Annotated in this window: 58 protein-coding genes (2 of these 58 only partly in view); 19 read left to right on the plus strand and 39 right to left on the minus strand. The window is 63.9% G+C overall.

What is annotated here, in order from left to right; translation table 11 throughout:
* The 3 genes from H2O75_RS08710 to H2O75_RS08720 all read right to left on the minus strand — a co-directional run.
* A protein-coding gene (locus H2O75_RS08710; RefSeq protein WP_182170957.1) for a dipeptide/oligopeptide/nickel ABC transporter permease/ATP-binding protein crosses the window boundary here: on the minus strand, positions 1-289 show its start. Its footprint begins 1,829 nt before the window's first position; the window shows 289 of its 2,118 coding nt (coding positions 1-289); the start codon lies at positions 287-289; its stop codon lies beyond the left edge, outside the window.
* A 2-nt stretch (positions 290-291) separates the two neighbouring features.
* Complete coding sequence (locus tag H2O75_RS08715; RefSeq protein WP_182170960.1) at positions 292-1,242, minus strand: ABC transporter permease; 951 nt, start codon at positions 1,240-1,242, stop codon at positions 292-294.
* Between the two features lie 98 nt (positions 1,243-1,340).
* Positions 1,341-2,918, minus strand: coding sequence for an ABC transporter substrate-binding protein (locus H2O75_RS08720; RefSeq protein ID WP_182170963.1), 1,578 nt, complete (start codon positions 2,916-2,918; stop codon positions 1,341-1,343).
* 673 nt (positions 2,919-3,591) lie between these two features.
* Between H2O75_RS08720 and H2O75_RS08725 the strand changes: the two genes are divergently transcribed.
* The 5 genes from H2O75_RS08725 to H2O75_RS08745 all read left to right on the plus strand — a co-directional run bounded on the left by H2O75_RS08725 (position 3,592) and on the right by H2O75_RS08745 (position 8,145).
* A complete protein-coding gene (locus tag H2O75_RS08725) occupies positions 3,592-4,395 on the plus strand; it encodes a FadR/GntR family transcriptional regulator (protein ID WP_259365238.1) in 804 nt (267 codons plus the stop codon).
* A gap of 30 nt (positions 4,396-4,425) precedes the next feature.
* On the plus strand, positions 4,426-4,974 hold the full coding sequence (locus tag H2O75_RS08730) for a DoxX family protein (protein WP_182170966.1): 549 nt from the start codon (positions 4,426-4,428) through the stop codon (positions 4,972-4,974).
* Positions 4,975-5,069: 95 nt separating this feature from the next.
* Positions 5,070-6,266 (plus strand): 3-phosphoshikimate 1-carboxyvinyltransferase, encoded by a 1,197-nt coding sequence (aroA, locus tag H2O75_RS08735; RefSeq protein WP_259365339.1) that lies wholly within the window; start codon positions 5,070-5,072, stop codon positions 6,264-6,266.
* The gene (rsgA, locus tag H2O75_RS08740) at positions 6,263-7,270 is read left to right on the plus strand and encodes a ribosome small subunit-dependent GTPase A (protein ID WP_182170969.1); all 1,008 of its coding nucleotides are present in this window, start codon (positions 6,263-6,265) and stop codon (positions 7,268-7,270) included. The genes aroA and rsgA overlap by 4 nt, the downstream gene beginning before the upstream one ends.
* A gap of 53 nt (positions 7,271-7,323) precedes the next feature.
* Entirely contained in the window at positions 7,324-8,145 is an 822-nt protein-coding gene (locus tag H2O75_RS08745) for an inositol monophosphatase family protein (protein ID WP_182170974.1), read from the plus strand.
* On the opposite strand, the gene H2O75_RS08750 is transcribed toward H2O75_RS08745, so the two are convergent.
* Positions 8,142-8,588, minus strand: coding sequence for a DUF6912 family protein (locus tag H2O75_RS08750; RefSeq protein WP_182170978.1), 447 nt, complete (start codon positions 8,586-8,588; stop codon positions 8,142-8,144). The genes H2O75_RS08745 and H2O75_RS08750 overlap by 4 nt on opposite strands.
* A gap of 237 nt (positions 8,589-8,825) precedes the next feature.
* On the opposite strand from H2O75_RS08750, the gene H2O75_RS08755 reads away from it, so the two are divergent.
* Together H2O75_RS08755 and H2O75_RS08760 are read left to right on the plus strand one after the other, a co-directional pair.
* Complete coding sequence (locus H2O75_RS08755; protein ID WP_182170982.1) at positions 8,826-9,032, plus strand: helix-turn-helix domain-containing protein; 207 nt, start codon at positions 8,826-8,828, stop codon at positions 9,030-9,032.
* A 163-nt stretch (positions 9,033-9,195) separates the two neighbouring features.
* The gene (locus H2O75_RS08760) at positions 9,196-9,606 is read left to right on the plus strand and encodes an Rv3235 family protein (protein ID WP_182170985.1); all 411 of its coding nucleotides are present in this window, start codon (positions 9,196-9,198) and stop codon (positions 9,604-9,606) included.
* On the opposite strand, the gene secA is transcribed toward H2O75_RS08760, so the two are convergent.
* The 18 genes from secA to H2O75_RS08850 form a co-directional block, all read right to left on the minus strand.
* Complete coding sequence (secA, locus tag H2O75_RS08765; RefSeq protein ID WP_182170988.1) at positions 9,603-12,323, minus strand: preprotein translocase subunit SecA; 2,721 nt, start codon at positions 12,321-12,323, stop codon at positions 9,603-9,605. The genes H2O75_RS08760 and secA overlap by 4 nt on opposite strands.
* 98 nt (positions 12,324-12,421) lie before the next feature.
* Positions 12,422-13,366: a polyprenyl synthetase family protein gene (locus H2O75_RS08770; RefSeq protein ID WP_182175122.1), complete on the minus strand. Its 945-nt coding sequence runs from the start codon at positions 13,364-13,366 to the stop codon at positions 12,422-12,424.
* Positions 13,367-13,419: 53 nt separating this feature from the next.
* The gene (gene nuoN / locus H2O75_RS08775; protein ID WP_182170991.1) at positions 13,420-14,982 is read right to left on the minus strand and encodes an NADH-quinone oxidoreductase subunit NuoN; all 1,563 of its coding nucleotides are present in this window, start codon (positions 14,980-14,982) and stop codon (positions 13,420-13,422) included.
* The gene (locus H2O75_RS08780; RefSeq protein WP_182170993.1) at positions 14,979-16,532 is read right to left on the minus strand and encodes a complex I subunit 4 family protein; all 1,554 of its coding nucleotides are present in this window, start codon (positions 16,530-16,532) and stop codon (positions 14,979-14,981) included. The genes nuoN and H2O75_RS08780 overlap by 4 nt, the downstream gene beginning before the upstream one ends.
* Before the next feature lie 25 nt (positions 16,533-16,557).
* On the minus strand, positions 16,558-18,480 hold the full coding sequence (gene nuoL, locus H2O75_RS08785; RefSeq protein ID WP_182170996.1) for an NADH-quinone oxidoreductase subunit L: 1,923 nt from the start codon (positions 18,478-18,480) through the stop codon (positions 16,558-16,560).
* 12 nt (positions 18,481-18,492) lie between these two features.
* Positions 18,493-18,783, minus strand: a complete 291-nt coding sequence (nuoK, locus tag H2O75_RS08790; protein WP_204736327.1) for an NADH-quinone oxidoreductase subunit NuoK — start codon at positions 18,781-18,783, stop codon at positions 18,493-18,495.
* A 5-nt stretch (positions 18,784-18,788) separates the two neighbouring features.
* Positions 18,789-19,832, minus strand: coding sequence for an NADH-quinone oxidoreductase subunit J (locus tag H2O75_RS08795; RefSeq protein ID WP_182171001.1), 1,044 nt, complete (start codon positions 19,830-19,832; stop codon positions 18,789-18,791).
* A complete protein-coding gene (gene nuoI, locus H2O75_RS08800) occupies positions 19,829-20,500 on the minus strand; it encodes an NADH-quinone oxidoreductase subunit NuoI (RefSeq protein WP_182171002.1) in 672 nt (223 codons plus the stop codon). The genes H2O75_RS08795 and nuoI overlap by 4 nt, the downstream gene beginning before the upstream one ends.
* Positions 20,493-21,821: an NADH-quinone oxidoreductase subunit NuoH gene (gene nuoH, locus H2O75_RS08805; protein WP_182171003.1), complete on the minus strand. Its 1,329-nt coding sequence runs from the start codon at positions 21,819-21,821 to the stop codon at positions 20,493-20,495. The genes nuoI and nuoH overlap by 8 nt, the downstream gene beginning before the upstream one ends.
* Positions 21,821-24,400: an NADH-quinone oxidoreductase subunit G gene (locus H2O75_RS08810; RefSeq protein ID WP_182171004.1), complete on the minus strand. Its 2,580-nt coding sequence runs from the start codon at positions 24,398-24,400 to the stop codon at positions 21,821-21,823. Before H2O75_RS08810 ends, nuoH begins: the two co-directional genes overlap by 1 nt.
* Positions 24,397-25,713, minus strand: coding sequence for an NADH-quinone oxidoreductase subunit NuoF (gene nuoF, locus H2O75_RS08815; protein ID WP_182171005.1), 1,317 nt, complete (start codon positions 25,711-25,713; stop codon positions 24,397-24,399). The genes H2O75_RS08810 and nuoF overlap by 4 nt, the downstream gene beginning before the upstream one ends.
* A complete protein-coding gene (gene nuoE, locus H2O75_RS08820; RefSeq protein ID WP_182171007.1) occupies positions 25,710-26,390 on the minus strand; it encodes an NADH-quinone oxidoreductase subunit NuoE in 681 nt (226 codons plus the stop codon). Before nuoE ends, nuoF begins: the two co-directional genes overlap by 4 nt.
* Positions 26,390-27,745 carry an NADH-quinone oxidoreductase subunit D gene (locus H2O75_RS08825; protein WP_182171009.1) on the minus strand — a complete coding sequence of 452 codons (1,356 nt, stop codon included), beginning with the start codon at positions 27,743-27,745 and terminating at the stop codon, positions 26,390-26,392. Before H2O75_RS08825 ends, nuoE begins: the two co-directional genes overlap by 1 nt.
* On the minus strand, positions 27,745-28,443 hold the full coding sequence (locus H2O75_RS08830) for an NADH-quinone oxidoreductase subunit C (protein WP_182171012.1): 699 nt from the start codon (positions 28,441-28,443) through the stop codon (positions 27,745-27,747). Before H2O75_RS08830 ends, H2O75_RS08825 begins: the two co-directional genes overlap by 1 nt.
* On the minus strand, positions 28,440-28,994 hold the full coding sequence (locus tag H2O75_RS08835) for an NADH-quinone oxidoreductase subunit B (protein ID WP_182171015.1): 555 nt from the start codon (positions 28,992-28,994) through the stop codon (positions 28,440-28,442). Before H2O75_RS08835 ends, H2O75_RS08830 begins: the two co-directional genes overlap by 4 nt.
* Before the next feature lie 11 nt (positions 28,995-29,005).
* Positions 29,006-29,365 (minus strand): NADH-quinone oxidoreductase subunit A, encoded by a 360-nt coding sequence (locus H2O75_RS08840; RefSeq protein WP_182171018.1) that lies wholly within the window; start codon positions 29,363-29,365, stop codon positions 29,006-29,008.
* A gap of 109 nt (positions 29,366-29,474) precedes the next feature.
* Positions 29,475-30,746, minus strand: a complete 1,272-nt coding sequence (locus H2O75_RS08845; protein ID WP_182175125.1) for a geranylgeranyl reductase family protein — start codon at positions 30,744-30,746, stop codon at positions 29,475-29,477.
* 104 nt (positions 30,747-30,850) lie between these two features.
* Positions 30,851-31,567 (minus strand): demethylmenaquinone methyltransferase, encoded by a 717-nt coding sequence (locus H2O75_RS08850; protein ID WP_182171021.1) that lies wholly within the window; start codon positions 31,565-31,567, stop codon positions 30,851-30,853.
* Positions 31,568-31,606: 39 nt separating this feature from the next.
* Between H2O75_RS08850 and H2O75_RS08855 the strand changes: the two genes are divergently transcribed.
* A complete protein-coding gene (locus H2O75_RS08855) occupies positions 31,607-32,827 on the plus strand; it encodes an isochorismate synthase (RefSeq protein WP_182171024.1) in 1,221 nt (406 codons plus the stop codon).
* Positions 32,828-32,977: 150 nt separating this feature from the next.
* On the opposite strand, the gene H2O75_RS08860 is transcribed toward H2O75_RS08855, so the two are convergent.
* Genes H2O75_RS08860 through H2O75_RS08870 form a run of 3 tightly spaced genes read right to left on the minus strand, consistent with a single transcriptional unit; the run spans position 32,978 to position 37,208 of the window.
* Entirely contained in the window at positions 32,978-34,558 is a 1,581-nt protein-coding gene (locus H2O75_RS08860) for a S1C family serine protease (RefSeq protein WP_182171027.1), read from the minus strand.
* A gap of 56 nt (positions 34,559-34,614) precedes the next feature.
* Positions 34,615-36,222 (minus strand): 2-succinyl-5-enolpyruvyl-6-hydroxy-3-cyclohexene-1-carboxylic-acid synthase, encoded by a 1,608-nt coding sequence (menD, locus tag H2O75_RS08865; RefSeq protein ID WP_182171031.1) that lies wholly within the window; start codon positions 36,220-36,222, stop codon positions 34,615-34,617.
* A complete protein-coding gene (locus H2O75_RS08870) occupies positions 36,219-37,208 on the minus strand; it encodes an o-succinylbenzoate synthase (RefSeq protein WP_182171034.1) in 990 nt (329 codons plus the stop codon). Before H2O75_RS08870 ends, menD begins: the two co-directional genes overlap by 4 nt.
* A gap of 33 nt (positions 37,209-37,241) precedes the next feature.
* On the opposite strand from H2O75_RS08870, the gene H2O75_RS08875 reads away from it, so the two are divergent.
* The 3 genes from H2O75_RS08875 to H2O75_RS08885 are packed head-to-tail and all read left to right on the plus strand — an operon-like array spanning position 37,242 to position 40,167.
* Positions 37,242-38,222 carry a 1,4-dihydroxy-2-naphthoyl-CoA synthase gene (locus H2O75_RS08875; protein ID WP_182171037.1) on the plus strand — a complete coding sequence of 327 codons (981 nt, stop codon included), beginning with the start codon at positions 37,242-37,244 and terminating at the stop codon, positions 38,220-38,222.
* Positions 38,219-39,295, plus strand: a complete 1,077-nt coding sequence (locus tag H2O75_RS08880; protein ID WP_182171040.1) for an AMP-binding protein — start codon at positions 38,219-38,221, stop codon at positions 39,293-39,295. The genes H2O75_RS08875 and H2O75_RS08880 overlap by 4 nt, the downstream gene beginning before the upstream one ends.
* Positions 39,295-40,167, plus strand: coding sequence for a 1,4-dihydroxy-2-naphthoate polyprenyltransferase (locus tag H2O75_RS08885; RefSeq protein WP_182171043.1), 873 nt, complete (start codon positions 39,295-39,297; stop codon positions 40,165-40,167). The genes H2O75_RS08880 and H2O75_RS08885 overlap by 1 nt, the downstream gene beginning before the upstream one ends.
* Here the strand turns inward: H2O75_RS08885 and H2O75_RS08890 are convergent.
* Complete coding sequence (locus H2O75_RS08890; RefSeq protein ID WP_182171046.1) at positions 40,164-40,421, minus strand: DUF4229 domain-containing protein; 258 nt, start codon at positions 40,419-40,421, stop codon at positions 40,164-40,166. The genes H2O75_RS08885 and H2O75_RS08890 overlap by 4 nt on opposite strands.
* A 50-nt stretch (positions 40,422-40,471) precedes the next feature.
* On the opposite strand from H2O75_RS08890, the gene H2O75_RS08895 reads away from it, so the two are divergent.
* The gene (locus H2O75_RS08895) at positions 40,472-40,825 is read left to right on the plus strand and encodes a PLD nuclease N-terminal domain-containing protein (protein ID WP_182171048.1); all 354 of its coding nucleotides are present in this window, start codon (positions 40,472-40,474) and stop codon (positions 40,823-40,825) included.
* Positions 40,809-41,885: a hypothetical protein gene (locus H2O75_RS08900; protein WP_182171051.1), complete on the plus strand. Its 1,077-nt coding sequence runs from the start codon at positions 40,809-40,811 to the stop codon at positions 41,883-41,885. Before H2O75_RS08895 ends, H2O75_RS08900 begins: the two co-directional genes overlap by 17 nt.
* Here H2O75_RS08900 and H2O75_RS08905 read toward each other — a convergent pair.
* The 10 genes from H2O75_RS08905 to H2O75_RS08950 all read right to left on the minus strand — a co-directional run bounded on the left by H2O75_RS08905 (position 41,849) and on the right by H2O75_RS08950 (position 48,317).
* Positions 41,849-42,721 (minus strand): hypothetical protein, encoded by an 873-nt coding sequence (locus H2O75_RS08905; RefSeq protein ID WP_182171054.1) that lies wholly within the window; start codon positions 42,719-42,721, stop codon positions 41,849-41,851. The two genes, H2O75_RS08900 and H2O75_RS08905, sit on opposite strands and share 37 nt — an antisense overlap.
* Positions 42,708-43,598 carry a c-type cytochrome biogenesis protein CcsB gene (gene ccsB / locus H2O75_RS08910; RefSeq protein WP_182171056.1) on the minus strand — a complete coding sequence of 297 codons (891 nt, stop codon included), beginning with the start codon at positions 43,596-43,598 and terminating at the stop codon, positions 42,708-42,710. The genes H2O75_RS08905 and ccsB overlap by 14 nt, the downstream gene beginning before the upstream one ends.
* Positions 43,595-45,118: a cytochrome c biogenesis protein ResB gene (resB, locus tag H2O75_RS08915; protein ID WP_240161803.1), complete on the minus strand. Its 1,524-nt coding sequence runs from the start codon at positions 45,116-45,118 to the stop codon at positions 43,595-43,597. The genes ccsB and resB overlap by 4 nt, the downstream gene beginning before the upstream one ends.
* On the minus strand, positions 45,118-45,879 hold the full coding sequence (locus H2O75_RS08920; protein WP_182171060.1) for a cytochrome c biogenesis CcdA family protein: 762 nt from the start codon (positions 45,877-45,879) through the stop codon (positions 45,118-45,120). The genes resB and H2O75_RS08920 overlap by 1 nt, the downstream gene beginning before the upstream one ends.
* Positions 45,876-46,412: a TlpA family protein disulfide reductase gene (locus tag H2O75_RS08925; RefSeq protein ID WP_182171062.1), complete on the minus strand. Its 537-nt coding sequence runs from the start codon at positions 46,410-46,412 to the stop codon at positions 45,876-45,878. Before H2O75_RS08925 ends, H2O75_RS08920 begins: the two co-directional genes overlap by 4 nt.
* Positions 46,412-47,083 (minus strand): histidine phosphatase family protein, encoded by a 672-nt coding sequence (locus H2O75_RS08930; RefSeq protein WP_182171064.1) that lies wholly within the window; start codon positions 47,081-47,083, stop codon positions 46,412-46,414. Before H2O75_RS08930 ends, H2O75_RS08925 begins: the two co-directional genes overlap by 1 nt.
* Positions 47,084-47,121: 38 nt before the next feature.
* On the minus strand, positions 47,122-47,589 hold the full coding sequence (locus tag H2O75_RS08935) for a MarR family winged helix-turn-helix transcriptional regulator (protein ID WP_182171067.1): 468 nt from the start codon (positions 47,587-47,589) through the stop codon (positions 47,122-47,124).
* Positions 47,590-47,624: 35 nt separating this feature from the next.
* The gene (locus tag H2O75_RS08940) at positions 47,625-47,891 is read right to left on the minus strand and encodes a glutaredoxin family protein (RefSeq protein ID WP_182171070.1); all 267 of its coding nucleotides are present in this window, start codon (positions 47,889-47,891) and stop codon (positions 47,625-47,627) included.
* Positions 47,892-47,934: 43 nt separating this feature from the next.
* Positions 47,935-48,033, minus strand: a complete 99-nt coding sequence (locus tag H2O75_RS08945; protein ID WP_005504750.1) for a 30S ribosomal protein bS22 — start codon at positions 48,031-48,033, stop codon at positions 47,935-47,937.
* Between the two features lie 74 nt (positions 48,034-48,107).
* The gene (locus tag H2O75_RS08950) at positions 48,108-48,317 is read right to left on the minus strand and encodes a helix-turn-helix domain-containing protein (protein ID WP_182171073.1); all 210 of its coding nucleotides are present in this window, start codon (positions 48,315-48,317) and stop codon (positions 48,108-48,110) included.
* Positions 48,318-48,499: 182 nt separating this feature from the next.
* On the opposite strand from H2O75_RS08950, the gene H2O75_RS08955 reads away from it, so the two are divergent.
* The 3 genes from H2O75_RS08955 to radA are packed head-to-tail and all read left to right on the plus strand — an operon-like array spanning position 48,500 to position 51,954.
* Positions 48,500-49,876, plus strand: coding sequence for a TrkH family potassium uptake protein (locus tag H2O75_RS08955; RefSeq protein WP_259365239.1), 1,377 nt, complete (start codon positions 48,500-48,502; stop codon positions 49,874-49,876).
* Between the two features lie 18 nt (positions 49,877-49,894).
* On the plus strand, positions 49,895-50,563 hold the full coding sequence (locus H2O75_RS08960) for a potassium channel family protein (RefSeq protein ID WP_182171078.1): 669 nt from the start codon (positions 49,895-49,897) through the stop codon (positions 50,561-50,563).
* Positions 50,564-50,601: 38 nt separating this feature from the next.
* Positions 50,602-51,954: a DNA repair protein RadA gene (gene radA, locus H2O75_RS08965; protein WP_182171081.1), complete on the plus strand. Its 1,353-nt coding sequence runs from the start codon at positions 50,602-50,604 to the stop codon at positions 51,952-51,954.
* Between the two features lie 5 nt (positions 51,955-51,959).
* Here the strand turns inward: radA and H2O75_RS08970 are convergent, their stop codons facing one another.
* Positions 51,960-52,871: a hypothetical protein gene (locus H2O75_RS08970; protein WP_182171084.1), complete on the minus strand. Its 912-nt coding sequence runs from the start codon at positions 52,869-52,871 to the stop codon at positions 51,960-51,962.
* A 67-nt stretch (positions 52,872-52,938) separates the two neighbouring features.
* Here H2O75_RS08970 and H2O75_RS08975 point away from each other — a divergent pair, with 67 nt between their 5' ends.
* Both H2O75_RS08975 and H2O75_RS08980 read left to right on the plus strand, forming a co-directional pair.
* Entirely contained in the window at positions 52,939-53,802 is an 864-nt protein-coding gene (locus H2O75_RS08975) for an iron-sulfur binding domain-containing protein (protein ID WP_182171086.1), read from the plus strand.
* Positions 53,799-54,185, plus strand: a complete 387-nt coding sequence (locus H2O75_RS08980; protein ID WP_182171089.1) for a hypothetical protein — start codon at positions 53,799-53,801, stop codon at positions 54,183-54,185. The genes H2O75_RS08975 and H2O75_RS08980 overlap by 4 nt, the downstream gene beginning before the upstream one ends.
* Here the strand turns inward: H2O75_RS08980 and H2O75_RS08985 are convergent.
* Both H2O75_RS08985 and H2O75_RS08990 read right to left on the minus strand, forming a co-directional pair.
* The gene (locus H2O75_RS08985; protein WP_182171092.1) at positions 54,172-54,687 is read right to left on the minus strand and encodes an amino-acid N-acetyltransferase; all 516 of its coding nucleotides are present in this window, start codon (positions 54,685-54,687) and stop codon (positions 54,172-54,174) included. The genes H2O75_RS08980 and H2O75_RS08985 overlap by 14 nt on opposite strands.
* Before the next feature lie 9 nt (positions 54,688-54,696).
* Positions 54,697-55,695, minus strand: coding sequence for a sugar-binding transcriptional regulator (locus H2O75_RS08990; RefSeq protein WP_431189082.1), 999 nt, complete (start codon positions 55,693-55,695; stop codon positions 54,697-54,699).
* Between the two features lie 372 nt (positions 55,696-56,067).
* Here H2O75_RS08990 and glpK point away from each other — a divergent pair, with 372 nt between their 5' ends.
* Positions 56,068-56,508: the 5' portion of a glycerol kinase GlpK gene (gene glpK, locus H2O75_RS08995; RefSeq protein WP_182171098.1), read on the plus strand. Its footprint extends 1,086 nt past the window's final position; the window shows 441 of its 1,527 coding nt (coding positions 1-441); its start codon is at positions 56,068-56,070; the stop codon falls past the right edge of the window.

Consider the following 56,508-nt stretch of genomic DNA (forward strand, 5'->3'; position numbering starts at 1 on the left):
TCAGCGTCGAGATGAGGCCGACCATGAGAGAGGCGCGTCCACCGTAGAGAATGCGGGACAGGACGTCTCGTCCGACGTGGTCGGTGCCGAAGAGGTGCTCGGAGTTCGGCGGTGTGCCGCGCAGGAACACTTCCTCGGGCGGGTATGGGGCGAGGAACGGTGCGAGCAGGGCGCTGAGGCCCACGAGGATGAGGACGATGACGGCGATCCGCGATCCCCATCCCATCCGGCTGAATCCCTTGAGTCGGATTCCCGGTTGAGAAAGCTTGGTCGTGAGTTTGTTACGCATCTTTACACCGCCCTGATCCGGGGATTGATGAGGACATAGAGGAGGTCAACGACGATGTTGACGATGATGAAGGCAACGGCGACGACGAGTGTCGCACCCTGGACGACCGTCACCCAGTTGTTGGTGATCCCGTCGACGAGGACGCGGCCCATGCCGTGGATGCCGAAGATGATCTCGATGACGACAGCGCCGCCCATGAGGTAGCCGACGCGCAGGCCCAGCACCGTGACGGGTGTGATGAGGGCGTTGCGGAGCACGTTGCGGCCGACGACGACGGGCTTGGGGATGCCGGCGCCGAGAGCGGTGCGAACGTAGTCGCGGTCGAGTTCTTCCACCATCGAGGTGCGCACGACGCGTGTCATCTGGCCGATCACGGGCACGGCGAGTGCGAGGGCCGGTAGGAGCATGCGCATGAACCAGCCGCTGGGATCCTCCGTGAAGGCAGGCAGCGGGCCGGAGACCGGCAGGGTGCCGAGGAAGATGAGGACGAGCATGATGGCGAGCCAGAAGGAGGGCGTCGCGAGGCAGGCAACGGAGATGACGCGGATGACCTGGTCGGGCCAGCGGTCACGGTAGAGAGCGGCGAGGACGCCGAGCGGGAAGGCGACGACGACGGCGAGGATCAGGCCGAAGAATGTCAGGCCGAGGGTGATGGGGAGTGCTGTAAAGACCTTGTCAGAGACCGTGTTAGCACCGCCGACGCCGTAGGTCCCCAGGTCGCCCTGGAGCATGTTCCAAATGTAGTTTCCGTACTGGACGATCAGCGGGTCGTAGAGACCATTCTGCTGACGGAAGTTCTCGAGCTGCTCCGGGGTCGCGTTCTCACCCATGGCCACGTAGGCGGGGTCGATCGGGGAGAGCGACATGATGAGGAAGACGAGGAGGGTAACGCCCAGAACCATGAGGGGAAGGGCAACGAGCCTTCGACCTATTAGCCTTAGTAAGTTGTTCACGACATTGTGCCTTTACAGTCTGGATGCACGAGAAAGGAGGGGTGATCAGCGGGGGCTGACTCACCCCTCCTTCTCATTAGGGAAGCTGGTCGCTTCGGTTACTTGGTGGTGACGCCGATGAGGGACAGACCGGTGGTCGCGATCGGGGTCACGTTGGCCAGCTCATCGCCGTTGTAGGCGGTGATCATGGTGCGGTGGAACAGCGGGTAGATCGGAACCTCGCGGGACAGGAGGTCCTGAGCTTCGTTCCACTTTTCCTGCTGCTCGTCGCCATCGAGAGTGACGGCTTCCGAGATGATGGCCTGCAGCTCGCCGAATGCCTCGGGGTCAGACTCCTGCCAGAAGGAACGCTTCTGGGTCCAGATGTTGTCGCCGTACCACCAGTTCATGAGGAGGGCCGGGTCCTGTCCGAAGACCGAGGGGTCGCCGGGAGCAAGGGCAACATCGAAGGTCGGGTCATCGACGTCGAGGTTGTTCGAGTAGAGGGATGCGGATGCTTCGGCCTGGACGCTGACGGTGATGCCGACAGCTTCGAGGTCGGTGCGGATCTGGGGCGAGAGGCCCTCGATCCAGGGGTGGTCGGTGGTGAGAAGTGTGATGGAGAGGTTCTCAGCACCGGCTTCGGCGAGGAGTTCCTTCGCCTTCTCCGGGTCGTAGTCGAACTGAACTTCAGCTTCGTTGTAGTTCGGGTGCGTCTCGGGGAGGAATGCCGAGGATGCAACGGCCTCGCCGGACATGGCGTTGGCGACAAGCTTCTCGGTGTCGATGGCGTAGTGGAATGCCTGGCGGACGAGCGGGTTGTCGAACGGAGCCTTGGCGGTGTTGAAGAGGAGGAACGGAAGGCTGAAGCCCTGCTTGGACTCGACCGTGAGGCCTGCACCCTCGAGGAGCGAGACGTTCTCGGCGGGGACGTTCTCCATGACCTGGATGGTGCCGTCCTGCGCAGCGGTCGTACGAGCGGTGTCATCCTTGATGATCGACCAGCGGAGCGTCTCGGCGCCTGCCGGGTAGTCACCGTTGTAGTACTCGTTCGGAACTGCCGTGATCTCGGTGTCCGAGATGCTCTCGTAAGCCCAGGGGCCGGAGCCGATCGGCTTCGCGGTCAGCTCGTCGTCCGTGGCCGAGGCGGGGACGATCTTCACGACTGCGAGGCGCTCCTTGAGGAGCGAGAAGGGCTGCGTGAGGTTGATGGTGACGGTCGTGTCATCCTTTGCCTCGACGCTGTCGATGAAGTCGAGCATCGACACGTAGATGTTGCCCTCTGCCATGGCGCGGTCGAAGGAGGTCACGACGTCTTCGGAGGTGATCTCGGTGCCATCGGAGAACTTGGCGTCCTCGCGGAGGGAAACCTCGTAGACGGTGTCAGAAATCTGAACCGGCTCATCCTCTGCCGCGAGTGCGGAGTAGACGGTGTAGTCCTCCATGTGGAACTCGTAGAGTCCCTCGACGACATGCCAGTTCGTACCCATCGCCAGAGCCGATGTGGTGTTAGACGGGTGGTAGTTGGTGGTTTCGTAGGCTACGCCGACGGTAATTTCTCCCGTGCCGGCAGTAGATTCTGCACCTGTGGTCGCGTCGTCCGTAGGATCGTCGCTCCCTCCGCCTCCACAGGCGGTAAGACCAAGAGCCAAGGCTGCGGTCAGGGCAACGAGGCGCTTGCCGCGTGTGCGTTTCATAGCTAATTCCTCTCCGTTGAGAATTCGTCAGATGTCTGTTCAGCTATCTGATGTTGCTAACGTACGTCCTACGCAGGAATATTTCAAGCCGTTTCGCCAATCTCGCCGGACATAAACCCCGATTCGGACGGTCCCGGCATGCATTTCAACCCCTCGGCACGAGCAATATTCGGCGACTTTCCGCCAACTACTGCCAAGTCGCGAGAAATAGCCTACGATAACATCAGTTGTCTTATGAATTACCGAAGGGGGTGACGCAGGATGAGCATTGAAGCCGCGCTGGCGACACTAAGTGGAAGCTCTGTTGTTGAGTATGTCACCGATGGTGGGGCCTTGCTCGACGAACGGACGGCTCCCACCTCCGCTGCGGCCCTTTTGCGGGGAAGAGCTGAGGCGACCAGGGCCGTCGACAACGACTCTGTCCCCTCCTCGCGCCACAGGTCGCGGCTCATGCGCAGGCCTGTCGTCTGTGGAGTAAACCGCGCACCGCTCTCCCCCTCCGAACTCCCTGTCGAACGGACAGCGAGACGCTCCGTCCAGTCACCGGCGCAAGGCGTTGCCATGCACGGCGCTGGGCCACCAGGACTTGCCGCTATTCACCAACCCGTCAGCATAGGCGCTGACATTGAGGCGGGAGCCTCCTCCCGCACCGGTCACTAACCAAGGTCACAACATGGTCACTCACATTTCTCCCTCCGACCGCTACGAGCGAGCATCGAAGCTTGCCCGCTTCACGACGGAACCGCGACGCGAAGGCCTCATCAACGTCTCCAGCCGCGCGGAAGAGACGATGGACATCATCGAGCAGTACATCATCCAGCGGGAGCTGAAGCCCGGCGACGCTCTGCCGACAGAGGCGCAGCTGTGCACGGATCTCGGCGTATCGCGCTCCTCGGTGCGCGAAGCCATCCGACAGCTGCAGGCTCTCGACATCGTCGCAGTCCACCAGGGCAGAGGCACGTTCGTGTCCAACATGTCGCTGCGTCCGCTCGTCAAGTCCATGGTGATGAGGGCGTCCCTCGGCACCGACAGTTTCACGTCTCTGCGGGAGGTCGTCGCGATCCGACAGGTGCTCGATCTCGGCCTTGCCCGGATGATCGTGTCAGCCATGGCCGGGACGCACCACGACGAGCTCCACGAACTGACGGGTGCCATGGTCGAGAAGGCCGTCAAGCAGGAGGACTTCGCCGATGAGGACATCGCGTTCCACCGGGGGCTTCTCACGTCGGTCGGCAACCAGCTCGTCGAGCAGCTCACGAGCGCCATGTGGATCATCCATATGGCAGTCATCCCCGACCTGCCGGCCGGAGATCGGGATTCGATGGTCGAGACCGCCCAAGCGCACAAGGCGATGCTCGATGCCGCCGAGGCGGGCGACGTCGAAGGGTACGAGCAGGCTGTCGATGCTCACTATGCTCCCCTTCTGCGGACGCTTGCCGATCTGCCGACAGATGAAGAATCGGGTTCTCAGGTTTAAATTCGGGCCGGTCTGCTATTGAATGGATACATGAGTATCATCACAGGCCTTGCCCGCCCTCTCCTGGCAATACCGTTCATTACCTCCGGTGTCGACGCAGCCCGCCACCCTCAGGACCATGTCGAGGTGGTCGAAAGAGTCAACCCGACTCTGCAGAACCTCGGTGTCGGCCCCCTCTCCCCCGGCACGATCGTGATGGCGACCCGCGCGGTCGGAGGCGTCCGCATCGTCGCCGGTCTCTGCATGGCGCTCGGCAAGAAGCCCCGCGTCGCCGCATTGGCACTGACGTCGACCGAGATCGCTCTCGCCGCCGTCAAGAACCCCGTGTGGCTGAGCACCGGTGCTGAGCGCAAACAGCACGTAGCCGGTCTCGTCTCGTCCGCTGGGCTGATCGGCGGAGCCCTCATGACCGTTGGGGATCGTCGCGGCAAGCCATCGCTCGGATGGCGGCTCGAGAACCATCGCGCCCACAAGGAGGACATGAGCATCCTCGCGGACCGCTATGAGGCGGAGCTGGAGGAGCAGAAGGCTAAACTGATGGAGAAGATCGCCAAGGCCAAGGAGAAGGCAAAGTCCTGACGTCACAGTTTCACCCCAGCAATGGTGACCCCTGGCCGGCCCCGCATCACAGCGAGCCGGTCAGCGGTTTTGTCACGGTACCCGGCTCGAAGTCTCTGACTGCGCGCCACCTCGTGATCGCCGCACTGTCGAGTTCGCCGTCGCGGCTCTCCGGCGCCCTGAGGTCTCGCGATACAGACCTCATGATCGAGGCTCTGCGAGCGATGGGCACGACTATCGAGGGAGATGGAGACGATCTGACGATCATTCCCGCCCCCCTGCACGGCGCCCACATCGACGTCGGGCTGGCCGGCACCGTCTTCCGATTCCTGGCGGCAGTCGCGGCCCTGGCCGATGGTCCAGTCAGCTTCGACGGCGACGCGGCGATGTATGCACGGCCGATCGGTCCCCTCCTGGACGGCCTCGAACAGCTCGGTGTGAAGATCACCGCCGGTGAGGGGCCGCGGGGGCGGACACTCCCCCTCACGGTTGAAGGCCCGGCATCGGGATCTGCCGTCACCGTCGTCGCGTCGGGCTCGTCCCAGTTCGTGTCGGCGCTGCTGCTCCTCGCCCCCCACCTCCCTCACGGTCTGACGATCACCCACGAGGGAGAGAGTGTCCCGTCCCTTCCCCACGTGGCGATGACAGTCGAGGCGCTCCGCCGCGCCGGCGCCTCCATCGAGGAGAGCACCGATGGGCCGGTCTCGTGGACGGTGGCCCCAGGCCCCCTTCATCCTGGCCACATCACAGTCGAACCGGACTTGTCGAATGCGAGCCCGTTCCTCGCCGCAGCGGTCGCTACCGGCGGGACGGTCACCATCCCCCACTGGCCGGCACAGACAACGCAGGCCGGCGCGCACATCGTTCCCATCCTCGAGCGCATGGGTGCGACGGCGACTCTCTCGGACGGCAATCTCACCGTGACCGGCCCTGGCTCGATCTCCGGCATCGACATCGATCTGCGGGATGCTGGGGAGCTGACACCGACGGTCGCGGCATTGGCCGCCCTCGCAGACTCCCCCTCGCGCCTCTCCGGCATCGCCCACCTGCGCGGTCATGAAACCGATCGTCTTGCCGCTATCGCCTCCGAGGTGACGAAGCTCGGCGGACGCTGCGTCGAGACTCGCGATGGTCTCTTCATCGAGCCTGCTCCGCTCCATGGCGGCGTTGTCGACTCCTACGAAGATCACCGGATGGCAACCTTTGGGGCAATTCTCGGTCTCGTCGTGCCGGGGATATCCGTTATCGACATTGCCTGCACGTCGAAGACTCTTCCGGACTTCCCCACGATGTGGGAGGCCATCACAACATGAGAGATACCGGCACCGATGATCCCCGGGTACGGGTCCGTCCTGGTAGGCGGGGGTCTCGCCCGCGTACGAAGATCCGGCCGGACTTCGAGGACGCTCTCACCGGGCGCGTCTTCCGTGTCGATCGCGGCCGTTACCACGTGACTCTTGTCGAGGGCACACCGATCGTTGCCGTCAAGGCGCGCGAACTCGGTCGCGGCTCGATCGCGGTCGGTGATCTCGTCAAGGTCGTCGGCGACACGTCGGGGCGCCGCGACACTCTCGCCCGGATTGTCACCGTCCTGCCGCGCACGTCAACGCTTCGCCGCACCGCTGAGGAGGGGGAGGCCGCCGGCACCGAGCGGGTCATCGTTGCGAATGCCGAGAAGCTCCTCATCATCACGGCGCTTGCCCAGCCCGAGCCGCGCACCGGCATGATCGATCGCTGTCTCGTCGCAGCGTACGACGCGGGCATGGAACCCCTCCTTGTCCTGACGAAAGCCGATCTTGCCGATCCGGCGCCTCTCCTCGACCACTACTCGAACCTCAATCTCACGGTTCTCTCCACGTCGATCGATGAGACGACCGGCCAGACCCATGGCGTGGATGCGGTTGCGGATGCTGTATCGGGAACGATATCCGTTCTCGTCGGACATTCCGGCGTCGGCAAGTCCACCCTGATCAATGCGCTCGTCCCGGAGGCCGGTCGCGCCACCGGCGTCGTCAATGCCGTGACCGGCAGGGGACGCCATACATCCTCCTCCGCCATCGGCTTCACGATGTCGGGCGGCGGGATCATCATCGATACTCCCGGTGTGCGCTCCTTCGGCCTCGCCCATGTCGCGCCGGACATGCTTCTCGAGGCCTTCCCCGACCTGCTCGAGCTCGCGGCAGACTGCCCGAGGGGATGCAGCCACGCCGCGACTGAACCCGAGTGCGGTTTGGACGGGGCAACGGACCAGACGGCGGAACGCGTCGAGTCCTATCGTCGCCTCCTCGAGGCCAGGCACAGCGCGGAGCAGTTCTAGACCTTCTGCGGACTGCCGATCCCCACTCCCCCACAGTGGCGTAATGTTGAGCCATGCAGTCTCTTACCCGCCTCGGCGATGATCTGAACTTCGCCTCCTCCATCATCGACCAGGTCGATGCGCTGACGCTCCCACGCTTCCAGGCCCAGGATCTGACCATCCGCACGAAGCCCGACAATACGGAAGTGACCGATGTGGACGTGGCGGCTGAGCAGAAGATCCGGTCCATGCTCGGCCGGTCTCGTTCACGCGACGCGATTCTCGGCGAAGAGGAGGGCGAATCTGGTTCGGCGAATCGGCGGTGGATCATCGATCCGATCGATGGCACGAGGAACTTCATGCGGGGCGTGCCCGTGTGGGCGACCCTCATCGCGCTCGAAGAGGACGGCGAGATCGTCATGGGGATCGTGTCCGCTCCCGCGCTGCACAGGCGCTGGTGGGCGGGGAAGGGGCTCGGTGCTTTCACCGGGCGCAGCTGGGCCAACGCTAAGCAGATACGAGTATCCGAGGTTGAGAACGTCTCGGATGCGTCGCTGTCCTACTCGTCGTTCGACGGGTGGGCCAAGCGCGGACAGCTGCGCGGATTCCTCCGCCTCGCTCAAGAATCATGGCGCACCCGAGCATACGGCGACTTCTGGTCCTACATGCTCCTCGCGGAGGGGGCTGTCGACATCGCGTGCGAACCGGATCTCGAACTGTATGATATGGCAGCCCTTGTGCCCATTGTCACAGAGGCGGGCGGTGTCTTCACGTCGCTCGATGGCTCCCCCGGCCCGTGGGGCGGAAACGCCTTCGCCGCGAACAGCAGGATCCACGCTGAGGCTTTGGACCTCATCAACTCGATCAGCGACGGCGAAGGAACGGCCCGCGCCTAGAGCGACCGAGCGTCGAGTTCGCGTGCGAGCTTGAGGCGCTCAGTCGGGTCGTACCACAGCAGATCCCAGTCGGCGCAGCGGTCGAATGCATCGGCATCGCTGCCGCGTGCGGCAAGGACATCCGGTGCCGCGTCTGGTTCATCGGCGAAGATCGCTGCGACATCTCTCCAGGCCACCGGCTTGTTCGGTACGACGAGAGAGGGATACTCCTCCGTACCCGCATACTGCACCTCGGCGTCTGCCGCGACAACAAGACGATAGGGCTCTGCTGCGACGGTGGCAATGTTGTCGTCTGCGGCGCCGAGAAGCGCGATCATGTCCAGCTCCTCGTCGTCGTCATCGGGGAACGCACGGCGAAGTTCGTCTGTCACAGCGTGCGCCCGCGCAACCTCGAGAGTGTATTCCTCCAGGTCCTTGCGAGAAATGGTAAAGAATATCCGCATGGTTCGCTCCATAGCTTTGCTCGTTCCCTGCCCGCCGTGGATAGTCCGCCCCACGCAGGGAAACCTTAACCATACCTGTTAGCAGAATGGCATATAATTTACACTGATAGTAACAAGATGTACTGTTGAGTATCCGATTGTGTCCTGGTAAAACCTCGGTTTCGCCGGGATCACAAGACCAAAAACACTTTCCGTGCCAGTGTCGCGGGAAGAGTCACGAAGCGGAGATCGCATATTATGGCCACAAAATTTATGACGATTGCCGATGTCGCTGAAACCCTCAATGTTTCGACGGCACAGGTCCGATCACTTATCCATTCAGGAACGCTCCCGGCGATCCAGGTGGGCGGTCGAGGACAATGGCGAATCGAACAGACCGTTCTCGAGAAGTACATCGAGGATGGCTACGAAGCAACTCGCAAACGAGTCCAAGGTCAAGAATAAATCTTGATGAAGAGTGGGGTCACCATCGGTGGCCCCATCTTTTTATCCACTATACCGGTTCTATCCCGTTGAGCGTCAACAAAACGCTGATAAGAATGACTCTAATCGCACGAAACATCATCTTTCTGCACGCAAAGAGCGAAAAGACATTGGAGTCCCCGCTATGAGTGAAACAGTAACGAAACAGCACCCTCGAATCGCTGTCGTGGACCCGCCCGAGCCCCGTGTCAGAGAGGACCCGGCCGAGCCGCCCGTTGATCCCACACCGATCATCGAGAGGCTCGCGGTCGCCGCGGTCGAAGTGCTCAACGGACATCGGTCCATCCGTCAGCTGCAGAAATGGCTCGCACCCCACACATATATTGCGCTCGCTCAACGCGCCGGCCTTGCCTCTCGCTGCGGGAAACGGACGAGCCTTCCCGCTCGCGTCATCTCATCACGAACCTGCTTCCCGCGGCCGGCCGTATGCGAGGCGGCCATCGTCGTCTGGGATGTCAATCGACCCCGGGCATGCACCATACGGATGGAGATGCACCGGGGTCGATGGCGGGCCAACGCCCTTGACGTGATCTAGCGGTTGCGCTTCTTCGCGGCACGACGCTGGGCGCGGTTCTGGCCCGAGTCCAGCGCGGACGCGGTCGGCTGACCGTCAGACTCCTTGTTCGTCTTCATGCGCGAGGGAGGACGCTGGATGGAGAGCACCTTGTCGGTGGCCTCCTGCCGCCTCGCCATCGCCACAGTGTCGTCAGCGTCAGCCTCGACAGCGGCAATCTCCTCCTGCGCTTCCTTCGCCTCCTCGGATGGCATCTTGATGCCGAAGAGATAGCGGATCGTCTCTTCCTTGATGGCGACTGACATGGCCTGGAACATGTCGTAGCCTTCGCGCTTGTATTCGACGAGCGGGTTGCGCTGCGCCATGGCGCGCAGGCCGATGCCCTCCTTGAGGTAGTCCATCTCATACAGGTGTTCGCGCCACTTGCGGTCGAGGACGGTGAGGAGGACACGGCGTTCGATCTCCCTCATCTGCTCCTCTCCCATCTCCGCCTCGCGCTCCTCGTACTGGGCGTGGATGTCGTCGTCGAACTCTTGACGCAGACGCTCCACCGTCAACCGGTTCTGGGCGCCCACGTCTTCCAGCAGCTCTTCGGGGGTGAAGGAGGGCCGGTACACGGACTTCATATCCGTCCACAGCTCGCCCAGGTTCCAGTCCGTCGGATCGCCCAACGTGTGTCCTGCGACGACGTCCGCAACGACCTGGCTCATGTAGGACTGGATCGAGTCGGCGAGATCTTCGCCCTCGAGGATCTCACGGCGCTCCTTGTACACGGCCGACCGCTGATCGGACATGACATCGTCGTACTTGAGGACGTTCTTCCGGATATCGGCGTTGCGGGCCTCGATCGCGGTCTGAGCGGACTCGATCGACTTCGCAAGAATCTTGAACTCGAGCGGCTCATCCGCCGGATATGACTCGGGGTTGAGCATGCGGGACGCCATGCCGGTCGAGAAGAGCCTCATGAGATCGTCTTCGAGCGACAGGTAGAAGCGAGACTCGCCGGGGTCACCCTGGCGGCCCGAACGGCCGCGCAGCTGGTTGTCGATGCGGCGAGACTCGTGGCGTTCGGATCCGAGGACGTACAGGCCGCCCAGCTCCTTCACCTCGTCGTGCTCGCGCGCGACAGCCTCCTTGGCCGCCTCGAGGACGCCCGGCCATGCCTCTTCGTAGCCCTCGGGATCCTCCGACGGGTCGAGGCCCCACGCCTGCATCTGCTCAACGGCGAGGAACTCTGCGTTGCCGCCGAGCATGATGTCCGTACCGCGGCCCGCCATGTTCGTCGCGACCGTCACGGCGCCCTTGCGGCCTGCCATCGCCACGACGGAGGCTTCGCGCTTATGGTGCTTGGCGTTGAGGACCTCATGCTTGATCTTGCGCTTCGTCAGCATCTTCGACAGCAGCTCGGACTTCTCGACCGAGGTGGTGCCCACGAGGACGGGCTGGCCGGTCTTGTGCCGTTCCGCGATGTCGTTGACGATCGCTTCGAACTTGGCCTTCTCCGTCGGGTACACGAGGTCGGTCTGGTCGATGCGGATCATCGGCTTGTTCGTCGGGATCGGAACGACACCGATGCTGTACGTCGACGCGAACTCCTCGGCCTCGGTCTCCGCCGTGCCTGTCATGCCCGAGATCTTGTCGTAGAGGCGGAAATAGTTCTGCAGGGTGATCGTGGCAAGAGTCTGATTCTCTGCCTTGATCTTCACCCCTTCCTTCGCCTCGATGGCCTGATGCATGCCCTCGTTGTAGCGGCGGCCGGGCAGCACTCGTCCCGTGTGCTCGTCGACGATGAGGACCTCGCCGTCAAGGACGATATAGTCCTTATCCTTCTTGAACAGCTCCTTCGCCTTGATCGCGTTGTTGATGTAGCCGATCAGAGGAGTGTTCGCGGACTCGTACAGGTTGTCGATGCCGAGCTGGTCCTCGATCTTGTCGATCCCGGGCTCGAGAATGCCGACGTTGCGCTTCTTCTCGTCGACTTCGTAATCGGTGTCCTTGCGGAGCGCGGAGACGATGCGGGCGAACTCCTGATACCACTTGTTCGCATCTCCCTCGGCGGGGCCGGAGATGATGAGAGGCGTCCTTGCCTCGTCGATGAGAATCGAGTCGACCTCATCGATGATCGTGAAGTAGTGCTCGCGCTGCACGAGCTCATCAACCTTCCACGCCATGTTGTCGCGCAGATAGTCGAAGCCGAACTCGTTGTTCGTGCCGTACGTGACGTCGGCGGCGTACTGCTCGCGGCGCTGGGCGGGTGTCATCCCGGACGTGATACATCCCGTTGACATGCCGAGGAAGCGGAACACTCGGCCCATGAGATCGGACTGGTAGGTCGCGAGATAGTCGTTGACGGTGATGACGTGGACGCCCTTGCCCGTCAAAGCATTGAGGTAGGCGGGGAGCGTCGCGACCAGTGTCTTGCCTTCACCCGTCTTCATCTCGGCAATGTTGCCCAGGTGCAGGGCCGCACCGCCCATGATCTGCACGGTGTAGTGGCGTTGGCCGAGCGTGCGGCTCGCAGCTTCCCGCACGACAGCGAAGGCTTCTGGAAGGATCTGGTCGAGCGTCTCGCCGTCCTCGAGCCGTTCCTTGAACTCGTCTGTCATCCCCCGCAGCTCATCATCCGAGAGGTCGAGGAACGACTCCTCGAGTGCGTCGACCTGCTTGGCGATGTTCTGCAGCTTCTTCACGATGCGGCCTTCGCCGGCACGAAGAATCTTGTTAAGAATCTTTGACACGAATCTACTCTCCTGGGAGTGGGACAACTGCGTTCTATTGTACGGCCTAAAAAGATATCCGCCCGAGCTCGGGAAGAACTCGGGCGGATATTCGCCGTTCAGCTGATGCGATCGACCATGAGTCGAGCAAAAGCGATCAGACCATTCTTGACTTCCCCATCCGGCAGCGGCTCGAGCGCGCCGATCGCGGAGTCGGACCATTCCTGGGCCAGTGCCCGCACGTCCTCCATGACACTGTGCCGACGCAGCAGGGCGACAGACTCCTTGACGGTGTCGTCACCGATCTCGCCCGCGAGCAGGTCGAGGATCTTCTGCCCATCCGCGTCGATCGTCCCCGCTTCCGCCCTCTCCTTGAGGAGCAGGATCGGCATCGTCTCGACTCCTTCGCGAAGGTCCGTGCCGGGAGTCTTGCCGGTCACATCACCATCGGACATGATGTCGATGACGTCGTCGGCGAGCTGGAAGGCGACGCCCACCTTCTCACCGAACTCGGCCACAGCATCAGCATGCTCGGGACGACCGTTCGAGGCCAGCACGCCGTAGCGTGCCGATGCCGCGATCAGCGACCCCGTCTTCTCTGCTAGGACATGGATGTAGTTGTCGCGAGCACTGACATTGTCCGGTGCGCCGAGAGTCTCGCGCAGCTGGCCGAAGCACAGACGCTCGAACGTGACCGCGTGGAGGCGGACAGCCTCCGGGCCGAGTTCGGCAATAAGGGTCGATGCTTTCGCGAACAGCACGTCCCCCGCGAGAATCGCAGCCGAGTTCCCGGCGAGCTGCTGGGCAGAGACAACACCGCGCCTCATGGGCGCCTCGTCCATGACATCGTCGTGGTAGAGGGTGGCCAGGTGCGTCAGCTCGACCACCGTTGCGGAGATCTCCGTCGCCTCATTGCCAGCATCCGGCCCGAGGAACGACGTGAGATTGCAGAGCGCGGGACGCAGCCGCTTGCCGCCCGCCGCCGCGAGGTGCTTCGTCAGAGCGTCAACATCGGGCTCGGGTGAGCGCACGGCCGCCTGGAGACGTGTTTCCACGTTCTCCATCAGTTCGGTCAGACGGTCGTTGAGTCCGCCCGTTGCGCTGACGAGTTCTTCGATCACGGGAGAAGCACCGCCGCCTCGGAGAGGAACTGGAGGACCGGGCCGGGCACGACGCCCAGCGCGATCGTTGCCACAGCGCAGAGGACGATCGCGACGAGGGACATGCCCTCGGACGCCACAACGGTCGTCCCCTCATCCGGCTCCGTGAAGAACATGAGGAGGATGAGGCGGAAGTAGAAGAACGCTGTCGCTGCCGATGCGATGACGGCGATGAGGACGAGAGGCCACGCACCACCGGCAATACCTGCGGCGAATGCCGTGAACTTTCCTTCGAAGCCGCCCGTCAGGGGGATACCTGCGAAGGACAGGAGGAAGATCAGCATGGCGACAGCGAGTATGGGCTTGCGCTTGGCGAGACCCGCCCACGAGCTCAATGACGTCGCCTCACCCGTGATGTTCCCGGCCGAGTCCTTCTCCCGGACGAGAGTGACGACGCCGAAGGCACCGACCGTCGCGACGGAGTAGGCGAGGAGGTAGAACAGGGTGGAGCTGATGCCGGTGGAGCCGTATGACGTGACGGCGATGAGGACGAAGCCCGCGTGTGCGACCGAGGAGTAGGCCAGCATGCGCTTGATATCGGTCTGGACGAGGCCGAGAACCGTACCGAGCAGCATGGTTGCGATGATGATGGCCCACAGCATGATCTGCAGGTCAGCCTTCATGCCGCCGCCGATGATGTACAGGAACCTGATCATCGCGGCGAAAGCCGCGACCTTCGTACCCGCAGCCATGAAACCGGTGATCGGCGTCGGAGCGCCCTGGTAGACGTCAGGAGTCCACGAGTGGAACGGGACCGCACCAACCTTGAAGAGCAGGCCGATGAGGACGAGGACGATGCCGACGATCAGCATCCAATCCATGCCCACTGTCACCGATGTTGCGGAGGCCACCTCGGAGTAGCGGATAGAACCGGAGAAGCCGTACAGGAGTGCGATGCCCATGAGGAAGAACGCCGACGAGAACGCACCCAGAAGGAAGTACTTGAGAGCTGCTTCCTGGGAGATCAGACGACGGCGGCGGGACAGTCCCGACAGCACGTAGAGCGGCAGGGAGAGGACCTCGAGGGCGATGAAGAGCGTCAGCAGGTCGCCCGCTGCCGGGAACACCATCATGCCGGTCACTGCGAACAGGACCAGCGGGTAGACCTCGGTCTGCTCCACACCGGCTCGAGTCAGCTCGCGCTCTTCCGGGGAACCGGGACGCGCGGCTGCGGATGCTGCGAAGGCACCCTCTCGTGTCTGGGTACGGTCCGCGATGACGAACGCGGCAAGGATTGCGCTGATGAGGACGATGCCCTGCGCTGCGATCGTGAACGGATCCTCGATGAGCTGTCCGCCGACGATCGTCTGCGCACCGTTTGCTTCGACCTCAGTCCACCGCCACACGACGGCGACCAGAGCACCCGCCAGCGCGAGGAGAGTCAACGTCACCTGGATGCCGCGGCGGGCGGTGCGAGGCGCGAACGCCTCGATGAGGACGCCGAGGACCGCTGCGCCCATGACGATAAGGGTCGGGGCGAGCGCGGCCCAATCGACCACGGGGGTCACAAAGTTAGTCACTTGAGGTTCCCTTCAGTGAGCGCGGATGTGGTCGACGAGTCGAGGAAGACGACTGCCTGCTCGGCTACCGGCTGGACGAGGTCGATGACAGGCCCCGGCAGGAAGCCCAGGGCTAGCATGGCGGCCGTAAGAACGCCGACGACTGTCTTCTCCGCGCCGCTCAGATCCGGAACGGTGATATCCGGGCGCGGGCCAGTGAAGACACGCTGGTAGGGCAGGAGAATGTAGAGCGCCGCGAGGATGACGCCGATGACGGCGATGCCGCCGATGACCTTCGAGACGCTGAACGTTCCGACGAGGACCATGAACTCCGGGACGAAGCCCGACAGTCCCGGCAGGGACAGTGTCGCGAGGCCTGCGATGAGGAAGGCACCCGCGAGGACGGGCGTCACCCGCTGCCAGCCGCCGTAGTCGGTCACGTTCTGGGAGCCGCCCCGCTTCGCCATGTACCCGACGATGAGGAAGAGCGCCGCGGTGCCGACACCGTGCGCCACCATGTAGAGGATGGCGCCCGTCATGGCGACCTCGGAGCCGGAGAAGATGCCCATGACCATGAAGCCGAAGTGCGACACGGAGGTGAACGCGATCAGGCGCATGAGATCGCGGGAGTAGATGGCGACGAAACCGCCCCAGAGGATGGAGATGACAGCAAAGATCATGATGATCAGCGCAGCATCCGATGCTGCTCCGGGGAAGAGCGGCAGGCAGATCGCGATCATGCCATAGGTGCCGACCTTGTCGAGTACGCCGACAAGGAGAGCGGATGTGCCGGATGGTGCCTGCTCTGTCGCGTCCGCCAGCCACGTGTGCACGGGGAACATCGGTGCCTTCACCGCGAACGCGATGAAGAACGACAGGAACATGAGCATCTGTGCCGTCTGCGATCCAGACACCGAATCTGTCAGGTTGGCGATGAGGAAGCCCTGGGGGCCGCCGGGGCCGAAGACGAAGACTGCGACGATGCCGACGAGCATGATGAGCCCGCCCGCGAGGGAGTACAGGAGGAACTTGATCGCTGCCGCGCTGCTCTTCGGTCCACCATACGAGCCGATGAGGAAGTAGACGGGGATCAGCATCGCCTCGAAGACCACGTAGAACAGGAACACGTCCTGGGCCGCGAAGATCGCGATCATGACGGATTCGAGGACGAGGACCCAGCCGATGTAGCCGGCCTTGCGGCTACCCGCGGCCTCTTCCTCTGCTGAGAGGAAGCGATCGGAGTCCGCCGTGAGGATGACGAGGGGGACGAGCAGGACAGCGAGGCCGATCATGACCGCGCTCATCCCGTTGACGCCCCACGCGATCGACACACCGAGTGTCGGCATCCACGAATACGTCTCTGCCAGTTGGACGGTGCCGGCCTGGCCAGCATCGAACCCGGCAAGGAACGCAACGATGGCGCCGATGAGGACGAGGACTGACACCGCAAGGCCATAGGCCTTCGCGTGCCGATGGAGCGACTTGGCGAACGCCAGCACGATGGCTGCGACCAAGGGCACCAGGATTAGGACAGTCAGCCACGGGAAGGCTGCCGCTTGTGAGGTATTCATTTACTCTCTATTCCTCCAGTCCCGGTCAGATCCGCGCCAGGAGCGCTAGGGCGATGACGACGACCACACCGAGGGACATGAGTCCCGCGTACGATCGCGCATAACCGTTCTGAATCTTTCCGACGCCGCGGCCCACGGTGCTGAAGCTCCGTGCTACCGCCATGACCAGGCCGTCGATGACAGACTGATCGCTGATACCGACTCCGCGCGTCAGCCACTGGCCGGGACGCATGAAGAGGCTCTCGTTGATGGTGTCCTGGTGCAGGTCGTTGCGAGCTGCAGTGACCAGGGAGTTCGCTGCGGGTGCCGTGACCGGCACCTCGCTGCGGACGTACATGACATAGGCGAGCGCGACGCCGACGGCGACGAGACCCAGTGTCAGCGCAATGATGACCGGGATCGGGATCACCGGATCGTGATGCTCGATCGCACCGGTGACGGGCTCGAGGAACCTCACGAAACGGTCGCCCGAGTCGAGGACGAATCCGAGTCCGACCGAGCCGATCGCGAGGACGATCATCGGGATGGTCATGAGGAGCGGGGACTCGTGCGGATGCTTCGCATTCGGACCAGACTGCTCCCAGCGGGGCGTGCCGTGGAAGATCATGAAGAACATGCGCGACATGTAGAACGCGGTCAGACCCGCGACGAGGAGTGTCGCAGTTCCGAACACCCACGGCTGCCAGCCCTCTCCCACGAAGGCCGCCTCGATGATGTAATCCTTCGAGAAGAACCCGGACAGGAAGGGGAAACCGATGATGGCGAGGTAGCCGAGACCGAACGTCGCCCACGTAATCCGCATGTGCTTCCACAGTCCGCCGAACTTGCGCATGTCGACCTCGTCGTCCATGGCGTGCATGACGGAGCCGGCACCGAGGAACATGCCGGCCTTGAAGAAGCCGTGCGTGACCAGGTGGAAGATGGCGAACGCTGCACCGATGGGGCCGAGGCCCGCGGCGAGCATCATGTAACCGATCTGGGACATGGTGGAGGCCGCGAGGACCTTCTTCATGTCGTCCTTCGCGGCACCGACGATCGCACCGAAGATCAGGGTGATGGTACCGATGATCGCGACGAGCAGCTGAGCGGTTTCTGCACCTGCATAGATGAAGCCGGAGCGGACCATGAGGTAGACGCCGGCGGTCACCATTGTTGCGGCATGGATGAGTGCGGAGACCGGGGTCGGCCCCGCCATCGCGTCACCCAGCCACGCCTGGAGCGGGAACTGGGCAGACTTGCCGCAGGCCGCGACGAGGAGGAAGATGCCGATGGCGAGGAGGGTGCCCTCCCCTGCCGCGGACGCCTCGGCCGAAACACCGTCGAACGTGACAGTGCCGAACGCGGCGAACATCGTCATCATCGCGAGGAGCATGCCGAGGTCGCCCACGCGGTTCATGACGAAGGCCTTCTTGCCTGCCGTCGCGTACTCGGGAACCTGGTTCCAGAATCCGATGAGCAGGTAGGAGGCGAGACCCACGCCTTCCCATCCCACGAAGAGGACCAGGTAGGAGTTGCCGAGCACGAGCAGGAGCATGGCGGCGACGAACAGGTTGAGGTACGCGAAGAATCTCGTCCGATCCTTGTCGTGCGACATGTAGGCCACCGAGTAGAGGTGGATGAGGGTGCCGACGAATGTGACGAGCAGGACGAAGGTGATCGACAGCGGGTCGACCCTCATGCCCAACTCGACATTCAGCTCCCCGCCGGGGATCCAGTCGTAGAGCGTGACGTTCTGGATACGATCCGCGGCGTCCTTGCTCAGGAGATCAAGGGCGACGGTGAGGCCCACGAGGAGTGCGCCCGCGGAGGCCGCGACGCCGAGCCAGTGGCCCCACGCCTTGGCGGTCTTGCCGAGCACGAGCAGGAGCCCTGCTGACAGGAGCGGGATCGCAACCGCGAGCCAGATCAGCGACACGTTGCCGGTCGCTTCGATAGCGGTGATATTCACTGCCTACCCCCGTCAGTTCTTCAGCAGGTTCGGCGCGTCAACAGACGCCGACCTGCGGGTTCGGAAAATGGACACGATGATTGCCAGGCCGATGACGACCTCGGCCGCTGCCACGACCATGACAAAGAACGCGACCGTCTGGCCCGTGATGTTCCCGTGCATGCGGGCAAAGGTCACGAGCGCGAGGTTGCACGAGTTGAGCATGAGCTCGACACCCATGAGGGCGATGATCGAGTTGCGCCGAGTGAGGACGGCGGCCGCGCCAATGGCAAACAGGATGAATGCCAAGATGACGTAGTTCATGAGGCTCACTTGTTGTCCTCCTCTTTAGCGGAATCCGGCTTGATCTCTTCGGCTTCCTGATGTTCCCGGGCCGTCGGCACGTCGTCCGACTGCGCCTCGTCCTGGAATGCGGATTCTCCGACGGCGGCAACATCCGTGCTCTGTGTCGGAGCGGCGGGACGCGCCTCGCCCGGCATGCCGGGCAGGCCGACCTGGCCGATAGCACCGAACGTTGTGGGGCCGTCGATGGAGGGGCGCGTGTCCGATGCTCGAGCGATGCGCTCCACCGTTGCGGGCGAGATCTCGCCGACGGTGCGGGCCTGTCCGCGGATGCGGAGGATGCGGGAGACGGACTCTTCGACGGGCTTGCCGCCCACCGTGAGCGCAGGGTTCGTCGCCGAGTTCGATTCGGCGAAGACACCCGAGTTGGGCGACTGACCGGGGTGCACGCCATGCTCGGCGTACGCCATCATCTTCTCTTCCGCCACATCGAGCTGCGTCTTGCGCGGGGTGAGCCGCTCGCGATGCGTGAGAGTCATCGCACCGAGCGCTGCGGTGATGAGGAGCGCACCCGTCAGCTCCATCGTCAGAACGTGATTTCCGAAGATATCGGTTGCGACAGCAACGGGGTTGGATTCGGCGTTGACTTCGGCCAGGCCGACTGCGATGGGCTGTCCTGTCGCAGTGAGAACCGAACCGGACAGGACGAGGATGAGACCGATCGCGGCAAGACCGGCGATCCAGCGCTGCCCCTTGATCGACTCGACGATCGAGTCGGAGGAGTCGACGCCGATCAGCATGAGCACGAACAGGAAGAGCATCATGATCGCGCCCGTGTACACGATGACCTGGACGACGCCCAGGAAGGGCGCCTCGAGTGCGGTGTAGAGGAAGGCGAGGAAGACCATGACGGCGATGACCGACACGGTCGCATACACAGCCTTCTTCGCGAACAGCAGGCCCAGGGCGAGGGCGACCATGATCGGGGCGAGAACCCAGAACAGGATCGTTTCACCGGTCGTCACGGTCCCGGTGGCCGGGTCGATCGCGGTGGCGAGGTACGGATTCACTTCGCTGCCTCCTTGACGGGACGCGCAGCCTCGAGGGTGGGATCGTTGGGGCGGCGTTCTGCCACCCAATCGATCTGGTCCTGGGTCGGGCCCGTCACTTCATTGCGGTAGTAGTCATCGTCGTCGGTGCCCTCCACCATCGGGTGGGGCGCCGCGAGCATGCCGTCAAGCATGGGTGCGAGCAGGTCCTGCTTCTCGAAGATGAGCGATTCACGAGTGGGACCGACAAGGTCGTCGAAGTCGTTCGTCATGGTCAGTGCCCTCGTCGGGCAGGCCTGGATGCAGAGCCCGCAGAGGATACAGCGCAGGTAGTTGATCTGGTAGACCTTGCCGTAGCGTTCGCCGGGCGAGTACTGCTCATCGGGAGTGTTGTTGCCGGCCTCGACATAGATCGCGTCAGCCGGGCACGCCCATGCACACATTTCGCAGCCGATGCAGCGCTCCAAGCCGTCCGCGTACCGGTTCAGCTGGTGGCGGCCGTGGAAACGAGGCTGGGTCGGTGTCCTCTTGAACGGGTACTCTTCCGTGACGACTGGGCGGAACATCGATGAGATGGTCACGCCGAAGCCGGCGACAGGCGCGAAGAACTTCCCGATCGGGCCCTTCTTCGACGGGCTGTACAGGGCCGGGTCGATCGGGCGGCGTTCCGGTGTCTGGTTGTCACTCATCGGAACCTGCCTCCTTTGCGGTAGATGAATAGGCGGGTGCGCGCTTGGCTCGGGGGGATGGCGGGAGCGCCTGGCCCGGCAGCGGCGGTACCGGGAATCCTCCGGCGAAGGCATCGAAGTCGTCCTTCTCGACGACGCCGTCTGCGGGGCTCTCCGTGTCAGCCTTCTTGTCGTCCACGAACCAGAGGACGGCGAAGATCACGAAGAACACGGCCGCGAGGACGAACAGGATCGTCTGCGTATCGATGTCGGTGAAGGAGCCGAGCCCCTGGATAACGGCGACGGAGACGAGCCAGCCCAGGGCGACCGGGATGAGAACCTTCCATCCGAGCTTCATGAAGTGGTCGTAGCGCATGCGCAGGAGGGTTCCGCGGATCCAGATCATGGCGAACATGAACATCCAGGTCTTGAGGAAGAACCAGAGCATGGGCCACCAGCCCTCGTTGAACATGCCCCCGCCGATTGTCGAGATCGGGAACGGTGCACGCCAGCCGCCGAAGAAGACGACAACGGCGACGGCCGACACGTTGAGCATGTTGATGTATTCGGAAAGGTAGAACCAGCCGAACTTCATCGCCGAGTATTCGGTCGTGTGCCCGGCCACGAGCTCGCCCTCGGCCTCGGGGAGGTCGAAGGGGAGACGGTTGACTTCGCCGACCATGCAGATGAAGTAGGTGACGAAGGCGGGCAGGCAGATGAAGACGTGCCACAGGCTCGTCTGGTTCTCGACGAGCGAGGACGTCGACATCGTTCCCGCAACGAGGAAGACGGAGGCGAGGGACAGTCCCATGCCGAGCTCGTAGCTGATGACCTGGGCTGCGCTTCGAACAGCTCCGAGGAGCGGGTAGGTCGAGTTTGCCGACCAGCCGCCGAGAACGAGACCGTACACGCCGAGAGCCGCGACAGCGAGGATGTAGAGCATCGCCACGGACGAGTCCGCGAGCTGGAGCGGCGTCTCGATCCCGAAGAGGGAGACCTGCGGGCCGAAGGGCATGACGGCGAAGATGGAGAATGCGCACAGGGCGGAGATCGCCGGTGCGAGGAAGTAGAGGACCTTGTCTGCTCCCTTGAGCCAGAAATCCTCTTTGGCCATGAGCTTGATGGCGTCAGCGAACGCCTGGCCCAAGCCCATGAAGCCGGTGACGTTCGGGCCCAGACGGGTCTGCATACGGCCCAGGCCGCGGCGTTCCACCCACAGGGCGAGAATGACGGACAGGATCAGGTACAGCACGATGAAGACGGCTTTGATCAGCCAGATCCACCACGTGTCCTGGGAGAAGTCCGCGACCGGCTGAGCCAAGTCAGTAGGAAGCTGGAACATTATTTGACCTCCGCAGCGAGAGACACGATGCTGCCCGGCTGAACGCCCAGGTCTGCCACATGGCAGGCCGGGGATTTCTTCGGGAGCCATACAACCCTGTCGGGCATGTGGGACAGGACGACGGGAACCGTGATGGAGCCTGTCGGACCTGTGACGGTGATCGTCGAATCCCCCGTCACGCCGAGAGACTCGGCCGTCGCGGGTGAGAGACGAGCAATCGATCGGTGCGCAGTTCCGGCCAGGTGCGGCTCGAAGTCCTGCAGACGACCATCATCGATCATGAGATGCCAGGTGGAGAGGACAGCCTCGCGTTCGCCCGGTGCGGGCACCGGGTTGCCGAGCACGATCGGGCGGGGAAGGCGTGCACCATCCCAGCCTGCGAACTCACGGTATTCGGCGTGGACGTCGGCGAGCGTGTGGAGACCCAGATCGTGCCCGAGTTCCTCGGCCAGCTCGGCAAGGACCTGACGGTCCGTCAGAGCGGTCGAGGTCAGCACCTGTCCGAAGGGACGTTCGCGTCCCTCCCAGTTGATGAAGGTTCCGCCCTTCTCGACGGGGGGCGCGACCGGGAAGACAACGTCTGCGGCGGCGGTGATCCGGGAGCGGCGCACCTCGAACGAGATGACGAAGGGTGATGCCTGGAGAGCCTCATCGGCTCCGGCCGGAAGATCGGCAAGCTCAACGCCTGCGGCGATGAGAGCGAGTCGTCCCGCGCGGGCCGCCTCGAGCATCGCATCCGTTCCGAAGCCGCGCTGGCTCGGCATCGATGCTTCCCACGTGACGCCAGCATCGACACGGGCCTGGCTGTCTGCCACGGGACGTCCTCCGGGGAGGAGGAAGGGAACAGCACCGGCTTCGAGAGCGGCGCGGTCACCCGCACGGCGGGGCACCCACTGAACCCGGGCGCCGGTACGCTCTGCGAGATTGAGAACCTCCGACAGAGTGCCGGGAGTTTCTGCGGCGCGTTCGCCGACAAGGATGACACCATCCGTCAGGCGGCTGTAGAGAGCGGCAAGATGCTCCTGCTCTGAACCTGCGACAACGGCCGCGAGGACGGAGGGTTCCGTGCCGGGTGCTGCCGTGACGAGAGTTCCCGACATCTTGAGCGTTCCTCGTGTCGCGAACGGAGCGAGCACGGACACCGATGTCGAGCCTGCGAGGACACCCTTGCGGAGTCGGAGGAAGATCGATCCGCATTCCTCTTCCGGCTCGAGGCCGACAAGGAAGACGTGCTTCGCGGATTCGATCTCGCGGTAGGTCACGCCGAGGCCTGTGTTGACCACGGTGGATGCGAGGAAGGCGTCCTCCTCCTCCGAGGAGGGCCTCGTGCGGAAATCGATGTTGTTGTGGCCGAGAACGGTCCGAGCGAACTTCGCGTACGCGAAGGAATCCTCGAGAGGCAGGCGGCCACCGGTGAGAATGCCGGACTGCTCGGCCTGCTGCAGGCCGCGAGCCGCAACATCCATCGCATCCGCCCACGACGTGGGAACGAGATTGCCGTCCTCGTCGCGGACGAGAGGAACCGTGAGGCGGTCCTCTCCCTGCTGCCAGCGGAACGCGAAGCGATCCTTGTCCGTGATCCACTCTTCGTTGACCTCGGCATCGTTACCGGCGAGACGGCGCACGACGGTGCCCCGGCGGAAATCGACACGGATGTCGGAACCGGACGCGTCGTGCTCTGTCACCGACGGAACGGAGACGAGATCGAAGGGGCGGGCACGGAACCGGTAGGCGGCAGAGGTCAGCGCCCCGACGGGGCAGATCTGGATCGTGTTGCCGGAGAAGTACGACGAGAAGGGACGACCCGACTCGTCGAGCTCGGACTCGCCCACGGGGCCCGGCTTCATGCCGACGACGAGAGCAGCCTCACCCATGGGGCCGACCGTCTCGAATGTCTCGACAGGTTCCTGAACGTGGTCGCCGTCGGCGAAGCCGAGGATACCCGCATCGAAGTTGCCGATCTGGGAACCGTGCAGGCCATGCACCTCGTAGGAGGGGCTGCCGCCTGAACGGCCCTGGAGCTGAATGAACGGATCGCCCGCGATCTCCGACTGGAAACGGGTGCAGCGCTGGCAGAGGATGCAGCGGTCACGGTCAAGGAGGATCTGCGACGACACCTTGATCGGCTTCGGGAAGGTGCGCTTGATGTCGGTGAAGCGGGACTTTCCGCGACCATCGGACATCGCCTGGTTCTGCAGCGGACATTCGCCAGCCTTGTCGCAGACGGGGCAGTCGAGCGGATGGTTGATGAGGAGGAACTCCATGATCCCCGACTGAGCCTTGTCGGCGACATCCGAAGCGTTCTGGGTGTAGACCTCCATGCCCGGGCTGACTGCCTCAGCGCACGATGCGACGGGCTTGGGGCCCTTCGCAAGGTTGCCGTCGCGGCCCGGACGAGCAACCTCGACGAGGCACTGTCGGCAGGCACCGGCAGGCTTGAGCAGCGGATGATCGCAGAACCGCGGGATACGGATCCCGACCTGCTCGGCGGCGCGGATGATAAGAGTTCCCTGGGGAACGGCAACGTCCTGACCGTCAACCTTGAGTGTGACGAGATCTGTTTCAGTCGTCGCTGTCATGAGACACCTACTTCGGAGAAGAGTGCGGACTTTTCATAGGGGAAGAGTTCCCAAGCGGGCGTGTGGAGGCCCTGCTCGAACTCCTCGCGGAACATGGTGATCCCGGATTGGACCGGCACCGCGGAGGCATCGCCGAGCGCGCAGAAGGAGCGGCCTGCGATGTTTCCTGCGATCTCGTACAGCATGTCGATATCGGTGGGAAGGCCCTTGCCAGCCTCGAGACGATGCATGACTTGCCTCATCCAGAAGGTGCCCTCACGGCACGGCGTGCACTTGCCGCATGACTCGTGCTGATAGAAGTCAGTCCAGGCGCGGACGACGCGCACAACCGAGGTGGTCTCGTCGAACACCTGCAGCGCACGGGTCGCCAGCATCGAACCGACGCCCATCACCTCTTCGTAGCCGAGCGGAACGTCAAGAGCATCCGGCCCGAGGATCGCGGTCGACGAGCCGCCCGGGGTCCAGAACTTCAGTTCGTGGCCGTCGCGGATACCGCCCGCCATCTCAAGCAGTTCCCTCATCGTGATGCCGAAGGGTGCTTCGTACTGGCCCGGGTTCTTGACGTGGCCGGACAGGGAGAAGAAGCCGTGGCCCTTCGAGCGCTCGGTGCCCATGGACGCGAACCAGTCGGAACCGTTCTTGATGATCCCGGGAACCGACGCGATCGTCTCGACATTGTTGACGACCGTGGGACGAGCCAGATAGCCCTTGACTGCCGGGAACGGGGGCTTGAGGCGCGGCTGGCCGCGACGACCCTCGAGTGAGTCGAGCAGAGCCGTCTCTTCACCGCAGATGTAGGCACCGGCACCGGCATGGACCGTGATGTCCAGGTCGTAGTCACCGTTCGGGCCGCGGCCCTTGCCGAGAATCCCAGCCTCGTAGGCTTCGCGCACGGCCGCCATGAGGCGCCGATAGACGTGGACGACCTCGCCGCGGAGGTAGATGAAGCCGTGATGACCGCCGATGGCCTTCAAGCAGATCGCCATGCCTTCGATAAGCGCATGGGGGTTGGCCATGAGGACAGGGATGTCTTTACAGGTTCCCGGCTCCGACTCGTCGGCGTTGACGACGAGGTAACGGGGTCCACCATCCGGGGCCGGAAGGAACGACCACTTGAGGCCCGTCGGGAAGCCTGCACCGCCGCGTCCGCGGAGGCCCGATTCCTTGACGATGTTCGTGAGCTCGCCATCGGCGAAGCTCCACGCCTTCTCAAGTGCCTCGTAGCCGCCCTGCTGACGGTAGGTATCGAGCTTCCACGGCTGCGGTGCATCCCACGTATTGGAGATCACCGGAGTCAGTTTCGACGTTGTCACTTCTGTTCCTCCCCTACTGCCTGGGGCGCAGACCAGCCGCGCTCGCGAGCATAACGCAGGCCAACGAGGGACTCGGGGCCAGCGGCCGGCCCCTCATCGACGTGACCGTCTTCGAATCCCGCGAGAACGTGCGAGATCTCCTTGAACGTGTGAACCTTGTCGGCGCCACGGGTGGGAGCGATGTCCTCGCCTGCGGTGATCTTGTCGACGAGTTCGAGAGCCGATGCTGGGGTCTGGTTGTCGAAGAACTCCCAGTTCACCATGATGACAGGGGCGTAGTCGCACGCGGCGTTGCATTCGAGCTGTTCGAGCGTGATCTTGCCATCCGCCGTGGTCTGATCGTGGCCGATGCCGAGGTGCTCGGAGAGCTTCTCCCAGATGATGTCGCCGCCCATGACCGCGCAGAGCGCGTTCGTGCACACACCGACGTTGTATTCGCCGTTGGGGCGCCTGCGGTACTGGGAGTAGAAGGTCGCAACCGCCGATACTTCTGCGCGCGTCAGGGACAGCACGTCCGAGCAGAGTGCGATGCCGCGCGGGGAGACGTAGCCGTCTTCTGACTGGATGAGGTGCAGCATCGGCAGGAGCGCCGACCTGTCGTCGGGATACTTGGCAATGATCTGTGCCATCTCATGACGGAGTCGAGCTTCGACATCCGCGGTAAAGCGTTCGGACATTAGCGATCAACGCCTCCCATCACTGGGTCGATTGATGCCAGTGCGATGATGACGTCCGAGAGCATGCCGCCCTCGCTCATCATGCCTAGCGTTTGCAGGTTGGAGAAGCCGGGATCACGGAAGTGAGCGCGGTAGGGGCGGGTGCCGCCGGCTGAGACGAGGTGGACGCCGAGGGTGCCCTTGGCGTGCTCGACCAGCTGATAGACCTGGCCCGCCGGAACAGCGAAGCCCTCGGTCACGAGCTTGAAGTGGTGGATCAGCGACTCCATCGAGTCGTTCATGATCTCCTTGATGTGCTCGAAGGACTGGCCCTGGCCGTCGCTGCCGATCGTCATTTTCGAGGGCCACGCGATCTTCGGATCCTCGATCATGACCGGCTCACCCTCGGACTCTTCGAGGGCGTCGAGGACCTGGTAGACGATGTGAATCGACTCGTAGGCTTCCTGGAAGCGCAGGCCCGCACGGTTGTACGCATCGGACTTGTCGGCGACCGGGACCTCGAACTCGTAGTTCTCGTACCCGCAGTAGGGTTGAGTCTTGCGCAGGTCGAAGGGCAGGCCTGCGGCGCGCAGGTTCGGGCCCGTCATGCCGAGGGCCAACATGCCGGCGAGCGGCAGTGTGGAGATGTCGACGTGACGTGCCTTGAAGATCGGGTTCTGCATGACCAGGTCCTGCATCTCCGACATCGTCGCGCGCACGTTGGGGAGGAGTTCGCGGATGTAGTCGATCGTGCCCTCGGGCAGATCGTCGGGGAGGCCGCCGGGACGAACATATGAGTGGTTCATGCGCAGGCCGGTGATGCGCTCGAAGATCCGGAGGATGTCCTCACGGGCGCGGAAAGCCAGCGTCATCATGGTCGTTGCGCCGAGCTCGTTGTTGGACGAGCCGATCGCGACGAGATGGGAGGCGACGCGGTTGAGCTCCATGAGGAGAACGCGGATCTGGCTGGCGCGGCGCGGGATCTGGTCGGTGATGCCGAGCAGCTTCTCGACCGCGAGAGCGTAGCCGACCTCCTGGAAGAACGGTGCGACATAGTCCATGCGCGTGCAGAACGCGACGCCCTGGACCCAGTTGCGGTATTCCATGTTCTTCTCGATGCCGGTGTGGAGGAAGCCCGTGGAGGAGCGGAGCTCGCGCACGTACTCGCCGTCCAGCTCGAGCAGCAGGCGGTAGACGCCGTGCGTGGAGGGATGGACGGGGCCCATGTTGACGACGATGCGCTCTTCGCCCAGCCGCTCAGCCTCAGCACTCAGGTCTGACCAGTCCCCGCCCATCGCGTGATGCTGCGGGGCGGAGTTCATCTCTTCTTCGGTTGCGCCAGCAGTGGCGTAGAACCGGGAATCTGTCGATGACATCAGTTGTAGCTCCTCCGAGTGTCCGGCGGCGGGACGACCGCGCCCTTGTATTCGACGGGGATACCACCGAGCGGGTAATCCTTGCGTTGCGGGTGCCCCACCCAGTCGTCGGGCATGGCGGTGCGGGTGAGTCCCGGGTGACCGTCGAAGACGATCCCCATGAGGTCCCATGCTTCGCGTTCGTGCCAGTCGTTGCCCGGGTAGACGCCGACGAGAGTCGGCATGTGCGGGTCCGCGTCCGGTGCCACGACCTCCATGGCGATCTTGCGATTGTGCGTGATGGAGAAGAGTGCCGTGAAGGCGTGCAGCTCGCGGCCCTTGTCCTCCGGGTAGTGCACCGCGGAGCTTCCCAGGCACAGCTCGAAGCGCAGATCCTGATCGTCACGGAGCATCTTGGCGACCATGGGCGAATGCTCGCGCACGACGAAGATGATGAGATCGCCGCGGTCGATGACAACCTTCTCGATGACGTCATCAGGGTTGTGCCCGGCGGCGGTGATCAGCTCGATGAGGATATCCACTGCCTCGTCGAACCAGGAGCCGTAGGGGCGCGTCGCGGCGGGAGCCATCGTGACCGTGCGCTTGAGCGTGTCGAAGCCGGACGTGTCGCCGGTTCCATCGACGCCCCACATGGCGTGGCCGGTGCGGATGATCTCGAGGTTCGTGCGTCCGCCGCGGGCGAGTTCGTTGTCTGTCACGCGAGCAGTCCCTTCATCTCATGCGTCGGGGTTGCGGCGAGAGCGGCCTGCTCCGCCTTGCGGGCAACGGCCTTGCGATGGCCGAAGAACTTCTCCTGCGACGTGAGCTTGCGCAGCTCGAGTACCGAGTTGATGAGCATCTCGGGGCGCGGAGGACATCCCGGCAGGTAGATGTCGACCGGGACGATGTGGTCCACGCCCTGGACGATCGCATAGTTGTTGAACATGCCGCCGGAGGAGGCGCACACACCCATGGAGATCACCCATTTAGGGTCGGCCATCTGGTCGTAGATGTTGCGGACGACCGGCGCCATACGGTGGCTGACTCGCCCGGAGACGATCATGAGGTCGGCGTGACGGGGGGAGGCTCGGAAGACCTCGAGCCCGAAGCGTGCCATGTCGAAGCGGGGCGTACCCGCCGCCATCATCTCGATAGCGCAGCACGCAAGGCCCATGGTGACGGGCCATTGGGACCGTGACCGGCCCCAGCCTGTCACGGCCTCGAGAGTGGTGAGCATGATGCCCGGTGATGCATCGTTGTCATGTTCCATGATTTATCTCCTCAGTCCCATTCCAGGCCGCCGCGTCGCCATTCGTAGACGAAGGGGACGGTGATCAGGAAAATGAATGTGAGCACTGCGATCAGCCCGAAAGCGCCGAGTCTCTCGAATGACACTGCCCACGGGTACAAGAACACCACCTCGATGTCGAAGATGATGAATGTCATGGCGGTCAAGTAGTACTTGATGGGGAAACGACCGGCGGTTCCCGCATTCGGCGTCGCTTCGATCCCGCATTCGTAGTTCGCGAGTTTGACGCGGTTGTACCTCTTCGGTCCGAGCACGCCGGTGCCGACAAGGCCGCCTAGTGCAACGACAGCCGCAACCACAATCATGAGAAGCAGCGGGGTATAGGGGTTCATTTCGCCTCCATCGAGCAAACAACCCGCAGGCACACGGCGCCTGCTAGATTCACAGTTCTAGGGTAGTCCTTAAAGTCCGCGCTCGTGGCGCGCCAAGGAAATAGCGCGTTCACGCTGACGGCACCGCCTTCGTGAGTGCGGTGATGAGCTTGTCCATCCAGTCCCCGTCCCGACGGTCGTAGCCGTCGGAGAGAAGCTTCATGACGAGCCTCATGAGCGTGGGCCTGGGCAGTCCGTAGTGCACGCACAGATGCATGATTTCCGGCCGTTCGATGAGAGAGGCGAAGACGCGTCCCAGCGTGTAGTACCCGCCGAGCTCTTCGCGCAGCTCGGCCGAATACTGGTGCAGGACACGGTCCTGCTGGCCAAGGGTGCGGCGTGCGAGAGCCTGGGCGATGAAATCCGCCGCCATGCGGCCCGACTGCATCGCGTACGCAATACCTTCCCCGTTGAAGGGGGAGACCATTCCGCCAGCATCGCCGACGAGCATGAGGCCGTTGTCGTAGTGGGGCTTGCGGTTGAATGCCATCGGAAGAGCGGCTCCGCGCACTTGGCCGACCTGGTTCTCGGGTGTGAAACCCCACTCCTCGGGGACGTGCTGCATCCACGTGTCGAAGAGCTTGCGGTAATCGATCCCGGTGGGTTTCGCGGTCGAGGAGAGCGAGCCGAGCCCGACATTGACGAGCCCGTCCCCCAGGGGGAACACCCAGCCATAGCCGGGCATGAGGTTCGACGACCCGGGTTCGCCGTCCCACAGCTCGAGGTGGGATTCCATGATCGGTTCATCAGCCCGGGGCGATCGGAAGTACGTGCGGGTGGCAACGCCCATGGGACGATCGAACGTCTTCTCGCGACCCACAGCTGTGGCGAGACGTGCCGAGACTCCGCCTGCGTCCACGACGACGGGTGCCCGGAAGCGCAGGGGCGGGGCGGTGCGATCGGCGCCTTTCGGGCGTGCCTCGACGCCGATGACGCGGCCGGAGCGCTCGTGGATGATGGGGCCGGTCACGGTCATTCCCTCGCGCAGGTCCGCACCGGATTCGACGGCTCGCCGTGCCAGCACGTGGTCGAGATCGCCCCGAGCTCGAGCCATGCCGTAGGACGGCATCGAGTTCAGTTCGGGCCATGGGACTTCGATCCTGCGCCCGCCGCCATAGGCGACGAGAGAATAGTTCCGGATCCACCCATCGGTGTCGATCCCCATGCGGATGATCTCGGCAACCGCTCGGGGCGTCAATCCGTCCCCGCATATTTTGTCCCGCGGGAACGTTGCCTTCTCGAGAATAATGACCGACAGTCCGGTCTGGGCAAGATAGTGAGCGGTAGCTGACCCGCCTGGGCCAGCGCCTACGACGATGACGTCCGCATCACCGCCGTGCATGTTCGAAACCACGCCTGTCCTTTCGCTATCCGCGTCATCCTATCAGCGGATTTATCCCTTTTGCGCACTGAAGAATGTGGTCATTTACAGAAGCCCAGCGTTGCCTAATTCATGGAGTGATCCGCCCCACGGGGCTTGGTTGCCCTGTGAAGGGCGACAATCCCTCCGCTGAGGTTCCGATAGTTCACGCCCCGCCAGCCAGCCTCCTGGATCCGGGCCGCGAAGTCCACCTGGTTCGGCCAGGCAAGGATCGACTCCATGAGGTAATCGTAGGCTTCCGTGTCCGAGGAGACGACGGAGGAGATCGTGGGCATGACGGTGCCGAGATAGAAGTTGTAGAGATCCCGGAACGGCTTCCATGTGGGAGTGGAGAACTCGCAGACGACGAGAGTCCCTCCGGGGCGCACGACGCGGAGCATCTCCCGAAGCGCCAGGTCAGGATCGTGAACATTGCGCAGGCCGTAGGAGATCGTCACAGCGTCGAAGGTGTTGTCCGCGAACGGGAGTGCCGTCGCATCCCCCGCGATGAACTCCATCTGCGGCTGGCGCTCCTTGCCGACGGTGACCATGCCGATCGAGAAATCGAGGGCGACGACATCGGCACCGGCCTTCGCGTAGGAGACGGAGGATGTTCCCGTGCCCGCTGCGATATCGAGGACTTTCATGCCGGGCGTGATTCCAAGTGCTTCGCGGACGGCCGCCCGCCACACATACACCTGTCCCAGGCTGAGGACGGTGTTCGTCACGTCATAGCGCTTGGCGACATCGTCAAACATGCCCGCAACATCGCGCGGGTCTTTCTTCAGGGTGGCTCGACTCATAACTCCATTATGGACCCTGACCAAGTAAGCTTCTTACTCGTGTCCGACATAACTTCCCTCTCTGCTGTGACGAGGCCCGCCGACGCTCGACCGAGTCCCGGGGATATTCCTCGTTCACGCGGGAATGCGATGTGGGTGACCGACCGTTCGGGAATGGTCGGATGGGGCCGAGCCGCCTCCCGCACATTCTCCGGCCCCGATCGTTTCACGCAGGCCCAGCGATGGTTCGACGCCGTCGTAGCCTCCGCGACGATCGAGGATGAGGTCGCCCGGCCAGGCACGGGCCTGACAGCCTTCGGCACATTCTCCTTCGCAGACGAGTCCGCCGATTCCTCCACTCTCACCATTCCCGCAACGATCCTGGGATGGGACGAGCAGGGCGCGTGGACGACGACAGTTCGCTCGGACGCCGCCAGTGACGACGAGACCATCGCGCCGATCGGCCACCTCGGCAAGGTCCAGTGGGGCCCCGGGGACCTCGACGAGGATCGCTTCACCGATGCCGTCTCCGAAACAGTCGCGATCTTGGCTGAAGGGGATATCAAGAAGGTTGTTCTGGCCCGCGACATGCGGATCGTGTCCGAGGAGCCGATGGATGAGCGTCTGCTCGTCGCCAAGCTGGCACGGGCCTTCCCCTCCTGCTGGACATTCTGCGTCGAGGGCATGATCGGCGCTACGCCGGAGATGATGGCGTCCGTCCGCGCCGGACATCTCACGACCCGCGTGCTGGCCGGATCCTGGCCGACGACGGGCGGGCACGATGCGGCAGAGTATGCGCTGCGGTCGTCCGCGAAAGACATCGCTGAACACCGCTACGCCTCCGATTCCGTGCTGCATGCGATCGATCTGCAGGCATCCGGCCCCGTCCGCGCCAACGGCCCCACGATCCTGCGCCTGCCGAATGTCGTCCACCTGGCCACGGACTTCGAGGCCGATCTCGCTCCCGGTTGGACGGGCCTGACAGCGGCCGGTGCCATGCATCCGACCGCGGCCGTGGGCGGCACCCCCACCGATAAGGCCCTCGAGGTTATCCGCCGTATCGAGGGACTCGACCGGGGCCGCTATGCGGCGCCGGTGGGATGGATGGACTCCCAGGGCAATGCCGATTGGGCGCTGGCTCTGCGCTGCGCTCAGCTTGAGGCCGACCCCCGCCGCGCTCGAGCATTCGCAGGCGGAGGCGTCATGGACCGCTCCATCCCCCAGCAGGAGCTTGCGGAAACCGAAGCGAAGTTCTCCGCGATACTGCGCGCCTTCGCCTGAGCTTGCCTGGCGCAGCGTCGAGCAGGCAACGGCCGTCGAGTCGAGCACATGCTGAGCCAAAGAGATGCCTCCCGCCCAGAGGGCGGGAGGCATCATCGATCTGGTGACCGGCGGCGGTGAGGTGACGGCACCTCCGCCGGCCACCAAGCCTTATTCGCGCTGACCGAGAACGAGCTCGATCTCGGTGACGCTGCCGTCGCGCGCGACCTCGAGGACGACCGTCTCGCCAGGAGCATACTGGCGGACGTATCCGGTCAGTGCCGTATTGGAGGCCAGCGGATGTCCGTTGATGGACAGGATGGCGTCGCCGCTCTGCAGGCCGTACTGCTCTGCGGGGGAACCGGCAGAAACTTCGACGACCCTGGCCGCAACCTGGTTGGTGCCATCGAGGGTGACGACCTCTGAGGTTGTCGTCACGCCGATGAACGCGTGGTCGACCGTGCCATCGTCGAGAAGATCATCGACGACCCGATTGACGAGGTCGATGGGGATGGCGAAGCCGAGGCCGATAGAGCCCGAGGTGCCTCCGTCGGTCGAGGAGAGGGAAGCAATCGACGAGTTGATGCCGATGACTTCACCGTCGGCGTTGAAGAGCGGCCCGCCGGAGTTGCCGGGGTTGATTGCGGCATCGATCTGGATCGCGTTCGTCACGACCGCGTCTGACGCCGAGTCTTCTCGTGTCACCACGGGTCGATCGAGGGCGGAGATGATGCCGGTGGTCACTGTCGAGGACAGGCCGAGCGGATTGCCGATGGCGACGACGGGCTCACCCACGACGAGGTTGTCCGAGCTTCCGAGGGTTGCTGGTGTGAGCCCGGCAGGCACTTCGTCGAGGAGCAGCACGGCAACGTCTGTCGACGCGTCTGATCCGACGACCTGGGCGGACAGGATGGTGCCGTCCGAGAGGGTGACCTGGATCTGGCGGGAACCGGCAATGACGTGGTGGTTGGTCACGATGTGGCCCTCGGCGTCGATGATGACACCCGAGCCTGTTGATGCCGATGACTCCGAGGACGATTCGATCGCGACGACGGAGGGCTGGACCTGTTCTGAGATCGCGGCCCAGTTCACCCCGTTATCGGACGAGACCGTCCGCACCTCTGTGGACTGCTGGGTCGCAGTCTCGTTCGAGGTCGGTTCGATGAGCCCGTACATGATTCCTGCGCCTCCCGCGCCTCCGAGGAGTGCGGCAACGAGGGCGACTGCGGCCGTGGCCGACAGGGAGGACTTGCGCCTCGCGGGCGGCTGACCGGGCCAGTAGGGAGCGGCAGGGCCGCCCTGGGCGCCGGGACGCGGCTGGAACGGTGCAGTGCCGTCGAAGCGCGGTCCGCTTGCCGTCCCGGGCGCTGACTGCCCCGCTATCGGGGGCCCTGACGGCGGGATGTGGCCCGAGGGGGCGCTTGGGGCCGGATGTTGAGCGTGGGCTCCCGTGTACGGTGCGGGCGCTTGCTGACCGGATGCCGGGGGCGGTGCGTAGCGGTTGAAGGAATGGTAGGCGGCAGTATCGTGTCGCGGCAGAGCACCTGTCTCACCCTGTCCTGCCGAGGTCGAACCGGAGTCTCCGAGCCGTGGCGCCCGATGCTCGGGGACCGCCGGAGGTGTCGTCTGCTCGGAGGCGCCCTCGGCGTTCACTCCGTCGCCGATGCTCTTCCCATCGTTCCCAGCCCGACCAGTATCGGGTTGCTTTCCATCCCGTCCATAGGGCCATTCGCCGAAATCGTTGTTCGACATGAGACGTCCTTTCGTCGTTCGCTATGGACAGTTAACTCCCCGCCACTGCGGAATTACTACATGTTTCCTGATGACTTGCTGACACTCGCGGCCGCAGCATCGAGCATTGCCGACGCGAGCTGGTCTCGCCTGGCCCGCACGTGCTCGACCGGGCGTTCGCAGGCGACACGGATGACTCTGCCCGCAGGCGGCTCGCGGAGGACACTCTCGAGGTCGTCCAACGAACCGACGGTCATCCCCTCCCATCCGAACGCTTTCGCGGCGGCGACGATATCGATGTCTTTCGCGGTGCGGAACACCCGATCGAACGTGGATTCGTAGCGTTTCGCCCCGTGCTCGAGAGTGGCGAAGATCCCGCCCCCACCATCATCGAGGACGACGACATCGATGGGCGGTTCGTCTTGGCCGCGAGTCCTCACCAGGCTTCCGAGATCGTGGACGAAAGTCAGATCGCCGAGAGCCGCCTTCATCCCGTTCAGGACGCCTGCCATGCCGCGTGCCGTGGCGATCGTGCCGTCGATACCGGCAAGGCCCCTGCTGGCATGAAATCGGGCTTGCGGGTAGCCGGCCAGGAGATCGACATCGCGAACAATGTTCGAAGCCCCGAGGAACCAGTCCCCCTCGGCGTCCGCGATCACGGCGCTGGCCGTCAGCGCATCCAAGTCATCGCCGAGCGCGTCGCGCCCTGCGACGTAGGCAGCATCACCGGCACGCTGCCAGGCCGCCAGCCAATCGCCCTGGGGCTCCAGGGACGGCATCATGTCCAGCACTCTGGCAACCCTGCCCGGATCGGTCGGTACCGGCTCGGTCCGGACCGAGATGACCTCGATGTCGGATCGTGACATGAGGGCGGTGATCGGACGCGACAGGGTCGGATGACCGACGATGATGACTCGCTCGATCTCGTCGGCGAACAGTCCCGCGACGAGGCGTGCGGCGGGGATCGCTCCCGGCAGGCTCCTCTCCCCGGCTGCCGGTTCGGCAAGGATGGGCACGCTTCCGCGGCCGGTGCGATGCAGGAGCTCTGCGTGGGGTGTCCCGGGGCCTGCGACGATCACCGTGGGGCGACTATCGAGATGTTCGGGTTCCCATTCGTGTGACGGCACAGTGAACTGTCCGATCGGCGGGCGGTCGGGGAACGATGGCGTGTCGGGGGTGAGAGGCACATCGAATGAGACGTTGATGTGGACGGGACCGCGCCACACGACATCGAGGAGTCCTGCCAGGTGTTGGGGCTGTCCGGCGATGTCGTCTGCCGATACGTCGATCTCGCCGACGAGACCAGGCCCCAGGAGGCCCACCTGATCGGTTGTCTGGTTGGCCCCGCTCCCCCTCATCCACGCCGGACGATCCGCCGTCAGGGCGATGAGAGGCACGCCCGAATGGTAGGCCTCGATGACGGCCGGGTGCAGGTTGGCGACCGCCGAGCCCGACGTCGTCACGACGACGGCGGGAACCCCGGAGGCCTTGCCGAGTCCGAGCGCAAGGAAACCTGCGGCCCTCTCATCGGTCTCCACATGGAGGGCGATCGAGCCCTGGACCTCGAGTTCTCGCAGCGCGTAGGCGAGTGGGGCGGAACGCGAACCGGGGCAGAGGACGGCGTGTCGGACTCCGATGGAGAGGAGGCTCGTGAGGAGGGCTGTCGCGCCCGCCTGGGCGCTCACAGCGCGCCGCCCGTGATGTCGGAGACGTTCCGTGTCGCGGCCAGGTGATCCCACATGTCGCGCAGGCGTGTCGCCCAGCGGGCTTCAAGCTCTTCGTCGACAGGCTCGATGGTGTCGGGATCGATGTCTCGCACGGGCAGCTCCCCCGCGGTCGGCACGAGACGATCCGATGTCACGTCATGTTCGAACAGCTGCACGGTCGCAAGCCCGCATGCATAATTCAGCTCGGGGAGGCTGGCCGCGAGCGCCACTCCCGCCCGGATCCCGACGGATGATTCGAGGGCGGAGGAGACCACGACCGGAAGCCCGATGTCTTGTGCGAGTCTGAGACAGGCGCGCACCCCGCCCAGCGGTTGGACCTTGCAGACGATGAGGTCAGCGGCGTCGTGTTTCGCGACCCGGTAGGGGTCTTCGGCGCGTCTGATGGATTCATCGGCGGCGATGGGAACGGCGACTGCCTTGCGCACGGCGGCGAGATCCTCGACTATCGATACGGGCTGTTCCACGTACTCGAGTCCTCCGGCTGCCCTGTCGAGGAGCGGGATGGAGTGGATGGCGGCGTTCCTGTCCCATCCGGCGTTGGCATCTATTCGTATCTTTCCGTCGAAGACGTCTCGAACGGCCGCGATCCTGTCGAGGTCGTCGTCGAGGCTCTGCCCCTTCTCTGCGACTTTGATCTTTGCCGTCCCACAGCCGCCGCGGCGGGCGATGATCGCTTGGGCCTTCTCCGGGGTGGTGGCGGGCACGGTCACGTTGACGGGGATGCTGGCACGCACCGGTTCGGGATATCCGACATAGGCGGATTCGAGGCCTGCCGCGAGCCACGCCGATGATTCTGGAATGTCGTAATCCCAGAAGGGGGAGACCTCGGACCATCCGGCGGGGCCCTCGATGAGGACGCCGTCGCGGTAGTCGAGACCCCGGAAACGGGTCGTCATCCGGGTCCGGTACACGCGGTGGGCAAACGGGAGGCTGGTAGCACGCATGATGTAAGCCTAGCGAAGTGGCACAATAGCGCCATGACGCTTTCTCTTCCCGTGTCCGTGTCCGAGACGTTCGATCCGAGTCGATGGCGGGAGGTTGACGGTTTCCCACTGTCTGACATCACCTACCATCGCGGGGTTGAGCGCAGCTTCGAGGGTGGCGCGATCGTGTCCGAGCGGGACCTCCCGATCGTCCGCATCGCGTTCAACCGTCCCGAGGTTCGTAACGCTTTCCGCCCAGAGACAGTGGACGAGCTCTACCGTGCGCTCGATCATGCCAGGCTCACTCCCGATGTCGGTGCCGTTATTCTGACAGGCAATGGACCATCCGCGAAGGACGGCGGGTGGGCGTTCTGCTCCGGCGGCGATCAGCGCATCCGAGGCAACGACGGGTATCGGTATGACGGCGGTGAGACGTCCGCGGAGCATGCGAAGACGCGGGACACGATCAACCCGCAGAAGGCTGGCAGGCTCCACATTCTCGAAGTCCAGCGTCTCATTCGGACAATGCCGAAGGTCGTCATTGCTGCCGTGTCGGGATGGGCGGCGGGTGGCGGCCATTCCCTCAATGTCGTGTGCGATCTCTCGATCGCCTCGATCGAGCATGGCCGGTTCAAGCAGACAGATGCTGACGTGGGCTCTTTCGATGGCGGATACGGTTCCGCGCTTCTCGCCCGCCAGGTCGGGGACAAGCGGGCACGGGAGATCTTCTTCCTCGCCCGCGAGTATTCTGCTGGGGATGCGGCATCGTGGGGCGTGGTCAATGAGGCCGTCCCGCACGCTGAACTGGAGGCGAAGGCGTGGGAGTACGCCGAGACTGTGATCGGGAAGTCTCCCCAGGCTATTCGCATGCTCAAGTTCGCGTTCAATCTGGCCGATGATGGTATCGCCGGTCAGCAGGTGTTCGCCGGTGAGGCGACCAGGCTCGCGTACATGACCGCCGAGGCCGCGGAGGGTCGAGATTCCTTCCTCGAGAAGCGCGCTCCCGACTGGTCGCCCTTCCCCTATTACGCATGATTCTCGAAGGCGGTACCGACCCGCAGAATGTCCTTGCCCTGGCGGACGCCGCCGCGCGCTCGCTCTCCGATCACCGCCGCGGGCTTCTCCCCGAACCCATCATGCTGGTCGAGCCGGGCGTGTCCGTGCCGGAGGTCGAGTCCCGGCCTGGCACGGCATTCCTCGTCCGCACATCGGGTTCCAGCTCGGGGACCGGCAAGCTTGTCGAGCTGCCCTGGGATTCGATCATCGCCTCCGCCTCCGCCACGACGGAGGCCCTGGGAGGACCTGGACGGTGGCTGGCCACGCTGCCTGTCCACCACGTTGCCGGCCTCCAGACGGTCCTCCGTTCGATCATCGCAGGTGTCGCCCCGCTCCCCTACCGCCTTGGAGATGACATCCCGGACGGCCGAACCTACCTGTCCCTCGTGCCCACCCAGCTTCGCCGGGTTCTCGGCAATCCTGACTGGCTCGAGCGCGCCGCGGCCGTGGATGCGATCCTCGTCGGCGGCCAGTCCACTCCCCCGATCCTCCTCGAGCAGGGACGCGCCGCAGGCCTCACGCTGGTCACCACATACGGGATGACCGAGACGTGCGGCGGCTGCGTGTATGACGGCACTCCCATCGGATCCACGGCAATTGCCCTTGAGGACGGCCGGATCATCATCGAGGGCCCCGTCGTCGCCCTGGGGTATGCGGGAGGGGAAGCCTTCGGCGGTCGATTCGTCACGAACGATGCTGGGCGGATCACGGATCGTCTGACCGTGCTCGGCAGGGTCGATGACGCGATCACCACCGGCGGCTTGACGATCATGCCGGTGCTCCTCGAAGACCTTGTCGCGGATCTCTTCTCTCTCGCCTCTGTCGGGCTCGGCGTCCGCGATGATGAATGGGGTGAACGTCTCGTCCTCGTCACCGACGGGAAGGCTGACGCGCGAAAGATCCGCCGTCACGCCAAGACTCACCTGGGTGCGGAGTATGCCCCGAAAGAGGTGATATCGGTTGCTGATCTGGGCCTCGACCATCTCCCGCTCACCGACTCCGGTAAAGTGGATCGCCGTGCACTTGCACAGATTCTTGAGGAGAGACCGTAGTGGCATCGTTTGGTGACTGGATCGAGGGCGCGCGCCTGCGCACCCTGCCCGCAGCTGTCGCACCCGTCCTCATCGGCACGGGTGCCGCATATCAGGTGGGTTCGGGATCTCTGGCGCGGGCGATGCTCGCGGCGGGAGTCGCTCTCTCCTTCCAGATCGGGGTGAACTTCGCCAACGACTACTCGGATGGGATTCGCGGCACGGACGACGTTCGCACCGGCCCTCCGCGCCTCACGGGCGGCGGTCTCGTCAAACCATCGACAGTCAAGGCGGCGGCGATTACGGCACTCGGGGTCGGTTGCCTTCTCGGTCTTCTCCTTATCGCACTGTCTGGCGCCTGGATCCTGCTCGCGGCGGGAGCCATCGCCGTCATCGCCGCCTGGTTCTATACGGGAGGCAGCCGCCCTTACGGGTATATGGGATTGGGTGAAGTCTTCGTCTTCGTCTTCTTCGGCCTCATGGCGACGCTGGGAACGACATGGACCCAGGCGGGGCAGCTGCCCGCCTCGTCCTGGCTCGGCGCTGTCGGGGTGGGCCTGATCGCCTGCGCCCTTCTCATGATCAACAACATTCGGGATATTCCGACCGATTCGCTCGTCGGCAAGAACACGCTCGCGGTCCGTATGGGGGAACGCAACGCCCGACTGACGTTCGTCGCGATGCTGGTCGTCCCGCTTCTCCTCGCGCTGATCATCGCGCTGACGGCGCCGTGGGCGCTCCTCGTCTTCCTGCTCGTGCCCGCTGTCGCAGCGCAATCGCGTCGGGTTCTCTCGGGTGCCAGCGGACGCGATCTTATCGCGGTTCTTCGCGGCACCGGCCTGATCGAACTGGGCTACGGCATCCTGCTTCTGATCGGCCTCACCCTCGCCTAGGACTGAGCGGAACCGTCCTCGACGGCCTCATCCGACTCGGTGTCAGGTGTGCGGGAGGGCTTGCGGCGTGTGAGCGCCTCGAGGCTCCCAGCCGCCGCCTGGCTCTGCGCGGGGAAGAAGATGAAGCCGACCATGGCGCCGCACAGAATCGCCGCGAAGGCGAGAAGATACGATCGCATGCCGAGCAGGTAGAAGGCGCCCGCGAAGGCTGCGATGAGTGCGATCCGGAGGGCCGTGTATTTGAGGATGGTCACCCGTCAAGCGTACCGTGACCGTGACCAGGTGAATCGCCTATGCTAGAAGTGTGCCTAGACTGATCGCCGTGATAGTTCTCGTCGCCATAGTGGTGTACGCCTTTATTGTTGCGCTTCGGATGAACCCGAAGCGCACACCCGCTGGTATCAACAAGTGGGTGTGGGTGATCTTCACGATTCTTCCCCCGATCGTCGGTTCGATCATCTTCCTCGTCGCGAACTACATGATGAATGCGAAGCAGCGCCCTGCAGGCGGGAGGCAGCCTCGAGGGCCCCGGCCCCGGGATCGCGGCCCCATCGCACCGGATGACGATCCCGAGTTCCTCAAGGGCCTCGAAGAAGAGCTCCGCCGTGCACAGTACGACAAGAAGCTGCGAGAACACGAGGATGACACCGACTCCTGAGCTCGATGCGAAGGTGATGATCGGCGCCCCGATCGCAGCCTTCACAGCCGTTGTCCTGGCGGGCCTGGCCTGCTGCGCCATGTCCGGGACCATTCCGGCAGTCAGCGCGGTGACCGGTGAGCCGATACCGTTCCTTCTCGGGGCCCTCCTCGTCACGCTCGGGGCGTTCGGAGGCTTCGTCTCTGTCGATCTCGGCTCCGCATCACCCGCTGTCGATCTCACGTTCCTCACCATTCCCTTCATCTTCACCGCGGTAGCGGTGATGATTCTCTTCCGCCTGCACCGAACATCGGAGATCAGGCAGCCACTGGATCTCCCTGATCGGCTCGCGGTCTGCGCCTGCTCGGGGATGGTGCTCCTCATCTGTTCGGTGGCGGCCTGGTTCCTCGCAACAGCGCTTGATCCCGCGAGCGAAAGAGCATCCTTCTCCTCGAACGTCTTCCTCCTCGCGACGGGCTCTCTCGCGATCGCCAGCCTGGCTGCCTTGGCTGGACGCAGCAGCGCATATCGAAGCTATCCCGCGTGGTCTTTCACCTCCGCCTACTGTCTCGCAGCGGGTCTCCCCCTCGCCATCATCGTCTGCGTGCTTCTCACGGTCTCGTACGAGTGGGGCGCGTCTTCGTGGCTCCTTCTCGGAAACATTGCCGTCCTCGCCTGGATTGCGATCCTTGGCGGCGTCGCGAACTGGGATCTGTCGCTGGCCCCTCTCGGAGGCCCGCAGTCATCGGGGTTCAACCTCATCATCGCCGCGCACGAGGGCATCTGGACGATCATCGGCCTGCCCCTCGGTGCACTGTCGATCATGTTTGCCACCATCGCGTGGCGCCGGTCGTGCATGACAGTGAAGCGATCCGCGCTTCCTCTCGCCTTCGGGGCTGTCGCAGCTGGCTCTCTCGTGGCCGGTACGTGGGCGACTGGGTATGCAGGGGGCGAAGCTGTGACTGCGATCGCCCTCTCGTCGCCGTTCAATGTGGCGATCATGATGGGAATCGGGTGGCTGATCGATACTCTTGCCCGGCTCGGCTACAGCTCTGAGCTGGCCACCCACGCGCAGCGATAGTCAGTCCACCGCGTCACATCCCCGCCGTCGAGGAGGAAGACCATCCGCTCATACTCGCCATAGATCTCGGGATTAGCCGTTCTATCGGGGAGTGGGAAGAGCGCGAACTCGTCATAGCCGGCTATCTCGCTCAGGCCGGGGAAGGCGTTGACCGCATCGAGCTTGACGGGGCGCTGTGTGAGAGCGGCGTCTATTTCCTCGATACTGGTTGCGCAGTGCGATGCGCCGCCGTGCTCATCGATCCGCACCGGCACCCCCTCGGGCATGCCGACCTCGATGGTGTCGGAGAGACCATCGGACGTCGTCGTCATCGAGAAGCCGCCCTCGATAGCCGAGACGTGCTCGAGCGGCCCCGTCGGCACGTAGAACGACTGCCCGATATTCTCCTCTGAGTAGGTGAGGAACATGACCGCGGTGGAGGACTCGTCTGATGTGGTGGGGGTCGTGTCAGCGCCGGTGACGTGCTGGTCGAGGACGATCATCGCGTCCTGGAAGCCATCACCGTTCGCATCCGAGAAATATCGGTCCTCGATCTCGACCGTGATGGGGACCGTGCCGGACCCGGTCACGAACTCGAGCTCAGCCTTCCCCTCGCGGAAGGTGAGAGCCTGGTCGAATCCTTCCGTCACGTCCTCGACGGGGGCCTCGAGAACGGTGACGTCCAGGCTCATATTGTCGATGTCGAGCCCCGTGATCTCAGCGGTTCCCGGGCCGACCGTGGTCACCTCCTGCGGCGGGTCCGGCAGGACGAGCCACCGCGCCTTGAGGTCCTCGCCCGCCCCGCATGCGGAGAGTGCGAGGACACCGGCAGCGATCAGGAGCCTAGACCCCCGCATAGGAGTGCATGGAATCGGCAAAGAAGTTGACGACGACGTAGTTGATGAAGAGCGCGATGATGCCGATGACGTTGAGCCAGGCCGCCCTCTTCCCTTCCCACCCGCGTGTTGCTCGAGCATGGAGGTAGGCACCATAGAAGCCCCAGACGACGAGCGACATCGTCTCTTTCGGGTCCCAGTTCCACGGCCGGCCCCACGCGTGCTCCGCCCAAATCGCGCCCGCGATGAGAGTGAAGGTCCACAGCAGGAAGCCGATCACGGTGATCCGGAACGCTCCCTGTTCGAGCTCGTCAGCGCCCGGCAGGGAACGCCACCGGCTCTTGCTCTCCTCGACAACGGCCGTACCGCCCGCTCCGACAGCAGCGGTCTCTCGTGCCTCGGAACGCAGCTGGACGAGCTGGAGGACTGACATGAGGGCAGCGAAGGCGAACAATCCCATCGCCAATGTTGCTGTCGAGACGTGGATGACAAGCCAGTAGTTGTCGAGAATGGGTGGCGTGCCCTGGACGCGGACGTAGAGGACCGCGACGGCGACACCCAGGGAGAGCAAGGCCAGCCCGCTCACGAAGGTTCCCAGAACTCGGAGGTCACGGTCTCGCGCCAGGACGAGGTAGGCCGCTACCGCCACACACGTGAAGGTCAGCGTGAACTCGTACATGTTCGCCCACGGCACGCGACTGGCGGCGACACCTCGGGTGATCGTGCCGAGAAGGTGCAGGGCGAAGGCGAGAGTCGTGACCGACATGCCGATGTTGGCAGCCTTGCGCGTGCCCGCCTTGTCGGCGGATGAGAAGTCGATGGCGAATGCGACCATGGCGATCGTATATGCCGCCATCGCACCGTAGACCAGGATGAGGCTGGCGCTTTCAAGATTCATGAGTCCTCCTTGAGGGCTAGCGTAGCGGACACGAGCGACTCGAGACCGGAATCGCCCTTCCGTCCGATGGCGGCGGCGTGGACGGTGCCGTTGTCGTAGCGCACCCAGACGCGCCGACTCGGGACGAGAAGCGATGTGGCAAGCCCTCCCAGGCCGAGAACGGCAAAGATCAGCATCCATCCCAGCGTGGGGTCGTAGCGCATGTCGAGCGCCGCGAAACGAGCAAGCTCGACGAACTCGATCGTTCCGTTGCCGCCCGGAATCTCCGCGGACTCACCGAGTGGAAGCGTTGTCAGCACACCCACCTCGGTCTGGCCCACGGGCTCGGTCACGAGCTCCATGTTCTCCGTATCGAGGAAATAGACGTTCTGCGGGACACCGTCATCCAAACCCAGATCGCCCACCCATGTCGTGGTGACCAGCACCGGGTTGAGAGCATCCGGGTTGATGGAGACGAGGACACCGTCCTGTGTCTGGGCGGTGGGGAAGAGCGTCGCCTGGAACCCGAGCTGATCGCCCTCCGTCACATCCGGGACCTTGATGACACCGGTCGAGATATACGTCTGGGTGATATCCGGCAGGACGACATACTCGTCGAAGACAACGCTGCCCGCGGAATCGGTGACGCGGATGCGGGGGGCGTAGCCGTTGCCCGAGAGGTACACGTTCGTGCCATCGATATCGAGGGGCTCGTTCGGGCGGATCGTCGCCGCCTCCTCCGAATCGTTCATGAGGATCGTGACGTCTGCGGCGAATGCTGACGGGGAGCCGTCCTCATAGAACTCCGGAGTCATCGAGTTCAAGGTGATCCGGTAGGGCGGGAGGGACTCCTCGTCGACGAGGATCCCGCGTTCGAACGTGTCGTACGTGAGGACGGAGTTCGTGAAGGTCTCTCCCTCGACGATGATGGCCTGCCCGCGGAAGGAGAGTGCCTGCGACAGCCCGAAGACGATGAGGAGACCGAGGAGTGACATGTGGAACACGAGGTTGCCGGCCTCCCGGAGGTAACCGTTCTGGGCTGAGATCCCGCCGTCCCTGCGCACCGTGCGGAACCCTCGCAGGTTCTTCTCGACCCTGTCATAGGCCTCGGATTCGGACAGCGACGTCTCCCGTGACGCATACGATTCGTAGCGGGACAGTCGTGCGGGAACACGGCCCGGCCCCGCCTTGATGTCTCGGGCAAGCGTGAACGATCTCGGCACGATGCATCCGACAAGAGACACGAAGAGAAGAATGTAGATCGCGGCGAACCATGGCGCCGTCAGAATGTTGAAGAACCCGAGAGCATCGAGAATGTTTCCCCACAGTCCGTTCGACTCGATCCATTCCCGCGCGAGGACGGGATCCTGGCGCTTCTGCGGCAGGATCGAGGCGGGAATGAGTGCGATCACGAGGAGGAGCAGCATGATGATGGCGTTCCTCATCGACGTGAGCTGACGCCACCCCCACCGGAGCCAGCCTGTGACGCCGATGCCGACGGGACCCGTCGGCGCGTCCCGTTCCGTGCGGACCGTTTCCATCACACCACCAATTCTGTTTGACCTGACAGGTTAGCAACCCAGTTAATAATGTCGGTCCACCATCCCGTCACCATCATGGCACCGACAGCGATGAGGGCAACACCCCCCACGATTTGGATGGTCCGGCTGTTCCTCCGCACCCAGGAGAGGATCCGGGGTGAGCGATCTACTGTCAGAGCGGCGAGGATGAAGGGCAGGCCCAAGCCCAGACAGTAGAACAGCGTGAGGATCGTGCCGCGTTGGACACTGCCAGACGAGAAGGACATGGAGAGGACTGCGGCGAGGGTGGGGCCGATGCAGGGGGTCCACCCCAAGCCGAAGACGGCGCCGAGGAGGACGGCGCCGAGGGGACCGCCCCGCTTCTGCACGGTCAGGCGCGTCGTCTTCTGCAGGAACGGCATCCCACCCAGGAACGCGACCCCCATAAGAATGATGATGACGCCGGCGACCACCATGACCGTGTCCTGGTATTGGGCGAAGCGGGCGCCCGCCGCCGCGAAGACAACTCCGAGCAGCACGAACACGGCAGAGAACCCGGCGACGAAGAGCGTGACAGAGCCCGCCAGGCGCCAGCTCCGCTTCCCGTCGGCCGCGGCAGGTGCGAGAGACGAGAAGTACCCGAGATAGCCGGGCAGGAGCGGCAGGACGCACGGTGAGGCGAAGGAGACGAGGCCCGCCACGAGCGCCGCACCGATGGCAACCAGCATGGGGCCTGTGGTGACGGCTCCCACGAACGAATCGGCGATCGCCAGCGGCGTCATAGCGTGTCGTCGATCATGCCTCGCACGATCTGCGGATCGATCTGGCCGATGAAGCGCGCAGCGGGCCTGCCCTCAGCATCGAGGATCAGGGTGGTCGGGACGGCCTGCAGCGGAACAGCCCCTTCGAGGCCGGCGATGAAGGAGCCGTTCTTCCCCTCGATCGACTGGTAGGGAGTGTCGAATGAGCGCTCGAATGCCTCTGCCGTTGCCCGATTGTCGCGCGTATTCACACCGATGACGACGATGTCGCCCTCATAGTCCTCGGCGATGGCATTGAGATCCGCCGCCTCCGCGCGGCACGGCGGACATGCCGCGTACCACGTGTTGATAAGGACCACCTGTCCGCGCAGTTCCGCCAGATCGATTTCTTCCCCGCTGAAGGTTGTGCCGACAGCATCGACCGGTGCGGATCTGTCCGCCTCGTCCCACAGCACGTAGTTGGCGTCCCCGCCCTCGTATTGGGTGCCTTCGATGGCGGAGTTGCAGGCCGCGAGGGCTGGAAGGAGGAGCAGGAGAGCGAAGCGTCGACGCACTACTCCCCCTTCGCCTCGGCGGCTGCTGAGGTGCCCGGCACCATGTCTGCGGCGGCGCCGAGAAGAGCGGCTGCCGGCTCCCAGTAGTCGAGTGCGAGGAGCTGAGTATCGGCGAAGGTGAGAGACGTGACGGACGCGAGGGAGCACTGCCTACGACGTGGGTCGTGCGCGAGAGACTTCCGTTCCACGAACCGTCTCATCGTCCATATCGGCAGCTGGTGGCTGAAAAGCACTGCCTCTCCACCGCGGGCCTCGTTCAGCGCGTGGGCGACAGCCCCGCTCATACGGCGCACGATCTCCGTGTAGGGCTCCCCCCATGACGGCCGGAATGGGTTCGCGTACCAGGCATAGAATTTGGGATGTGCGAGGATGGCACGGTTCTTGTTGACGGCAATGCCCTCGAACTTGTTGTCGGCCTCGATGAGGCGCTCGTCGACAGCGATCGGCAGTCCCGTCGCATCCGCCGTCGGCTGCGCTGTCTCCTGCGCACGCTGCAGCGGAGACGCTGCCACGTAGCGAACATCATGCCCTGACGAGAAGGCCTTTCCGACTTCCTCTCCCATGGCTCGACCGAGCTCGGTGAGGCGGAATCCCGGCCTGCGACCGTAGAGAATTCCTGTCGGATTGTCCACTTCGCCGTGGCGCACAAGGTGAATGGTCGTCAATTCCATAGGTCAACAGTGCCACACGTCCCTGGGAAAACAGAACGTCACGGGGCCGTCGTGGGTTCGTCCAGAAGCTTGGCCATGATGCGGCCGAGCGTCACCATGTCGTCGTGGCCGATCTTGTCGAGCAGGTGCGTGCGCACGGATCCCACATGATCGGGGGCGAGCTCCTGGAGGAGCGCAAAGCCAGAGTCCGTCATGCGGCAGTTGCGGCCCCTGCCATCGCCGCTGCATGCCTCGCGGACAACGTAGCCCTCCTCTTCGAGAGAGGCCACGGTCCGTGTGAGACGGCTGCGGGAATGAACGAGGTCGTCGGCAAGATCCGACATCCTCATCGTCCACCCATCGGTTTCCGACAGCCGCACGAGCACCTCGTACTTGTTGAGAGTCAACTGGTGCTGTTCGAAGAGGTCGTTCCCGATCTGTGCGCTGAGGCGCGCCGAACCGCGCAGATAATTGCGCCATGCGACCTGTTCATCAGCCGCGAGCCACTCCACATCGCTGCGTGCCATCGTGCATCACTCCTTTGGAAGCAATACTACCAAAATTAGTTGATATGTAAACTATTTCGCAGGCGGTGCCAGAGCGGCGGTTTCAGCGCTCGAGCGAGAGCGGACTTCGATGAGGTCAGTCTCGCAATGGGCCGACCTTCCCGCAACAGGACGGGAAGGTCGTCGGAATACGTCGAATAGCGAGGGTCGCTGTCGATGTCCTGCGAACACCAGACGATACCGAGCTCCGCTTCGAGCTCGGTCATGGACTGCTCTGCCTGTTCACAGAGATGGCAGCCCGGCCTCACGACAAGTGTGTACATACCAGCTGTGGGCCCGGAGAAACCGGACCCACATTCACAATGCTTACTTCTTGTTGCGACGCTGATGACGAGTCTTGCGAAGCAGCTTGCGGTGCTTCTTCTTGGACATACGCTTGCGGCGCTTCTTGATTACGGAACCCACGGGTTACCTCCAGTGTTGGGGCGGCGAACACTCCTTCGCCAATGGTCACCCGGAGATTCTACCGCGTCTTCGTCTTACGCGTGACGCTCGTCTGCGTCGTAGGCGGTTTTTGAGAGCAATTCATCAACTGCATCGGTGGGAACCCGATACGAGTTGCCCACCCGAACGGCAGGCAGATCACCGGAATGCACCATGCGGTAGACCGTCATCCGCGATACGCGTGCGAGTTCCGCAACTTCAGCCACCGTCATGAACTGCGGGGCAGACGAAGGTACCTGCGACATACATTTCCGTTCTCGTACGTGTCCCTTGCCGAGTGGCAGGGCTAACTGCGAGTTATGCTCTCGCTCATCATAGGGTACGACTTGGGAGATTGCCGACTGATTTCGCCGATCGCGCCGAATTGAGTCTCCACAGCCTCGCGAAGAGGGGTATGTTCGGATCGTTCCCACAGCGAGGAGGTGCAGTGTCTACGAAGCGTGACAAATCCCACGGAGCGGGCTTCCGCAACTATATCGACACGATGGCTCACGATAGGCCCGCCCGTCTCGTCCTTCTCGTGTTCGCCACGATCGTCGCAACGGCCACTCTTCTGCTGTGGCTGCCCTTCTCCTCGTCAGGGCCCGGTGGCGCGACTTTCATCGATGCTCTCTTCACCGCCACGTCCGCCGTCTGCGTCACGGGCCTGACCGTGGTCGACACGGCCCTTGCATGGACGACCTTCGGCCATCTCATCATCATGATCTCCATGATGATCGGCGGTCTCGGCGTCATGACACTGGCGTCGATTCTCGGCAGGGCTGTCTCCCACCGAATCGGCCTGACGCAGCGCATGCTGGCCGCCAACGAGACGAGCTCCCGCCTCGGCGAGGTCGGTTCCCTCATCACCGCGGTCCTTGTGGCATCACTGTCCGTCGAAGCAATCCTCACCATCGTCCTCCTGCCCTCTTTCATCTCGATGGGAGAGCCCCTCCTCGAAGCGATCTGGCATTCGATGTTCATGGCCGTATCGATCTTCAACAACGGCGGCTTCGTCATCCTCGAGGATGGTCTCGCCCCGATGGTGGGCGACTGGCTCTTCTGCATTCCCATCATCTTCGGCACCATCGTCGGCGCGATCGGCTTCCCCGTGATCCGCGACGTCTACCAGAACTGGCGCAAGCCCCGCTTCCTCTCCCTCCATTCGAAGCTGACCCTGACGACATACATGCTCCTGTGGGTGGGCGGGATCCTTGCCTTCTTCCTCTTCGAATGGGGCAACCCGAACAGTCTCGGCGGCCTCGAGGGCGACGACAAGATTCTTGCCGGGATCCTCCACGGCACGACAACCCGCTCGTCGGGCCTGTCCACTCTCGACATGGCCGACTTGAGCAGTTCCACCCTCTTCATCTTCGACGCCCTCATGTTTATCGGAGGCGGCTCCGCGTCGACCGCAGGCGGCATCAAAGTCGCAACCTTCGCCGTCCTCGCTCTCGCCATCATCTCCGAGGCACGCGGCGACAAGGATACCGTCGCCTTCGGCAGGCGGATCCCGAACTCTTCCCTCCGGCTCGCCGTCTCGGCAGCCTTCCTCGGTGCCACTCTTGTCGGGATAGGAACCCTCGCCCTCGTCTACATCACCAACCTGCCCCTCGAGGCGGTCCTCTTCGAGGTCATCTCCGCGTTCGCTACCTGTGGGCTGTCGATCGGGATCACGCCGGGACTGCCCACAGCCGGCAAGCTCGTCCTCATCCTTCTCATGTTCACTGGCCGCCTCGGCACGATGACTCTTGCCGCGGCCCTCGCGATCAGGGAGACGCAGCGCCAGATCCGATTCCCCGAGGAACGCCCCATCATCGGCTAGCGCCCTATGATGGTCACCATGTCACGTAAATCGCAGGACAGGCTTGGCGCCGTCCTCGTCATCGGCCTCGGCCGCTTCGGCTCCGCGGTAGCCCTCACACTCGCGGAACAGGGCAGAGAGGTGCTCGCCGTCGAGAAGGATCCCCATCTGGCCGCCCAATGGTCGCACCGCTTCACCGTCATCGAGGCGGACTCCACGTCGAAGGAAGCTCTCGAGCAGCTGGGTGCGAAAGACTTCAATGTTGCCGTTGTCGGCATCGGCTCAAGCCTCGAAGCATCCGTCCTCACGACTGCCAACCTGGTGGAGATGGGGGTCGGCGAGATCTGGGCGAAGGCCACGTCCCGCGACCATGGCCGCATCCTCGAGAAGATCGGCGCGCACAGGCGCGTGTTCCCCGAATACGATGCTGGTCGCCGCGTCGCCCACATGGTCGCCGGACGCATGATCGACTACATCGAAATGGAAGACAATTTCACGATCGTCAAGATGAGGCCCCCGCACGACCTGCGCGGCTTCACCATCGGCGAGTCGAAGGTGCGCGAGCGCTACGGGGTCAACATTCTCGGGGTCAAGTCACCCCATGAACCCTTCGAGTACGCGACCGCTGAGACGCGGATCGGCGAAGACGACCTCATCATCGTGTCGGGGAACGTCGAGCTCCTCGACCAATTCGCGTCGCGCAGGTAGCGGCCAGATTGTGCACCCCCGTTCTGTAGCCTCGTACCATGGCTAAGAATCGCTCCACCTTCGTCTGCTCCGAATGCGGATGGGACACATCGAAATGGGTTGGCCGCTGCGGTCAATGCGAGGCGTGGGGCACGATGGTCGAGAACCGACCGGTGCCCACCGCGTCGGCCCGTGCCCTCGCACCGACCTCTCCAGCCACTCCCATCACCAAGGTGCAGACAACCGCCACCGAACGGTCGACAACGGGGGTGGGCGAGCTCGATCGCGTCCTCGGCGGAGGCCTCGTACCCGGCGCCGTCATCCTCCTCGCGGGCGAACCGGGAGTCGGCAAGTCCACGCTTCTGCTCGATGTGGCGGCAGAGGTCTCTCGTCTCAACAGCCAGCCTGTTCTCTACATCTCCGGCGAGGAATCAGCATCTCAGGTGCGTCTTCGCGCGGAGCGCATCGGAGCCATGTCCGACAATCTTCATCTGGCCGCGGAGGCAGATCTCGCGACGATTATCGGACATGTCGACGCCAGCCCGCCCTCGATGCTTGTCATCGACTCCGTCCAGACGATCATGGACACGTCGGTTGATGGTGCGGCAGGTGGAGTCTCCCAGGTTCGCGCCGTCACGGCAGGCCTCGTTCATCTCGCCAAGACGAGGAATCTTCCCGTCCTGCTCGTCGGACATGTCACGAAGGATGGCTCGATCGCCGGCCCCCGCGTCCTCGAGCATCTCGTCGACGTCGTCTGCCAGTTCGACGGGGATCGCCATTCCCGTCTCAGGCTCGTGCGCGCCGTCAAGAACCGCTACGGCCCCACGGACGAAGTGGGGTGTTTCGAGCTTGTGGACGACGGCATCAACGAGCTTCCCGACCCGTCGGGCCTGTTCCTGTCGGACCGGGCGCGTACCGTACCCGGCACGTGCGTCACGATCACTCTCGAAGGCAGGCGACCGATGCCCGTCGAGATCCAGTCGCTTGCGGTGACACCCGCCGGCCCTCCGAGGCGCACAACCTCTGGCGTCGACTCGTCGCGGATCGCGATGACGGTGGCAGTTCTCCAGTCGAGACTCGGTGTCGACCTCGACCGTAAGGATATTTTCGTCTCGACTATCGGGGGCGCTCGAGCGTCCGAACCCTCGACGGATCTCGCGGCCGCTCTCTCCCTCGCCTCCGCAGTGGCTGATCTCCCGCTCGCGCCCGGGGTTGTTGCTCTTGGCGAAGTCGCCCTCACGGGCGAAGTGCGCCCCATTGTCGGCCTCGAGCAGCGCCTCGGAGAGGCTGTCCGCCTCGGATTCACGAAGGCTCTCATTCCCGCCGGAGCATCCGTCAAGATTCCGGCTGGGATGACGGTCTCGCAGGTTGCCGACGTGGCGGCGGCCGTCCGCGAGGTCCTTCCCTCCTGACGCGGCTACTCGGTTTCTCCGCCGCCTGCGGCTGGAGCACGTCCGGCTGGGTCTGTCAGCACGAACGTCTCCCTCATGGCGGGGAACGCCACGCCGTCGATGCTTCCCTCGACAACGTACGTGCCCGGGAGGGGATTGGGCAGCCCGCCTGAACATTCGGCATTCGACCTGGCGCCAGACCATTCAACAGCGATATCGGAAGAGACGCCGGGTCCGAAGACGTAGAGCATCGACTCCTGCCCGGCCGGACAGTGGGCAGATGACCAGATCTGGTCTGTTCCCGATGTCACTGTCAGCACAAGATGGTCTGATCCAGCATCGAGGGAACAGGAAGTCTCGGACGTATTCGTCACTGTCATCCCGAACGTCACGGGATAGCCCGCGAGCGCTCCTGTCCTGTTCGATTCGATCGTCACCATGCTCGGCTCGCACGGCACGACTTCGAACTTTGCTGTGTCAGCCTGCGCGACGAGGGCCTCTTCGCGCTTGTTCAGCTGGCTCTGGAAGAACAGCGCAAGCCCGACAAAGATGAGGATGAGGGTGACCGCGCCCGTGATGTAGATGGCGAGACGCTTCCGGTACGCTCTGCGGGCCGCCTCGCGCTGCGCCCGGGCAGCCTGCTCCGGGGTGGGCTTCCGGCGCGGCGGTGGCTGCCGCTTCGCGGTGCCGGCGCCCCGTGCGGGACGCTGGGCCGAGGCGGGTGGGTGCCGCTGGGTGCGCTTCGTCTGGGAGCCGGTTCGTTCGGTGGGGCGCGGTTCGGTGATCGGCTTCCCGTCGGCGCCCAGAGTGCCGGGGATCATGGTGGGGCGAGCCGGTGACGCACCGGGTGAGGACGTGCGGGAGCGACGGTCAGCACCGTTTCGCGTTCCCCCGGCCCGGGAGCTGCTCGTCCCTTTCGGGTCCTCGAAATCCTTCACCCCACTAACCTAAACGCTTCTGCCGAGAACTGCCCGATCGGCACGCCTCTGTGGCACACTGAGCACGATGTTTAGCGAGTTGACGACCTGGTTCGATGAGAACGGACGGGATCTGCCGTGGCGGCGGCCCGGCACCCCACCCTGGCATATCCTCCTGTGCGAGGTCATGAGCCAGCAGACGCCCGTCGCCAGGGTCGTCCCGGCATGGCTCGAATGGACGGAGCGGTGGCCCGCCCCGCGGGACCTTGCCGAGGCGGGGCCCGACGACGTGCTGCGGGCATGGAAGTCCCTTGGCTACCCGCGCAGGGCGCTGCGCTTGCGGGAGTGCGCGATCGCGATCGTCGAGAACCATGACGGTGCCGTGCCCTCGTCGGAGGCTGAGCTCCTCGCGCTTCCCGGTATCGGTTCATATACGGCGGCAGCGGTCGTTTCTTTCGGTTTCGGTGGCCGTGCTCTCGTCCTGGATACCAACATTCGTCGCGTGATCGGACGTCTCCATGGTCAGGCGCTGCCGCCTCCCAGCCTGACCGCTCCAGAGAGGGCACGGGCGGCCTCCCTGCTTCCAGAAGACGCTCTGGAGAGCGTGGCATGGAACGCGGCGACGATGGAGCTGGGGGCCCTCGTGTGCACGGCGCGGTCGCCCCGGTGCGATGCGTGCCCGATCGCGGAGTGGTGTGAGTGGCGGGCCGCCGATTATCCTCCGGATCGTTTCGCCCACCGCCGACGGACCCAGGCGTGGGAGGGGACGATCCGTCAGGCTCGCGGCGCGATCATGGCGGCTCTGCGAGCATCCCACGCCCCTGTTCCCGTAGCCGTTCTCCGCAGGGCAGACCCTTCCCGGATTGACGATGCTCTGGCAGGCCTCCTCGCAGACGGCCTCGTTGTCCGCGTCGATGATGAGGTGGCGCTTCCCGGTAGCCTTGGTTCATGACCCCGAACCATCGCATCATCCTCTGGTCGACTGGACTCGTCGTCCTCGGCCTGTTCCTGTCCGTCATCGGACTCATCCTCTACGAGTTCACGCCTGCGATCGACCGGACGTGGGCACCGGCGATCACCTCGATTGCGACGTTCGGGTTGACGTCTGGCGGGGTCCTCGTGATCACCCGCGCGAAGGACAGCGACTTGGCGAGTTTTGCTCGCACGATGTGGCGGTCAGTCGCCTACATCACGGCTGGCGCAGTCATCCTTGCCGCGATCGTCGCCGCTCTCATGCTGGATCCGGTGACGTCCCTCGTCGTCGCCCTCGTCGCGCTGCAGGGCCCTGTCGGCGCCTGGTTCGTGTCTCAGCAGATGGGGACTACAGCTCGCTGATGGGGGAATCGAGTTCCTTGAGCATGCGGCTGTTGCCGAGCGTGTTCGGTTTGACTCGAGCGAGTTCCAGGAACTCGGCCATGCCGTCGTCATGGGAGCGCAGCATTTCGGCAAACACGTTCTCCCCCACGGGGGTGCCCTCGATCTCCCGGTAGCCGAGACGAGAGAAGAACGGGGTTTCGAACGTCAGGCAGAAGAGCCTCTTGAGTTCCAGATCGTAGGCGCGCGCTTCGAGCGCCCGATAGAGGTCGCCGCCGAGACCGCGCCCCTGGTACTGGGGATCGACCGCCAGAGTCCTCACCTCGGCGATATCGTCCCACAGGACATGGAGGGCCCCGCAACCGATGACACGGTCTCCGTCGAGCGCGACGACGAACTCCTGGATATCTTCGAAATAGTCGATGAGGTCCTTGGAGATGAGGACGCGGTTCTCCGCGAACGGTTCGACAAGGGCAGCGATCCCGCGAGCATGCGCAGGCAGGGCGGGCCTGATAGTGATCATGGCACCAGCCTAGTGGCCGTTGCGCTGGTATCGATCCGCGCGCTTGCGCTGACCGTTCGTCAGATCGAGAAGCTTCCAGGCCGCCGCCTCATCGATGATGAGATCGGTGACTGCGCCTGACATGAGGGCGCCGTGGAGGGGAAGCACTTTGGAGGAGCCCGCAACGACGCAGATCCTGCGCGGGATCTTCTTCAGTTCGTCCGGCGTGGGGCCGGTGGCGCGCCTGTTGATCTCAATATCCTCATACGAGCCGTCGGGACGCAGCAGGACGGTGCAGATATCGCCCACCACGCCCTCGGCCCTCAGGACAGCGATGTCGTCCGGGGAGAGATAGCCGCCGACGTACACGTGGGAGGCGAGAGGCGAGTTGAACGATCCGACTCCGAAGACGGCGATGTCCGTGGTCTGCTGGAGCTCCCGGACGGCCGCCAGGGAGCGTTCGCGCCACATGGCTTCACGGGTCTCAGCGAAATCGAAGAAGGCTGGCACGGGGAAGTGGCGGACAGTCGCACCGAAGGCCTTGCCGAACGAATCGATGATCTGGCCGGCGTAGGGGATGCCTGTGGTCGTCGAGTTCGCGGCTCCGTTGAGCTGGACGACGATGGAGCCGGGAGCTGGCCGCGGGGACAGGTGGTCGGTGACGGCGGAGATCGTCGTACCCCACGCGACGCCGATCGTGTGCCCGGGCTCGACCAGGTCGGAGATGATAGCTCCCGCGACGGTCGCCACAGCATCGAGGCGCCGCACGTCGGTGGATGTCGGAGAGACTGGCACGACATGGGCGGCGATCCCGAAAACTTCGGACAGGCGTGCCGAGAGCGAGTCAGAGTTCTCTGTTGGGGGGTGGAGGCTGATGCGGACGAGGCCCTCGTCCCGGGCGAGAGAAATCAGCCTCGACACGGTAGAGCGCGAGACGCCCAGCCGACGGGCTACCGTTTCCATGGTTTCACCCTGCACGTAGTGCAGTACGGCCGCCTCGTAGGCAACTCTCCGACGATCCTCGGACAACCTGTCTCTCCTTGCAGCTCGGTAGGGCTGTGATCTCGTGACGCCCGTTCTAGCATAACGGTCCCGGCGGGTTCCCGCGTCGGACGGTCGCACTGCTGCACGGCCGCTCCACACGCCGCCTTCACGTCGTTGCGGGCGAACCCAAGGGCCGTGCACGTACGTTCATATGATATGCGATCGATTGCATGACTGCGACTATTCATCGCGTATGATGTGATCACACCCACCCCGGGTGCGGGCCGCAACGAAGCACCCAGCTCGACTGGCGCACGCGATCAACCCTAGAAAACATTGTCAACGCGCCGATGTGCCTGCATCGGCGACTGGCTGGCCTTGCGCCACGCCAGACACCACGAAAGGAACTCGTCAACGATGACCGAGAAGAAATACGTACTAGCAATTGACCAGGGAACCACCTCCTCCCGCGCTATCGTCTTCAACCACGCGGGTGAGATCGTTTCCATCGGTCAGCTCGAGCATGAGCAGATCTTCCCGAGGCCGGGCTGGGTTGAGCACGACCCGATCGAGATCCGCGACAACATCCGCGAGGTGATCGGCCAGGCCCTCGGCAAGGCTGACATCAACCGTCACGAGATCGCCTCCGTCGGCATCACCAACCAGCGCGAGACCGCTGTCGTGTGGGACAAGAACACGGGCCTTCCCGTCTACAACGCGATTGTCTGGCAGGACACCCGTACCGACAAGATCGTTCGTGAGCTCGGCGGCGACGAAGGTGCGGACCGCTACAAGGAAATCTGTGGCCTCCCCCTCGCCACGTACTTCTCGGGCCCCAAGGTCAAGTGGATCCTCGAC

It is taken from the genome of Flaviflexus equikiangi, assembly GCF_014069875.1.
Taxonomy (GTDB): Bacteria; Actinomycetota; Actinomycetes; order Actinomycetales; family Actinomycetaceae; genus Flaviflexus; species Flaviflexus equikiangi.

Excerpts from the sequence above, each read along its gene's own strand:
- H2O75_RS08720 (WP_182170963.1), bottom strand. The coding sequence starts at position 2,918 with ATGAAACGCACACGCGGCAAGCGCCTCGTTGCCCTGACCGCAGCCTTG.
- H2O75_RS08725 (WP_259365238.1), top strand. The coding sequence starts at position 3,592 with ATGGTCACTCACATTTCTCCCTCCGACCGCTACGAGCGAGCATCGAAG.
- H2O75_RS08730 (WP_182170966.1), top strand. The coding sequence starts at position 4,426 with ATGAGTATCATCACAGGCCTTGCCCGCCCTCTCCTGGCAATACCGTTC.
- rsgA (WP_182170969.1), top strand. The coding sequence starts at position 6,263 with ATGAGAGATACCGGCACCGATGATCCCCGGGTACGGGTCCGTCCTGGT.
- H2O75_RS08745 (WP_182170974.1), top strand. The coding sequence starts at position 7,324 with ATGCAGTCTCTTACCCGCCTCGGCGATGATCTGAACTTCGCCTCCTCC.
- H2O75_RS08750 (WP_182170978.1), bottom strand. The coding sequence starts at position 8,588 with ATGCGGATATTCTTTACCATTTCTCGCAAGGACCTGGAGGAATACACT.
- H2O75_RS08755 (WP_182170982.1), top strand. The coding sequence starts at position 8,826 with ATGGCCACAAAATTTATGACGATTGCCGATGTCGCTGAAACCCTCAAT.
- H2O75_RS08760 (WP_182170985.1), top strand. The coding sequence starts at position 9,196 with ATGAGTGAAACAGTAACGAAACAGCACCCTCGAATCGCTGTCGTGGAC.
- H2O75_RS08770 (WP_182175122.1), bottom strand. The coding sequence starts at position 13,366 with ATGGAGAACGTGGAAACACGTCTCCAGGCGGCCGTGCGCTCACCCGAG.
- H2O75_RS08780 (WP_182170993.1), bottom strand. The coding sequence starts at position 16,532 with ATGAATACCTCACAAGCGGCAGCCTTCCCGTGGCTGACTGTCCTAATC.
- nuoK (WP_204736327.1), bottom strand. The coding sequence starts at position 18,783 with ATGAACTACGTCATCTTGGCATTCATCCTGTTTGCCATTGGCGCGGCC.
- nuoI (WP_182171002.1), bottom strand. The coding sequence starts at position 20,500 with ATGAGTGACAACCAGACACCGGAACGCCGCCCGATCGACCCGGCCCTG.
- nuoH (WP_182171003.1), bottom strand. The coding sequence starts at position 21,821 with ATGTTCCAGCTTCCTACTGACTTGGCTCAGCCGGTCGCGGACTTCTCC.
- H2O75_RS08810 (WP_182171004.1), bottom strand. The coding sequence starts at position 24,400 with ATGACAGCGACGACTGAAACAGATCTCGTCACACTCAAGGTTGACGGT.
- nuoE (WP_182171007.1), bottom strand. The coding sequence starts at position 26,390 with ATGTCCGAACGCTTTACCGCGGATGTCGAAGCTCGACTCCGTCATGAG.
- H2O75_RS08825 (WP_182171009.1), bottom strand. The coding sequence starts at position 27,745 with ATGTCATCGACAGATTCCCGGTTCTACGCCACTGCTGGCGCAACCGAA.
- H2O75_RS08835 (WP_182171015.1), bottom strand. The coding sequence starts at position 28,994 with ATGGAACATGACAACGATGCATCACCGGGCATCATGCTCACCACTCTC.
- H2O75_RS08840 (WP_182171018.1), bottom strand. The coding sequence starts at position 29,365 with ATGAACCCCTATACCCCGCTGCTTCTCATGATTGTGGTTGCGGCTGTC.
- H2O75_RS08845 (WP_182175125.1), bottom strand. The coding sequence starts at position 30,746 with ATGCACGGCGGTGATGCGGACGTCATCGTCGTAGGCGCTGGCCCAGGC.
- H2O75_RS08850 (WP_182171021.1), bottom strand. The coding sequence starts at position 31,567 with ATGAGTCGAGCCACCCTGAAGAAAGACCCGCGCGATGTTGCGGGCATG.
- H2O75_RS08860 (WP_182171027.1), bottom strand. The coding sequence starts at position 34,558 with ATGTCGAACAACGATTTCGGCGAATGGCCCTATGGACGGGATGGAAAG.
- H2O75_RS08870 (WP_182171034.1), bottom strand. The coding sequence starts at position 37,208 with ATGCGTGCTACCAGCCTCCCGTTTGCCCACCGCGTGTACCGGACCCGG.
- H2O75_RS08875 (WP_182171037.1), top strand. The coding sequence starts at position 37,242 with ATGACGCTTTCTCTTCCCGTGTCCGTGTCCGAGACGTTCGATCCGAGT.
- H2O75_RS08880 (WP_182171040.1), top strand. The coding sequence starts at position 38,219 with ATGATTCTCGAAGGCGGTACCGACCCGCAGAATGTCCTTGCCCTGGCG.
- H2O75_RS08900 (WP_182171051.1), top strand. The coding sequence starts at position 40,809 with ATGACACCGACTCCTGAGCTCGATGCGAAGGTGATGATCGGCGCCCCG.
- H2O75_RS08905 (WP_182171054.1), bottom strand. The coding sequence starts at position 42,721 with ATGCGGGGGTCTAGGCTCCTGATCGCTGCCGGTGTCCTCGCACTCTCC.
- ccsB (WP_182171056.1), bottom strand. The coding sequence starts at position 43,598 with ATGAATCTTGAAAGCGCCAGCCTCATCCTGGTCTACGGTGCGATGGCG.
- resB (WP_240161803.1), bottom strand. The coding sequence starts at position 45,118 with ATGGAAACGGTCCGCACGGAACGGGACGCGCCGACGGGTCCCGTCGGC.
- H2O75_RS08920 (WP_182171060.1), bottom strand. The coding sequence starts at position 45,879 with ATGACGCCGCTGGCGATCGCCGATTCGTTCGTGGGAGCCGTCACCACA.
- H2O75_RS08930 (WP_182171064.1), bottom strand. The coding sequence starts at position 47,083 with ATGGAATTGACGACCATTCACCTTGTGCGCCACGGCGAAGTGGACAAT.
- H2O75_RS08935 (WP_182171067.1), bottom strand. The coding sequence starts at position 47,589 with ATGGCACGCAGCGATGTGGAGTGGCTCGCGGCTGATGAACAGGTCGCA.
- H2O75_RS08940 (WP_182171070.1), bottom strand. The coding sequence starts at position 47,891 with ATGTACACACTTGTCGTGAGGCCGGGCTGCCATCTCTGTGAACAGGCA.
- H2O75_RS08950 (WP_182171073.1), bottom strand. The coding sequence starts at position 48,317 with ATGTCGCAGGTACCTTCGTCTGCCCCGCAGTTCATGACGGTGGCTGAA.
- H2O75_RS08960 (WP_182171078.1), top strand. The coding sequence starts at position 49,895 with ATGTCACGTAAATCGCAGGACAGGCTTGGCGCCGTCCTCGTCATCGGC.
- radA (WP_182171081.1), top strand. The coding sequence starts at position 50,602 with ATGGCTAAGAATCGCTCCACCTTCGTCTGCTCCGAATGCGGATGGGAC.
- H2O75_RS08975 (WP_182171086.1), top strand. The coding sequence starts at position 52,939 with ATGTTTAGCGAGTTGACGACCTGGTTCGATGAGAACGGACGGGATCTG.
- H2O75_RS08980 (WP_182171089.1), top strand. The coding sequence starts at position 53,799 with ATGACCCCGAACCATCGCATCATCCTCTGGTCGACTGGACTCGTCGTC.
- H2O75_RS08985 (WP_182171092.1), bottom strand. The coding sequence starts at position 54,687 with ATGATCACTATCAGGCCCGCCCTGCCTGCGCATGCTCGCGGGATCGCT.